General features: G+C 66.8%; 54 protein-coding genes, 1 tRNA gene, 1 rRNA gene and 1 pseudogene (1 of these 57 only partly in view). 12 read left to right on the plus strand and 45 right to left on the minus strand.

Features of this window, described 5'->3' with window-relative positions; all coding sequences use genetic code 11:
• Positions 1–295 (minus strand): 16S ribosomal RNA (locus A5733_RS23885); the annotation flags it as partial.
• Between the two features lie 368 nt (positions 296–663).
• Positions 664–1920, minus strand: coding sequence for a UDP-N-acetylglucosamine 1-carboxyvinyltransferase (gene murA, locus A5733_RS23890; protein WP_076241902.1), 1257 nt, complete (start codon positions 1918–1920; stop codon positions 664–666).
• Positions 1921–2017: 97 nt separating this feature from the next.
• Here murA and A5733_RS23895 point away from each other — a divergent pair, with 97 nt between their 5' ends.
• On the plus strand, positions 2018–2590 hold the full coding sequence (locus A5733_RS23895; protein WP_067772426.1) for a cob(I)yrinic acid a,c-diamide adenosyltransferase: 573 nt from the start codon (positions 2018–2020) through the stop codon (positions 2588–2590).
• On the opposite strand, the gene A5733_RS23900 is transcribed toward A5733_RS23895, so the two are convergent.
• The 16 genes from A5733_RS23900 to fadD1 all read right to left on the minus strand — a co-directional run bounded on the left by A5733_RS23900 (position 2584) and on the right by fadD1 (position 17174).
• Positions 2584–3030: a DUF2550 domain-containing protein gene (locus tag A5733_RS23900; protein WP_067772422.1), complete on the minus strand. Its 447-nt coding sequence runs from the start codon at positions 3028–3030 to the stop codon at positions 2584–2586. The two genes, A5733_RS23895 and A5733_RS23900, sit on opposite strands and share 7 nt — an antisense overlap.
• A 16-nt stretch (positions 3031–3046) precedes the next feature.
• Positions 3047–3412, minus strand: a complete 366-nt coding sequence (locus A5733_RS23905) for a F0F1 ATP synthase subunit epsilon (protein ID WP_003885294.1) — start codon at positions 3410–3412, stop codon at positions 3047–3049.
• Positions 3413–3451: 39 nt separating this feature from the next.
• A complete protein-coding gene (gene atpD, locus A5733_RS23910) occupies positions 3452–4879 on the minus strand; it encodes a F0F1 ATP synthase subunit beta (RefSeq protein ID WP_067772419.1) in 1428 nt (475 codons plus the stop codon).
• A gap of 40 nt (positions 4880–4919) precedes the next feature.
• Positions 4920–5843, minus strand: coding sequence for a F0F1 ATP synthase subunit gamma (locus A5733_RS23915; protein WP_067772416.1), 924 nt, complete (start codon positions 5841–5843; stop codon positions 4920–4922).
• 7 nt (positions 5844–5850) lie between these two features.
• Positions 5851–7500, minus strand: coding sequence for a F0F1 ATP synthase subunit alpha (atpA, locus tag A5733_RS23920; protein WP_076241903.1), 1650 nt, complete (start codon positions 7498–7500; stop codon positions 5851–5853).
• A 55-nt stretch (positions 7501–7555) separates the two neighbouring features.
• Positions 7556–8893, minus strand: coding sequence for a F0F1 ATP synthase subunit B/delta (locus A5733_RS23925; RefSeq protein ID WP_076241904.1), 1338 nt, complete (start codon positions 8891–8893; stop codon positions 7556–7558).
• The gene (locus A5733_RS23930) at positions 8894–9391 is read right to left on the minus strand and encodes a F0F1 ATP synthase subunit B (RefSeq protein WP_067772402.1); all 498 of its coding nucleotides are present in this window, start codon (positions 9389–9391) and stop codon (positions 8894–8896) included.
• Positions 9392–9400: 9 nt separating this feature from the next.
• On the minus strand, positions 9401–9661 hold the full coding sequence (locus A5733_RS23935; protein ID WP_003888102.1) for a F0F1 ATP synthase subunit C: 261 nt from the start codon (positions 9659–9661) through the stop codon (positions 9401–9403).
• Positions 9662–9749: 88 nt separating this feature from the next.
• On the minus strand, positions 9750–10526 hold the full coding sequence (gene atpB / locus A5733_RS23940) for a F0F1 ATP synthase subunit A (RefSeq protein ID WP_067772400.1): 777 nt from the start codon (positions 10524–10526) through the stop codon (positions 9750–9752).
• 10 nt (positions 10527–10536) lie between these two features.
• Positions 10537–10983 (minus strand): ATP synthase subunit I, encoded by a 447-nt coding sequence (locus tag A5733_RS23945; RefSeq protein WP_067772397.1) that lies wholly within the window; start codon positions 10981–10983, stop codon positions 10537–10539.
• A gap of 269 nt (positions 10984–11252) precedes the next feature.
• The gene (gene rfe, locus A5733_RS23950) at positions 11253–12476 is read right to left on the minus strand and encodes a UDP-N-acetylglucosamine--decaprenyl-phosphate N-acetylglucosaminephosphotransferase (RefSeq protein WP_067772395.1); all 1224 of its coding nucleotides are present in this window, start codon (positions 12474–12476) and stop codon (positions 11253–11255) included.
• 31 nt (positions 12477–12507) lie between these two features.
• Complete coding sequence (locus A5733_RS23955; protein WP_067772392.1) at positions 12508–13167, minus strand: L-threonylcarbamoyladenylate synthase; 660 nt, start codon at positions 13165–13167, stop codon at positions 12508–12510.
• A 30-nt stretch (positions 13168–13197) separates the two neighbouring features.
• On the minus strand, positions 13198–14043 hold the full coding sequence (gene prmC, locus A5733_RS23960) for a peptide chain release factor N(5)-glutamine methyltransferase (RefSeq protein WP_076241905.1): 846 nt from the start codon (positions 14041–14043) through the stop codon (positions 13198–13200).
• Positions 14040–15137 carry a peptide chain release factor 1 gene (gene prfA / locus A5733_RS23965; protein ID WP_076241906.1) on the minus strand — a complete coding sequence of 366 codons (1098 nt, stop codon included), beginning with the start codon at positions 15135–15137 and terminating at the stop codon, positions 14040–14042. Before prfA ends, prmC begins: the two co-directional genes overlap by 4 nt.
• Positions 15138–15220: 83 nt before the next feature.
• Positions 15221–15460 carry a 50S ribosomal protein L31 gene (gene rpmE / locus A5733_RS23970; protein ID WP_067772382.1) on the minus strand — a complete coding sequence of 80 codons (240 nt, stop codon included), beginning with the start codon at positions 15458–15460 and terminating at the stop codon, positions 15221–15223.
• A gap of 124 nt (positions 15461–15584) precedes the next feature.
• Positions 15585–17174 (minus strand): fatty-acid--CoA ligase FadD1, encoded by a 1590-nt coding sequence (gene fadD1 / locus A5733_RS23975; protein WP_076241907.1) that lies wholly within the window; start codon positions 17172–17174, stop codon positions 15585–15587.
• Between the two features lie 174 nt (positions 17175–17348).
• Between fadD1 and A5733_RS23980 the strand changes: the two genes are divergently transcribed.
• Entirely contained in the window at positions 17349–17912 is a 564-nt protein-coding gene (locus A5733_RS23980) for a TetR/AcrR family transcriptional regulator (RefSeq protein WP_076241942.1), read from the plus strand.
• Positions 17913–17959: 47 nt separating this feature from the next.
• Here the strand turns inward: A5733_RS23980 and rho are convergent, their stop codons facing one another.
• The 6 genes from rho to argS all read right to left on the minus strand — a co-directional run bounded on the left by rho (position 17960) and on the right by argS (position 26766).
• On the minus strand, positions 17960–19957 hold the full coding sequence (gene rho / locus A5733_RS23985) for a transcription termination factor Rho (protein ID WP_369830964.1): 1998 nt from the start codon (positions 19955–19957) through the stop codon (positions 17960–17962).
• A gap of 374 nt (positions 19958–20331) precedes the next feature.
• Positions 20332–21279 (minus strand): homoserine kinase, encoded by a 948-nt coding sequence (gene thrB, locus A5733_RS23990; protein WP_076241909.1) that lies wholly within the window; start codon positions 21277–21279, stop codon positions 20332–20334.
• 3 nt (positions 21280–21282) lie between these two features.
• Positions 21283–22383 (minus strand): threonine synthase, encoded by a 1101-nt coding sequence (thrC, locus tag A5733_RS23995; protein WP_067772367.1) that lies wholly within the window; start codon positions 22381–22383, stop codon positions 21283–21285.
• Entirely contained in the window at positions 22380–23699 is a 1320-nt protein-coding gene (locus A5733_RS24000) for a homoserine dehydrogenase (RefSeq protein WP_067772359.1), read from the minus strand. The genes thrC and A5733_RS24000 overlap by 4 nt, the downstream gene beginning before the upstream one ends.
• Positions 23696–25081 (minus strand): diaminopimelate decarboxylase, encoded by a 1386-nt coding sequence (gene lysA, locus A5733_RS24005; protein WP_198938920.1) that lies wholly within the window; start codon positions 25079–25081, stop codon positions 23696–23698. The genes A5733_RS24000 and lysA overlap by 4 nt, the downstream gene beginning before the upstream one ends.
• Positions 25082–25116: 35 nt before the next feature.
• Positions 25117–26766, minus strand: coding sequence for an arginine--tRNA ligase (gene argS, locus A5733_RS24010; protein ID WP_076241911.1), 1650 nt, complete (start codon positions 26764–26766; stop codon positions 25117–25119).
• Between the two features lie 106 nt (positions 26767–26872).
• Between argS and A5733_RS24015 the strand changes: the two genes are divergently transcribed.
• Positions 26873–26945, plus strand: a tRNA-Arg gene (locus A5733_RS24015).
• An 85-nt stretch (positions 26946–27030) separates the two neighbouring features.
• On the opposite strand, the pseudogene A5733_RS24020 reads toward A5733_RS24015, so the two are convergent.
• From A5733_RS24020 to A5733_RS24030, 3 genes and pseudogenes are all read right to left on the minus strand, one after another.
• Positions 27031–27150: pseudogene (locus A5733_RS24020) on the minus strand (XRE family transcriptional regulator); the annotation flags it as partial.
• A gap of 63 nt (positions 27151–27213) precedes the next feature.
• Positions 27214–28899, minus strand: coding sequence for an ATP-binding cassette domain-containing protein (locus A5733_RS24025; protein WP_076241912.1), 1686 nt, complete (start codon positions 28897–28899; stop codon positions 27214–27216).
• Positions 28900–28984: 85 nt separating this feature from the next.
• A complete protein-coding gene (locus tag A5733_RS24030; RefSeq protein ID WP_076241913.1) occupies positions 28985–30541 on the minus strand; it encodes an HD domain-containing phosphohydrolase in 1557 nt (518 codons plus the stop codon).
• 60 nt (positions 30542–30601) lie between these two features.
• Here A5733_RS24030 and A5733_RS24035 point away from each other — a divergent pair, with 60 nt between their 5' ends.
• Positions 30602–31798: an acyl-CoA dehydrogenase family protein gene (locus tag A5733_RS24035; RefSeq protein ID WP_076241943.1), complete on the plus strand. Its 1197-nt coding sequence runs from the start codon at positions 30602–30604 to the stop codon at positions 31796–31798.
• A gap of 326 nt (positions 31799–32124) precedes the next feature.
• Here A5733_RS24035 and A5733_RS24040 read toward each other — a convergent pair whose 3' ends face one another.
• The 6 genes from A5733_RS24040 to A5733_RS24065 form a co-directional block, all read right to left on the minus strand.
• Entirely contained in the window at positions 32125–32862 is a 738-nt protein-coding gene (locus tag A5733_RS24040; protein WP_076241914.1) for an ABC transporter ATP-binding protein, read from the minus strand.
• Positions 32838–33713 carry an ABC transporter permease gene (locus tag A5733_RS24045; RefSeq protein ID WP_076241915.1) on the minus strand — a complete coding sequence of 292 codons (876 nt, stop codon included), beginning with the start codon at positions 33711–33713 and terminating at the stop codon, positions 32838–32840. Before A5733_RS24045 ends, A5733_RS24040 begins: the two co-directional genes overlap by 25 nt.
• Complete coding sequence (locus A5733_RS24050; protein ID WP_233152773.1) at positions 33710–34765, minus strand: ABC transporter substrate-binding protein; 1056 nt, start codon at positions 34763–34765, stop codon at positions 33710–33712. The genes A5733_RS24045 and A5733_RS24050 overlap by 4 nt, the downstream gene beginning before the upstream one ends.
• A 10-nt stretch (positions 34766–34775) precedes the next feature.
• Entirely contained in the window at positions 34776–36131 is a 1356-nt protein-coding gene (locus A5733_RS24055) for an LLM class flavin-dependent oxidoreductase (protein ID WP_076241916.1), read from the minus strand.
• Between the two features lie 140 nt (positions 36132–36271).
• Positions 36272–36643, minus strand: coding sequence for a hypothetical protein (locus A5733_RS24060; RefSeq protein WP_067769174.1), 372 nt, complete (start codon positions 36641–36643; stop codon positions 36272–36274).
• Between the two features lie 392 nt (positions 36644–37035).
• The gene (locus A5733_RS24065) at positions 37036–37917 is read right to left on the minus strand and encodes an LLM class flavin-dependent oxidoreductase (RefSeq protein WP_076241917.1); all 882 of its coding nucleotides are present in this window, start codon (positions 37915–37917) and stop codon (positions 37036–37038) included.
• A 51-nt stretch (positions 37918–37968) separates the two neighbouring features.
• Here A5733_RS24065 and A5733_RS24070 point away from each other — a divergent pair, with 51 nt between their 5' ends.
• The 4 genes from A5733_RS24070 (at position 37969) to A5733_RS24085 (ending at position 41323) form a co-directional block, all read left to right on the plus strand.
• Positions 37969–38382, plus strand: a complete 414-nt coding sequence (locus A5733_RS24070; RefSeq protein WP_076241918.1) for a VOC family protein — start codon at positions 37969–37971, stop codon at positions 38380–38382.
• A 102-nt stretch (positions 38383–38484) separates the two neighbouring features.
• Entirely contained in the window at positions 38485–39774 is a 1290-nt protein-coding gene (locus tag A5733_RS24075; RefSeq protein WP_369830965.1) for a sensor histidine kinase, read from the plus strand.
• Positions 39762–40406 carry a response regulator transcription factor gene (locus tag A5733_RS24080; RefSeq protein ID WP_067769182.1) on the plus strand — a complete coding sequence of 215 codons (645 nt, stop codon included), beginning with the start codon at positions 39762–39764 and terminating at the stop codon, positions 40404–40406. The genes A5733_RS24075 and A5733_RS24080 overlap by 13 nt, the downstream gene beginning before the upstream one ends.
• Before the next feature lie 32 nt (positions 40407–40438).
• Positions 40439–41323: a DUF4097 family beta strand repeat-containing protein gene (locus A5733_RS24085; RefSeq protein ID WP_076241920.1), complete on the plus strand. Its 885-nt coding sequence runs from the start codon at positions 40439–40441 to the stop codon at positions 41321–41323.
• A 5-nt stretch (positions 41324–41328) separates the two neighbouring features.
• Here A5733_RS24085 and A5733_RS24090 read toward each other — a convergent pair whose 3' ends face one another.
• Both A5733_RS24090 and A5733_RS24095 read right to left on the minus strand, forming a co-directional pair.
• Entirely contained in the window at positions 41329–42354 is a 1026-nt protein-coding gene (locus tag A5733_RS24090; RefSeq protein ID WP_076241921.1) for a nitronate monooxygenase, read from the minus strand.
• Positions 42354–42878, minus strand: a complete 525-nt coding sequence (locus tag A5733_RS24095) for a GNAT family N-acetyltransferase (protein WP_076241922.1) — start codon at positions 42876–42878, stop codon at positions 42354–42356. The genes A5733_RS24090 and A5733_RS24095 overlap by 1 nt, the downstream gene beginning before the upstream one ends.
• A 56-nt stretch (positions 42879–42934) precedes the next feature.
• Between A5733_RS24095 and A5733_RS24100 the strand changes: the two genes are divergently transcribed.
• Positions 42935–43318 (plus strand): VOC family protein, encoded by a 384-nt coding sequence (locus tag A5733_RS24100; RefSeq protein WP_076241923.1) that lies wholly within the window; start codon positions 42935–42937, stop codon positions 43316–43318.
• Between the two features lie 55 nt (positions 43319–43373).
• On the plus strand, positions 43374–44636 hold the full coding sequence (locus A5733_RS24105) for an HNH endonuclease signature motif containing protein (RefSeq protein WP_076241924.1): 1263 nt from the start codon (positions 43374–43376) through the stop codon (positions 44634–44636).
• Here the strand turns inward: A5733_RS24105 and A5733_RS24110 are convergent.
• On the minus strand, positions 44633–45103 hold the full coding sequence (locus A5733_RS24110) for an RrF2 family transcriptional regulator (protein ID WP_076241925.1): 471 nt from the start codon (positions 45101–45103) through the stop codon (positions 44633–44635). The genes A5733_RS24105 and A5733_RS24110 overlap by 4 nt on opposite strands.
• 98 nt (positions 45104–45201) lie before the next feature.
• On the opposite strand from A5733_RS24110, the gene A5733_RS27605 reads away from it, so the two are divergent.
• Positions 45202–45345 (plus strand): hypothetical protein, encoded by a 144-nt coding sequence (locus A5733_RS27605; RefSeq protein ID WP_157561201.1) that lies wholly within the window; start codon positions 45202–45204, stop codon positions 45343–45345.
• Between the two features lie 132 nt (positions 45346–45477).
• Here A5733_RS27605 and A5733_RS24115 read toward each other — a convergent pair whose 3' ends face one another.
• The 6 genes from A5733_RS24115 to A5733_RS24140 all read right to left on the minus strand — a co-directional run bounded on the left by A5733_RS24115 (position 45478) and on the right by A5733_RS24140 (position 52659).
• The gene (locus tag A5733_RS24115; RefSeq protein WP_076241926.1) at positions 45478–46221 is read right to left on the minus strand and encodes a 3'(2'),5'-bisphosphate nucleotidase CysQ; all 744 of its coding nucleotides are present in this window, start codon (positions 46219–46221) and stop codon (positions 45478–45480) included.
• On the minus strand, positions 46218–48062 hold the full coding sequence (gene cysN, locus A5733_RS24120; RefSeq protein WP_076241927.1) for a sulfate adenylyltransferase subunit CysN: 1845 nt from the start codon (positions 48060–48062) through the stop codon (positions 46218–46220). Before cysN ends, A5733_RS24115 begins: the two co-directional genes overlap by 4 nt.
• Positions 48062–48994 (minus strand): sulfate adenylyltransferase subunit CysD, encoded by a 933-nt coding sequence (gene cysD, locus A5733_RS24125; RefSeq protein ID WP_067769196.1) that lies wholly within the window; start codon positions 48992–48994, stop codon positions 48062–48064. The genes cysN and cysD overlap by 1 nt, the downstream gene beginning before the upstream one ends.
• A gap of 114 nt (positions 48995–49108) precedes the next feature.
• On the minus strand, positions 49109–50443 hold the full coding sequence (locus A5733_RS24130) for an MFS transporter (RefSeq protein WP_076241945.1): 1335 nt from the start codon (positions 50441–50443) through the stop codon (positions 49109–49111).
• A 78-nt stretch (positions 50444–50521) separates the two neighbouring features.
• Positions 50522–51538 (minus strand): phosphotransferase family protein, encoded by a 1017-nt coding sequence (locus tag A5733_RS24135; protein WP_076241928.1) that lies wholly within the window; start codon positions 51536–51538, stop codon positions 50522–50524.
• Positions 51532–52659, minus strand: a complete 1128-nt coding sequence (locus tag A5733_RS24140; RefSeq protein WP_076241929.1) for a hypothetical protein — start codon at positions 52657–52659, stop codon at positions 51532–51534. The genes A5733_RS24135 and A5733_RS24140 overlap by 7 nt, the downstream gene beginning before the upstream one ends.
• Positions 52660–52734: 75 nt before the next feature.
• On the opposite strand from A5733_RS24140, the gene A5733_RS24145 reads away from it, so the two are divergent.
• Positions 52735–53304: a TetR/AcrR family transcriptional regulator gene (locus A5733_RS24145; protein ID WP_076241930.1), complete on the plus strand. Its 570-nt coding sequence runs from the start codon at positions 52735–52737 to the stop codon at positions 53302–53304.
• On the opposite strand, the gene A5733_RS24150 is transcribed toward A5733_RS24145, so the two are convergent.
• The 3 genes in view from A5733_RS24150 to A5733_RS24160 are tightly spaced (at most 44 nt apart) and all read right to left on the minus strand, a layout consistent with a single transcriptional unit that may run on beyond the window.
• On the minus strand, positions 53301–53792 hold the full coding sequence (locus A5733_RS24150) for a carbonic anhydrase (protein ID WP_067769207.1): 492 nt from the start codon (positions 53790–53792) through the stop codon (positions 53301–53303). The two genes, A5733_RS24145 and A5733_RS24150, sit on opposite strands and share 4 nt — an antisense overlap.
• 44 nt (positions 53793–53836) lie before the next feature.
• Entirely contained in the window at positions 53837–55786 is a 1950-nt protein-coding gene (locus A5733_RS24155; protein ID WP_076241931.1) for a glycosyltransferase family 39 protein, read from the minus strand.
• Positions 55783–56880, minus strand: partial view of a bifunctional glycosyltransferase family 2/GtrA family protein gene (locus tag A5733_RS24160; RefSeq protein WP_076241932.1) — the 3' portion only. It continues 189 nt past the right edge of the window; 1098 of the gene's 1287 nt are visible here — the last part of the coding sequence; its start codon lies beyond the right edge, outside the window; its stop codon occupies positions 55783–55785. The genes A5733_RS24155 and A5733_RS24160 overlap by 4 nt, the downstream gene beginning before the upstream one ends.

Here is a 56880-nt window from a genome sequence, read left to right on the forward strand (position 1 = left end):
CCCTCTCAGGCCGGCTACCCGTCGTCGCCTTGGTAGGCCATTACCCCACCAACAAGCTGATAGGCCGCGGGCCCATCCCACACCGCAAAAGCTTTCCACCACACACCATGAAGCGCGTGGTCCTATCCGGTATTAGACCCAGTTTCCCAGGCTTATCCCAAAGTGCAGGGCAGATCACCCACGTGTTACTCACCCGTTCGCCACTCGAGTACCCCGAAGGGCCTTTCCGTTCGACTTGCATGTGTTAAGCACGCCGCCAGCGTTCGTCCTGAGCCAGGATCAAACTCTCCAAACAAAAACTTCCCATCCAACGACAGGCAGAATTCGAATCAGAAAAATCCGATCACAAACAAAAGACACCAAAAACTGGCATCAAAAAACAAGCCACACCCTAAACGGGAAAAAGAGCGCGGCCAAAACAACAAACAAAAACCACCAAACACACTATTGAGTTCTCAAACAACAGACCTGATTTTTGGTTGACCCCGATTTGGGGCAACCCCGCCAGCCTAATCTCGCTCCGGCTGCCTTGTCAAGTCGCTCTGGTCCGGCTTGTTTCATCCGCTCCGCGGCGACTTCAAAAGATTAGCCTTAGCGCCGTCGCGACGTCAAATCGCCTGGTCAAAGCCGTTTCCGGCTGCAGACCACGCTGTCGCGATCCGCCTACGCGCCTACTCTTTCGATCTCCGCACCCAGACTCACGAGGTTTTCCACGAACAACGGGTAGCCCCGATCGATGTGAAAAACGTCGTGAACTTCAGTCTCCCCGTCCGCGACCAAGCCCGCAAGGACCAATCCGGCGCCGGCCCGGATGTCCGATGACCACACCGGGGCGCTCGACAGCTGCGGGATTCCGCGCACCACTGCGTGATGACCATCGGTACGCGCGTCGGCGCCGAGCCGGATCATCTCCTCGACGAACCGGAACCTGGCTTCGAACACGTTCTCGGTGATCATCGAGGTGCCGTCGGCGATCGCCGCCAACCCGATCGCCATCGGCTGCAAATCCGTCGGGAAGCCCGGAAACGGCAGCGTCGCCACGTTGACCGCTTTCGGCCGCTCGTACTGGACCACCCGGAATCCGTTGTCGTTCTGCGTCACCGTGGCACCGGCGTCGTGCAGCTTGTGCAGGACCAACTGCAGATGTTGCGGGTCCACCCCCGTCACCGAGATGTCACCTCGGGTCATCGCTGCCGCGATCCCCCAGGTGGCCGCCACGATCCGGTCGCCGATCACCCGATGCTCCGTGGGATACAGCCGGTCGACGCCGGTGATGGTCAGCGTCGAGGTTCCGGCGCCGGTCACCTTGGCGCCCATCTGGTTGAGCATGGCGCAGATGTCGACAATGTCGGGTTCGCGCGCAGCGTTGTGGATCGTCGTGACGCCCTCGGCCAGCACCGCCGCCATCAGGATGTTCTCGGTCGCCCCCACCGAGGGGAACTCGAGCTGAATCTCCGCGCCCCGCAGATGATCGGCCTCGGCCACCACACAGCCGTGCTCGATATTGCAGGTCGCGCCCAATTGCCGCAGCCCAGCCTGGTGCATGTCCAGCGGCCGCGATCCGATCGCGTCACCGCCGGGAAGGGCAACTCTGGCCTTCTTGCACCGGCCGACCAGTGGGCCCAGCACACACACCGATGCGCGGAACTGGCGAACCGCGGCGAAATCGGCGTCGTATTTGGGCTCGTCCGGAGATGTGATCCGCACGGTGTCGCCGTCGAGCTCCACCGTGGCGCCCAACCCCCGCAACACCTCTGCCATCAGGGGCACGTCGAGGATGTCGGGACAGTTGGTGATCGTGCTCGTTCCCTCGGCCAGCAATGAGGCAGCCATCAGTTTCAGCACACTGTTCTTCGCGCCACCGACAGCAACTTCACCTGATAACCGATTGCCGCCGGTCACCAAGAATCGCTCGCTCACGCCGGTTAGTGTAAACAGCCCGCCGTCGAGTTTCCGACTGCTCGCACAGATCCGGTGAGCCCAAGCCGGATGCCTTCAAGCCCGGTACGGTTCAGATATGGCAGTGCATCTCACGCGTATTTACACCCGCACCGGCGACGACGGCACGACCGGGCTCAGTGACTTCAGCCGGGTGTCGAAGAACGACTCGAGGTTGACGGCCTACGCCGACTGTGATGAAGCCAACGCCGCCATCGGCGTCGCGGTGGCCCTCGGCGAACCGAGCCAGCAAATTATGGCGGTATTGCGCCAGATTCAGAACGACCTGTTCGATGCCGGCGCCGACCTGTCCACGCCGGTGGTCGAAAACCCGGAGTACCCGCCGCTGCGGATCTCCCAGGCGTACATCGACCGGCTTGAGAAGTGGTGCGACGAGTTCAACGAAGCGCTGCCGGCGCTGAACTCGTTCATCTTGCCCGGCGGCACTGCACTGTCCGCGCTTTTGCATGTCGCCCGGACCGTGGCGCGGCGGGCCGAACGAGCAGCCTGGATTGCTGTGCAGGAACATGGCGACTCGGTGAGCGTCCTGCCGGCCAAGTACCTCAACCGGCTCTCGGATCTGTTGTTCATCTTGTCGCGGGTCGCGAACCCGGACGGCGACGTGCTCTGGCAGCCCGGTAAGGATCAGTAAGTCCGGCGGCGCGCCCGCGGTGACGGCCGCGATTCCAGCCACGAGGTGAACGCGGTCAGGGCACCGCGGTCCAGGGCGATCTCATAACCCTGCCGGCGTTCGGGACTCGTGTCGCGCAGTTCGAGGATCACGATCTGATCGGACATGATGTCGAACTCGTCGCCACGCGGGGCACGGCGCGAGACCACTTCCAGCCCGCGCCGGCTCAGTCGTCGGTCCGGCCACCACCGAAAGCTGGACAGCCGGTAGAAGCCGGCCTCGCCGCCGCGGTAGCGCATCACGCCGTGACGCCAGCCGTGGCCGCCCACCGCGGGAAAGTCGCGCAGGATGGCCGCCGTTCCGCCGACCTGCCGTAGCTTCCACAGCCGGTAGCTCAGCGCTCCGACCATCAGTAGCAAAACGCAGATGAGCGCGACCATGCCGATCATGGGCGCGCTCATCTGTCGTCTCTAGTCGTCAGTCGATCTGGCCGAGAGCACGCAGGCGTGCCCGACCCCATGCCGCTGTCTGCTCGTCGTCGGACTCGGCGTCACGCTTGGCCGAGTCGGCATCGATCTCGGATTCGAACTGAGCGTTCTCCACCAGAATCCGGACCGTCTCCTCCGTCACGGAGAGGAAACCGCCGTCGACGGCGATACGCAGATCGTCCTCGCCCTCACGCTCGACTCGAACCATCGCGTCGTCGACGAGCTGCGCCACCAACGGAATGTGGCGCGGCAGGATGCCGATCTCACCGGCGGTGGTCCGGGTGAAGACGAACGTAGCGGTGCCGGACCAGAGCTCACGCTCGACGGCAACGATCTCGACGTTCAAATCAGCCATGTCACACCACCTCTCGCAGTCGCACGTCTACCGAGTTCATCACAGCTTCGCGCCGAGGCTTTCGGCCTTCTTCGCCAGGTCGTCCAGACCACCGATGAGGAAGAACGCCTGCTCGGGCAGGTGATCGAACTCGCCCTTGGCCAGCTTGTCGAAGGCCTCGATGGTCTCCTTGAGCGGCACGGTCGAACCAGGCTGACCGGTGAACTGCTCGGCCGCCATCATGTTCTGGCTCAGGAAACGCTCGATCTTGCGGGCGCGGTACACCAGCACCTTGTCCTCTTCCGACAGCTCGTCGATACCGAGGATGGCGATGATGTCCTGAAGGTCCTTGTAGCGCTGCAGGATTCGGATGACTTCCTGGGCGACGCGGTAGTGCTCGTCGCCGACGATGCTCGGGTGCAGGATCGTCGAGGACGACGCCAGCGGGTCCACCGCCGGGAAGATGCCCTTGGAGAACACCGCACGCGAAAGCTCGGTGGTGGCGTCCAGGTGGGCGAACGTGGTGGCCGGCGCCGGGTCGGTGTAGTCATCGGCGGGCACGTACACGGCCTGCATCGAGGTGATGGAGCGGCCACGCGTCGAGGTGATGCGCTCCTGCAGCTCACCCATCTCGTCGGCCAGCGTCGGCTGGTAACCCACGGCCGAAGGCATACGACCCAGCAGGGTCGACACCTCGGAACCGGCCTGGGTGAACCGGAAGATGTTGTCGATGAACAGCAGCACGTCCTGGTTCGCCTCGTCGCGGAACCACTCGGCCATGGTCAGCGCCGACAGGGCCACACGCATACGAGTGCCTGGCGGCTCGTCCATCTGGCCGAACACCAGCGCGGTGTCCTTGAGCACGTTGGCGTCGGCGAGCTCGACCCACAGGTCGTTGCCCTCGCGGGTGCGCTCACCCACGCCGGCGAACACCGAGGTACCACCGAAGTTACGGGCGATACGGTTGATCATCTCCTGGATCAGAACCGTCTTACCCACACCGGCGCCACCGAACAGGGCGATCTTGCCACCACGCACGTACGGGGTGAGCAGGTCGACGACCTTCAGACCGGTCTCCAGCATCTCGGTGCGGGGCTCCAGGTCGGCGAAGGCCGGCGGCTTGCGGTGAATCGACCAGTGCTCGAAGTCCTTGCCGTAGCCGGGCTCGTCCAGGCAGTCGCCGAGGGCGTTGAACACGTGGCCCTTGACGTCGTGGCCGACGGGCACCGAGATCGAGGCACCGGTGTCGCTGACGTCGGCGCCACGCACCAGGCCGTCGGTGGGCTGCATCGAGATGCAACGCACCAGGTTGTCGCCGAGGTGCTGGGCGACCTCAAGCGTCAGGGTCTTGGCCAGCGCGCCGTAGCTGATGTCGGCGTGCAGGGCGTTGAACAGTTCGGGCACCGAGCCGCGCGGGAACTCCACGTCCACCACCGGGCCGGTGATGCGGACTACGCGGCCCGCCGTCTTTTCTGCAGTAGCAGTCATTCTCTCTTCGCTTTCCTACGAGGCTTTCGTCTTTGTCCGGCTATCGCGCATCGGCCAGCGCGTTGGCGCCGCCCACGATCTCGCTGATTTCCTGAGTGATCTGTGCCTGACGTTCGCGGTTGGCCGCGAGCGTGAGGCCCTTGATCAGTTCGTCGGCGTTGTCGGTGGCCGACTTCATGGCGCGCCGGCGCGATGCCGACTCCGAGGCCGCGGCCTCCAGCAGCGCGGCGTACACCCGCGTCGCGATGTAGCGCGGCAACAGCGCGTCGAACAGGGTCTCGGCGCTCGGCTCGAACGAGTACAGCGTGTGCGGACCGGTCTCCACCTCGCCGACGTACTCGACGACCATCGGCGCGATACGTAGCGCATTGGCGGTCTGCGACAGCATGGACCGGAACTCGGTGGACACGATGTGCAGTTCGTCGACGCCCAAGATGCCGTCGGCGCCCGCGTCGTCGCCCTCGTCGTCAGCACCGGACATGAACGCCGTCACCAAGGTGTCGGCGATCGCCTTGGCGTCCTCGTAGGTGGGCCGCTCGGAGAAGCCGGTCCACGACTCGGTCACCGTCCGCTGCCGGAAGCTGTAGTAGCCCAGCGCTTTCCGGCCGACGACGTAGAGCACCGGGTTCTTGCCCTCTTCTCGCAGCAGCGAGAACAGTTCTTCGGCCCGGCGCAGCACGTTGGCGTTGTAACCGCCGCAGAGACCGCGGTCCGAGGACACCACCAGCACACCGGCCCGCTTGGGGTTCGCCCGCTCCACGAGCAGCGGGTGATCCAGCGCGCTCGCACCGGCGAGCTCGGTGAGCATGTTGGTGATTTCGGTGGCGTAGGGCCGAGCCGCGTCGACTCGGGCCTGTGCCTTGGCGATCCGCGACGTGGCGATCAGCTCCTGCGCCTTCGTGATCTTCTTGATCGACGAAGCCGAGCGGATACGCCCGCGTAGCTCGCGAAGTGTGGCTGCCATTGGTTACCTAGGCCTTCTTGGGAGCCGGCTTGCGGACCTTGACCGATTCCTTCTCAAGGTCCTCGGGGTCCAGGGCCTCGGCTTCGGCGTCCTTGGCGACAACGGAGCTGCCGTCGGAGGCCGCGAAGCCCTTCTTGAACTCGTTGATGACCGAGACCAGCTTCTCCTCGTTCTCTTCGGAGAGCTTCTTGGACTCCTTGATGCCCTTGAGGATGTCGCCGTGGCTGGCCTTCACATGCTCCAGCAGCTCGTCGGTGAAGCGCGAGACGTCCTCGGCGGGGACCGAATCCAGGTGGCCCTGGGTGCCGAGGAAGATCGAGACAACCTGGTCCTCGACGGCCAGCGGGCTGTACTGCGCCTGCTTGAGCAGCTCGACCAGACGCACACCGCGGTCCAGCTGGGCCTTGGAGGCGGCGTCCAGGTCCGAGGCGAAGGCCGCGAAGGCTTCGAGCTCGCGGTACTGCGACAGATCCAGACGCAGCGAGCCCGCGACCTCTTTCATCGCCTTGATCTGAGCGGCGCCACCGACGCGGGACACCGACACACCGACGTTGACGGCCGGGCGGACACCCTGGTTGAACAGGTCGGACTCCAGGAAGCACTGACCGTCGGTGATCGAGATGACGTTGGTCGGGATGTAGGCCGAGATGTCGTTGGCCTTGGTCTCGATGATCGGCAGGCCGGTCATCGAGCCGCCGCCGAGCTCGTCGGAGAGCTTCGCGCAACGCTCCAGCAGACGCGAGTGCAGGTAGAACACGTCACCCGGGTACGCCTCACGGCCCGGCGGGCGGCGCAGCAGCAGCGAGATGGCGCGGTAGGCCTCGGCCTGCTTGGTCAGGTCGTCGAAGACGATCAGGACGTGCTTGCCGTTGTACATCCAGTGCTGGCCGATGGCCGAACCGGTGTAGGGGGCCAGCCACTTGAAGCCGGCGGCGTCCGAGGCGGGGGCCGCGACGATGGTGGTGTACTCCATGGCGCCGCCCTCTTCCAGCGCACGCTTCACGCTGGCGATGGTGGAACCCTTCTGGCCGACGGCGACGTACACGCAGCGCACCTGCTGCTTCGGGTCGCCGGTCTCCCAGGCCTCACGCTGGTTGAGGATGGTGTCGACGCAGACGGCGGTCTTACCGGTCTTGCGGTCACCGATGATCAGCTGACGCTGGCCGCGGCCGATCGGGGTCATGGCGTCGATGGCCTTGATACCGGTCTGCAGCGGCTCGGAGACGCTCTGGCGCTGCACCACCGAGGGGGCCTGCAGCTCAAGGGCACGACGCTCTTCGGCCTCGATGTCGCCCTGGCCGTCGATCGGCTGACCGAGCGGGTTGACGACGCGGCCGAGGAACGCGTCACCGACCGGCACCGAGAGCACCTCGCCGGTGCGCTTGACCTGCTGGCCCTCTTCGATCTTCTCGAACTCACCCAGAATCACGGCGCCGACGCTGTGCTCGTCGAGGTTCAGCGCCACGCCCAGCACACCGCCCGGGAACTCGAGGAGCTCCTGGGTCATGACCGAGGGCAGGCCCTCGACGTGAGCGATGCCGTCACCGGCGTCGACGACGGTGCCGATCTCTTCGCGCTCGGTGTCGGCGGAAAACGAGGATACGTAATCCTCGATGGCACCTTCGATATCAGCAGCCGAGATTGTCAACTCTGCCATGGTTTTTCGTCTTCCTACCTAGATCTTTGGGGTGGTCCTGGGGTATCGGGGGTTATCAGTCCGGGAGCTGGGTCGCGGCGGCGGCCAGTCGGGACGAGATGGAGCCGTCGATCACCTCGTCACCGACGGTGATCGACAGACCACCGAGCAGTTCCGGGTCGACGTGCAGCTGGACCGACACCGGGTGGCCGTAGATGCGGGTCAGCACCTGCGACAACCGGGTCCGCTGGGCATCGTTGAGGTCGGCCGCGGCGGTCACGTGGGCGACCACCTCTCCGCGGCGGGCCACTGCGAGCTCGGCGAGGTCGATGACGGCTTCGTCGGCGCGCTCACCGCGCAGCAGCCCCACCGTCTGGGCCAGCAGCGCCGCTGCCGTCCCGTTCACGCCGGCGCTGCCGCTGATCACCTTGTCCAGCAAAGCGATACGGCCGTCGGCCGGGTTCGTGTAGTCACTCAGCAGAGCCGAGAGTTTGGGTTCGGCGTCGAGCAGGCGGCCGAACCGGAACAGCTGGTCCTCCACCTCGTCGACCTCACCGGCGGTCTCGGCGCGCTTGAGCAGCGCCAGACGTGCGGTGTGTTCGATGGCGTCGACCAGGTTCGACTCGACAGACCAGCGCTGCGAGACGGCCGTCCGCAGCAGGTCCAGTGCGGTGTTGCCGACCTTGCCGGACAGCACGCGCTCGAGCAGCCGCACCTTGCCGGCGGCGTCGTCGGTCGGCTCGGCCAGATGCTTGGCCAGCGCCGTTTCCGCGAGCAGCACCTTGGCCACCGACGACAGCTCGTCGGCGAGCTTGGTCAGCGCATCGGCATCCAGACCGCCGGCCACCGAATCGAACTTGTCGACGACGATCGCCAGCGACTCACGGCTGGCCGCGCGAAGCGTGGCCGTCGCGGCGGTGTCGATGACGAAGGGCGACGGCGCCATCTGGTCGAGCTCGTCCAGGAACCGGTCGACGGTGGCCGCCTGCGCGGCCGGGTCGGCGACGTGCGCCCGAACCAGAGCGTCGGCCTTGGCCACCGACTCCGATCCCAGACCTGTCCGCAGCTGGCGGATGAGCTGCTGGCGCATCAGCTGAATCTGCTGTGTGCCCTGCGCCTTGATCCGCTCGGCCTCGGTGCCGGCCTGCTCGGCCAGCTGAGCGGCGATCCGCTCAGAGTCCTGCGAGGCTTCATCCGTCACCTTGGCCGATTCGGCCTTGGCGTCGGCCAGTGCCTTGGCATGCATCTCATCGGCATCGGCGAGCTTCTTCGCCGCGTCGGCGCTCTCGGCGAGCGCGACCCGCACGGCTTCCTGTTGCTTCTGCATCAGGCTCCGCACCGGCGGCACCACCCACTTGATGATGATGAATGCGATGACGGCAAAGCCGATCAGCTGCCCGATAAATATCGACATCTACTGCGTCCCACCTGATTTCACGTCGACGCCCAAAATTCGGCTGGCCAGGGTCTGCGAGAGCCCGTCGACGGACGACTCCAGCCCGGACCGCACCTCGGCACTCTGGGCAGCGAGCTGCTCGTCGGCCCGGCGCACATTCTCGGCCACTTCGGAGTTGGCCTCGGCACGCTTGGCGTCGACCACCTCGCGACCGGCGGCCCGCGCCTGGTCACGGATTGCCGATGCCTCGGTACGCGCCCCGGCCATCGCCTCGTCGTAGTCGGCCTGCGCCGCGGCCACCTGCTCGGCTGACTTCCGATTGTCGGCGGCGGTCTTGGCCAGCATCGCTTCCCGCTCTGCCAGCACCTTGCCCACCGGAGGCACAACCCATTTCGCGATCACGCCGAGCACGATCAGGAAGATGATCAGCACGGCGAAGAAGGTGCCGTTGGGGACCAGGAAGTTGCTCTGGCCCCCACCGCCTTCCTCCGCGGCGAGGAGTGTCAATTCACCCATGCTGATGGACTACTGCAGGCCCGGGGTGGCGAAGACGAACAGCGCCATGAAGGCCAGGTTGATGAAGTACGCGGCCTCCACCAGACCGACGGTGATGAAGAACGGGGTGAACAGGCGGCCCTGGGCCTCGGGCTGCCGGGCGATGCCGGAGATCAGCGCGTTACCCGCGATACCGTCACCGATACCGGCGCCGATGGCGCCGCCACCCATGATCAGACCGCCACCGATCAGCGCGCCGGCGGTGATGAGGGCGTTGGGGTCGAGTTCCATTCCTTTTATCCTCCTTGATAACTGGTGGCTGTGCCGCCAGAGGTTCGTGTCGTGCAGTTACAGATGTCAGATATTCGGATCAGTGCGCTTAATGGTCTTCGTGGTCCAACTCCATCGACTGGCTGAAGTACAGGATCGTCAGCAGCGAGAAGATGAAGGCCTGGATCAGGCCGACGAACAGGTCGAAGGTCTTCCAGATCGCATTGGGTGCCCACTGGATGTACCAGGGGAACATCGCGATCAGCGCGACCAGGATGCCGCCGGCGAAGATGTTGCCGAAAAGACGGAGGGCCAGCGAGATCGGCTTGGCGAGTTCCTCGACGATGTTGATCGGCGCCAGCAGGGCGACGTGCCCCTTGACCACCTTGACCGGGTGGCCGATGATGCCGCGCCGCCAGATGCCGGCCGCGTGGTAGCAGACGAACACGAACAGGGCGAGCGCCAACACGAAGTTGATGTCGGAGGCCGGCGGCTTGTACCACTCGGCCGCGGCGCCGTCCGGTCCGCCGTATTGCAGCGGCAGCACCGCCAGCCAGTTGGAGATCAGGATGAAGACGAAGATCGTCACCGCCAGCGGCAGCACGAACGGCGCCACCTTCATTCCGATCGCGCTCTCGATCTGCCCGCGCATCTGGATGGTGAGGGCCTCCCAGAACAGCTGCACACCGCCGGGCACGCCGGTCGAGGTGACCTTGGCCCGCAGCACGAACGCCAGGGCGATCACGATCACCGCGGTGATCGCGGTGGCCAGGATGGTGTCGCCGTTGAACGTCATCCCGAACAGCTCGAACACCATGGTGTGGTGGCCGACGTGGATGGCGGCGCCACCCTCTTCGGCGGCGAGCACGGTCGTCGTCTGAGTCATTTAGGTCAGCTCAACCCTTCGATTCCGTATCCAAGACATCCAGGCCGTTCGCGCGGATCTTGCGCAGCACGGGAACGCTGGTGCTCATCACCAGCAGTGCCTGGAAAATCGCCAGCCCGAACAGCACCGCGATGCCGCCGGAGGTTTTGAAGACAAACGCGATGCCGAGGGCGATCGCGGTGATGATAAGCAGACGGGTCGCCGAATTGACGGCCATCTTCTTCTTGAGCGGATGGTCCTCGGCCGTGATCGACTCGACCGCCCGACGCACCAGCAGGGCGTTGATCAAGCCGAGACCGAGACCGACGCCGAAGAAGGCCCCGAAGAAGATGTGCCCGGTGAAGCCGGCGGCCAACATGGCCAGCGCAGTGAGTGCGACGCAAACGATGAGCAGGCGTAGCGGCCGAAACGCCACTGACGGAAACACCAACGGCGCGTTCTGCGCTGGTGTTGTCACCGCTTCACCCCAATCCCGCTGTCACGGAAAGCCATCCCCTCGGACATGCCATGGACGGCCACCACCGTCTGGCAAAATCCTGTGTGTGCCCGCCGAGAATATCGGAGGGCAACGGGCGGGCTGGACTCACCCACGGGGTAGCTCCCTTTGTCGGTCGTTGATCGGCACCTGACGGTTCGTCGAACCGATGGGCCGGGCCGGCAACCCGCGAGGTTTTTCGGGTTCTGCCAGAAGGGTAACACATGGTAGACACCCCTAAACCGGGCCTACTACTTTTTGTCGTACTCGGCTTCGTGCTGGTCATCGGACCCTTCGCCACCGCGTTGTAACAGCGGTATCAGAGTCACCACGATCGCGACCAGAATGGCCGCCGCGACCACCGCTCCGGTGTAGCGGGGATCGAAGAAAATCGTCGCCGCCGCGCCGAAGGCGATGATGCCGACCCACAGGTAGATCAGCAGGACCGCGCGCCGGTGCGAATGACCGATCTGCAACAACCGATGGTGCAGATGCATCTTGTCGGGGCTGAGCGGGCTGCGGCCCGCCCGGGTGCGCCGCACGATCGCCAGCAACGTGTCCAGCGCGGGCACCAGCATCACGGCGATCACCAACAAGAACGGCGAGAGCAGTGCGAACACGTCGCGCGCACCGTAGGCATTCTGGGAAATTGGGCCGGCAGCCGTCGTCGACGCCGCGCCCAGCATCAGGCCGATCAGCATCGAGCCCGAATCGCCCATGAAGATCTTGGCCCGGTGGAAGTTGTGCGGCAGGAAGCCCAGGCACGCCCCGGCCAGCACCACCGAGATCACCGCCGGCGGATAGAACAGCACGTCACCGCCGTGATCGCGCAACAGCCCGACCGAGAACACACAGATCGCCAGCGCGGTGATGAGCCCGAGGCCGGCGGCCAGGCCGTCCAGACCGTCGACGAAGTTCATCGCGTTGACGATCGACACCGTGAGCGCGAGCGTCAGCAGGATCGAGGAGACCTGGTCGAGCACGATGGTGCCCACTCCCCCGATCGGGATGTAGAGCACGCTCCAGGCCACCCCCATGGTGACCAGCACGCTGGCCGCGGTGATCTGCCCCGCGAACTTCGTCAGGGCGTCGAGACCCCAGCGGTCGTCGATCAGGCCGATGGCCATGATCAATCCGCCGGCCACCACCACCGCGGGCATACCGGTGGAATAGACGAAACCCCGGGTGAGCGCCGGGAGTTGAGAAGCCAGCAGGACGGCGGCGGCCACCCCGATGTACATCGCGAGCCCACCCATCCGCGGAATGGGATGCACGTGGACATCACGTTCGCGGGGGTAGGCGACCGCACCGAGACGGATGGCCAACACGCGGACCCAGCCGGTGGCGAAGTAGGTGATGATGGCCGCGGTCAGCCCGACCAGCGCCAGCTCCCGCAAGGGCACACCGGCGCCGCGGTCCGACAGCGCCAGAAGGCCGGTGTTGACCGCGGGAATCACTGCGTCGCCGGCCGTCATCACCGATGCACCGTACTGCAGCAAGCTGAGTTCACTCCGTAGGCGTGGTCAGGCTGGCGGCTTCCACGCCAACGACCCTGGCGATGTCGGCCGCACTGATCGGCCCCTCCCGCAGGATGCGCGGGTGGGCGCCGGTGAGGTCGACGATCGTGGATGCGGCCTGTTGTTCGGCAGGGCCGCCGTCGAGGTAGACCTCGACCTTGTCGCCGAGTTGTTCGTGGGCCTGCGCCGCGGTGACCGCGGCGGGCTGGCCTGAGACGTTGGCGCTGGACTGCGCCATGGGACCGACCTCGCGCAGCAGCTCGATGGCCACCGGGTGCAGCGGCATCCGGAGCATGACGCTGCCGTTGGCGTCCCCGAGGTCCCACTGCAGCGACGGCGCCTGCGTGACCACGAGGCTCAGTGCGCCCGGCCAGAACGCGCGGATCAATTCACGGGCGGCCGGCGGCACCGAATACACGAGCCCGTCGATGGTGCTCCACGAGCCGACGAACACGCCGACGGGCATGTTGCGGCCACGCCCCTTGGCGGCGAGCAGACTGCCGACCGCGTCACGATCGAAGGCGTCGGCCCCGATTCCGTAGACCGTGTCGGTGGGCATCACCACCAGCCGCCCGCCTTTGACCGCGCTGGCCGCCGAGGCGATGCCGGTCGCACGCTGATCGACATCGGTGCAATCGAAGATGGTCATGTCGGCTCCCCGGTCGGTGCGCGCATCAACTCAGCTTCTCCCAATCCGGGTCGCGGTGACAAAGCGGGGTCGTCCGGCCAGGTCCCGGCGCGCGGTCACGGCGGTGAAATGCCCGTCGTCGACGAAGGCATCGACGGTCAGCTGCGAGGTGGTGTCGTCGTGTTCGACGGCGCACGCCGCGCCGGCACGCAGCCACCGGGCTCCCAGCGCGACGATCGGCCGGATCACCGACATCCCGTCCGGCCCGCCGAACAGCGCACGGGCCGGATCGTGGTCGGCCACCTCCGGTTCCAGCACTGCACCCTCGGGGATGTACGGCGGATTGGACACCAGCAGGTCCACCCGGTCGTCGAGTTCGGGCGCCAGACCGGGCGTGGTGACGTCGGCGGCGATCACCTCGACGCGCGTACCGGCGGCATTGCGCCGGGCGAATTCCAGCGCGGCGGGCGAGTCCTCGACGGCCAGCACCCGGGCCTCCGGGTGAGCCGCAGCCAACGCCAATGCCAGCGCACCCGATCCCGTACACAGATCGACGATCACTGGGTTGGGCGGAAGTGGTTGCGCCAGGGCCCATTCCAGCAGTGATTCGGTTTCCGGGCGTGGGATGAACACCCCCGGCCCGACTTCGAGGGTCAGCGGACCGAAGGCCGCGGTACCGAGAAGATGCTGCAGCGGTATCCGGCGGGAGCGGGCGGCGATCAAGTCGTCGTAGTCGGACTGGAACTGTTCACCGGGATCGTCGAGCAGCAGCAAGCGGCCCCGGTCGACGCCGATGACGTGCGCGGCCAGCAGTTCGGCGTCGATCCGCGGGGACGCGACGCCGGCGGCCGCCAACCGTGCCGTTGCGGCGGCGATCGCCTGCCGCAATCGGGTCATGACCTCGCCGGGCCGGCTGATGTCTCCTGCTGAAGCCGGGCCTGCTTGTCGGCGGCACCCAACGCATCCAGCAGCGCATCGAGTTCTCCGTCGAGCACCTGATCGAGGTTGTGCGCCTTGAAGTTGATCCGGTGATCGGCGATCCGGTTCTCCGGGAAGTTGTAGGTCCGGATGCGCTCGCTGCGGTCCACGGTGCGGATTTGGCTGGCCCGGTCGGCCGAGGCGTCGGCCTGGGCCTGCTCTTCAGCCAGTGCCTGCAGCCGGGCGGCCAGCACCTGCATGGCGCGGGCCTTGTTCTGTAACTGCGAACGCTCGTTCTGACAGGTGACGACGATGCCGGTGGGCAGGTGGGTGATACGCACCGCCGAGTCGGTGGTGTTCACGCCCTGACCGCCCTTGCCCGAGGACCGGTAGACGTCGATGCGCAGATCCGATTCGTCGATCTGGACCTGTTCGACCTCGTCGGGCTCCGGGTAGACCAGCACGCCCGCGGCCGAGGTGTGCACCCGGCCCTGCGATTCGGTGACCGGTACTCGCTGCACGCGGTGCACGCCGCCTTCGAACTTGAGCCGCGACCAGACTCCGTCGGCCGAATCGCCCTTGCTGGTGATCGACAACGTGGCGTCCTTGTAGCCGCCGAGGTCGGAGAACGTCTCGTCGAGCACCGTCACCGACCAGCCGTGCCGTTCGGCGTACCGGATGTACATGCGGGCCAGGTCGGAGGCGAACAGCGCCGATTCTTCGCCGCCTTCCCCGGACTTGACCTCCATCACGATGTCGTCGGCATCATGCGGATCACGGGGCGCGAGCTGGTCGGTCAGTTGCGCATCGAGTTCGGCGACCTTGGCCGTCAGCTCGTCCACCTCGGCGGCGAAACTGGCGTCGTCGGCGGCGAGCTCACGGGCTGCCTCCAGGTCACCGCGTGCGGCCTCCAACTTGCGGTAGGTGCCCACGACCGGTGACACCTGGGCGAATCGTCGGCCCACCTTGCGCGCGGCTGCGGCGTCGGCGTGCAGATTCGGGTCGGCGAGTTGGCGCTCGAGGTCAGTGTGCTCGGCCAGCAACGCCTCGATCGCGGGCGCGGTGTCTGTCACGTCAACCTCCTCGACTTGGATGCGGAAACGAGAACAGCGCCCAGATCTGCGCGAATGCGACAGATCGGGCGCTGTTGACGTAGCTACTTGTCGGCGGCAGCCTTGTCGCCGGCCGGCTTGCGCTTGCCGTAGCGCTTCTCGAAGCGCGCCACGCGGCCGCCGCTGTCGAGGATCTTCTGCTTGCCGGTGTAGAACGGGTGGCACTGCGAGCAGACCTCGACCACGATCTGGCCGCTCTGCTTGGTGCTGCGGGTCTGGAAGGTGTTGCCGCAACCACAGTGCACCGTGGTCTCGACATACTCAGGATGAATGCCTGTTTTCATGGGTTCCTCTTCAATCGTTGGCCCGGGTCGCCCGAAATTCCGATGGACGTGAACCGGGACCGAGGGTCGGCGGTCCATTATGCCAGGTCAACCGCCAGCAGCCTAAACGCGTGATGAGCGGCAACTATTCCCCCGTCGTGCCCGCGGGGCCGACGGTGTATTCGCGGCCGGTGCGATGCCACAGCAAGCGACCCAGGCCATCGGCGCCGGCCGCGATCAACTCGCGTTTGAGGACTTTGTTGGTCGCTGTCGTCGGTAGTTGGTCAGCGATCCAGACGTGACGCGGCCACGCCTTGGGCGACAGGTCGGATTGGGCGGCCAGGAACTCGGCGAACTCGACCGGGTCCAGCGCCGCGTCGTCCTGCAGCACGATCGCGGCCATCACCTGGTCACCGACGTACTCGTCGGGGACCGGGTAGACCGCGACGTGGTTGACGGCCGGATGACGGCCGAGGATCCGTTCGATGGGTGCCGAGGTCATGTTCTCGCCGTCGACGCGCATCCAGTCCGCGGTCCGCCCGGCCAGGTAGATCCAACCGTCGGCGTCGCGATAGGCCAGGTCACCGGACCAGTACATGCCGTGACGCAGCCGGTCCTGGGTGGCGGAGTCGTCGTTGTAGTAACCCTGGAACAACCCGGCGCCGGTGGTGTTGACCAGTTCGCCGATTGCCTTGTCCCCGTTGACCAGAACACCGTCGGCATCGAATTCGGCAACCGCGCACTCGGTCACGGTCTGCGGGTCGTAGATCGCCACGCCCGGAAAGCCCTTGCCCACCGAGCCCAGCGGGCAGCCTTCCTCCCGGGTGACGATCACCGCGCCCTCGGTGGAACCGAAACCGTCCCACACCTTGGCGCCGAACCGGCGACCGAACTCGGCGATGTCCCGATCGCTGGCCTCGTTGCCGAAGGCCACCCGCAACGGGTTGTCGATGTCATCGGGTTGTTCCGGTGTGGCCAGCACGTAGGCCAGTGGCTTGCCGACGTAGTTCATGTAGGTGGCGCCGTAGCGGCGCAGATCGGGCAGGAAACCCGAGGACGAGAAGGTCGCGGGGGCCATCGCCGCGCCGGAGCCCACCGCGACGCTCCAACCGGCCAGCAGGGCGTTGGAGTGGAACAGCGGCATCGACAGGTAGCAGACGTCCTCGTCGGTGATGCCGAACCGTTCCACCAGGGCCATCCCGGCGAACAGCACCGTCATGTGGGCCACCTGGACGGCCTTGGGGTCACCGCTGGTGCCGGAGGTGAAGATCATCATGAACGTGTCGGTCGGACCGACTTCGCGCAGTGGCGTGAGTTCCCCGGCATCGGCGCACATCTGCGCCCATTCGTCGCCGCCGGTGTCCAGGACCCGCACACCGGGCAGGTCCAGCCCGGCCAGCAGGTCGCGGTGAGCAGCGTCGGTGAGCAGGATCTGGCAGTCCGCGCGCAGGATGTCCTTGGCCAGCGCCGCGCCGCGACGCGTGTTGTTGATTCCGCACAGCACGTAACCGCCGAGGGCGGCGGCAGCCATCGCGGTGAGCATGTCCGGCGTGTTGCCCAGCAATGTGCCGATGTGTGCCGGACGGTCCGGATCCGCGAGTTTCAGCAGCGCGGACGCCTGCCGATTGGCGATAGCCAGGTGTTCGCGCCAGGTCCAGCTGTGGTCGCCGTACTTGACGGCGACAGTGTCGCTTCCTTCATGTTCGCGGAGCAACTGCTGCAGCGTTTCGGCCATCGGAGGGTCCCCACGTTGAGTGAACAGATCGACAAAACTGTCTACCATGGTGTGGCGCGACAGGGAACATCCTTGGCACAATCATCTCCCAGCCCACCAGAGCATCAGGAGATCTCAGAGTTGACCAGCACTGATCCGCGTGTCGAGACCGGCCGCAGCGTGCGTGATCGCCTGATGGACGCGGCCGAAGAATGTCTGCGGACCAAAGGGATTCGCGTGACGACGGTTTCCGAGGTGGCCGAGGCCGCCGGTGTGTCGCGCGGATGGCTGTACCGCCACTTCCCCGACAAGGTCTCGCTGCTGGGCGCGGTCATCGTACGACTCAACGACACGTTCTGGTCCGAAGCGCACGCCATGCTCGAACAGATCGACGGCCTGGACCATCAGTTGGCCTGGGGGGTGGGCAACGGCCTGCGGGCGTATGACGATCCGGGCGCGGTGCTGCTCAAACTTCGCACCGACGAACCCGAGGAGTTCGCCGCCTGCGCCGGCGCGGGTGTGCAGGGCCTGATCCCCGATCTCGCCGAATTCTGGTCCCGCTACCTGGTGGCCGCCCGCGACCGCGGCGAGATCCGCGCCGACATCGACATCCCGGAAGCGTCGGAATGGCTTGCGCGGATAGTGATTTCGCTGGCGACCGTGCCGGGGAAGACGCTCGATCCGAGCGACGGTGATGCCGTGCTCACCCAGATCCGGCGATATGTGATGCCGGGTTTGAAAGCCGACCCGGCCGTCTGAACGCAAAAGGCCCCGCCAGCGGCGGGGCCTTACGCGTGTCGACCGGATCAGTCGACGTCCATCGAACCCGGCGCGGTCTTGGAGACCTGGACCAGGAACTCGTAGTTGTTCTTCGTCTTGCGCAGCTGGCTCATCAGCAGGTCGATGGCCTGATGGCTGTCGAGACCCGAGAGCACGCGGCGCAGCTTGTGCACGATCGCGAACTCATCCGGCGAGAGCAGCAGCTCATCCTTGCGGGTGCCCGACGGGTTGACGTCGACCGCGGGGAACACCCGGCGCTCGGCGATCTTGCGGTCGAGCTTGAGCTCGGCGTTACCGGTGCCCTTGAACTCCTCGAAGATCACGGTGTCACCGGTCGAGCCGGTCTCGACCATCGCGGTGGCGATGATGGTCAGCGAGCCGCCGTGCTCGATGTTGCGCGCCGCGCCGAGGAACCGCTTTGGCGGGTACAGCGCGGTGGAATCCACACCACCGGACAGGATGCGACCCGAGGCCGGCGACGCGTTGTTGTACGCACGGCCCAGACGGGTGATCGAGTCCAGCAGCACCACGACGTCCTTGCCCTGCTCGACCAGGCGCTTGGCCCGCTCGATGGCCAGCTCGGCGGCCTGGGTGTGGTCTGACGGCGGGCGGTCGAAGGTCGAGGCGATGACCTCACCCTTGACCGAGCGCTGCATGTCGGTGACCTCTTCGGGGCGCTCGTCGACGAGCACCACCATGAGGTGGCATTCCGGGTTGTTCTTGGTGATCGCGTTGGCGATGTCCTGCATGATCGTGGTCTTACCGGCCTTGGGCGGCGACACGATCAAGGCACGCTGCCCCTTACCGATGGGCATGATCAGATCGATCACGCGGGTGGTCAGCCGCTCGGGCGTGGTCTCCAGGCGCAGCCGCTGATTCGGGTACAGCGGGGTCAGCTTGGTGAAGTCAGGCCGGTTCTTGGCCGCTTCGACCGGACCGCCGTTGACGCTGTCCAGACGCACCAACGGGTTGAACTTCTGGCGCGGGTTGTTGCCGCCGCCCTCACCCTCGCGGGGCACGCGCACGGCACCGGTGACCGCGTCACCACGGCGCAGTCCGTTCTTGCGGACCATGTTCATCGAGACGTAGACGTCATTCGGCCCGGCCAGGTAGCCCGACGTGCGCACGAAGGCGTAGTTGTCCAGGACATCGAGGATGCCGGCGACCGGCTGGACGACGTCGTCCTCGCGCAACTCGGTCTCGCCACCGCCCTCGCCACCGCGCTCACCACGGCGACGACGGTCCCGGTCGCGGAAGCGACGACCGCGCCGGCCCTGCCGGCCGTCTCCGTCGTCGTCGCCATCGTTGTTGGAGTTGCCGCCCCGGCTCTGCTGGTTGTCGGACTGGTCGGACTGCTCGCGGCCCTGACCCTTGTCCTGCTTTTGGTCGCGGTCCTGCTTCTGGTCGCGCTTGTCGTCCTGCTTGTTCTCGCCGTCGGACTGCTCACGCTTGTCGCGACGGTCCTGCCGGTCGCGCTTGTCCTGCTTGGGCTGCTTTTCCTGCGACTCGGCGGACTCGGCCTTGGCGTCGGCTCCGGTCTCGACAGGAGTATCGGCCTTGGCCTCGCCCTTGGCTTCGCTCTTCGCCTCGCCCTTGGTCTCAGCCTTGGTCTCGGTCTTGGGCGAGTCGTCCTTGCCGGCCTCCTCGGCGGCGGGCGCACCGGCCTGGCGCGAGGAGCCCCGACGCTCGCGGCGACGTGGCGCCGGCTGCTCGCCGGCCTCGGCACCGGCGTCCTGCTGGACGTCGGGGGTGGCCTGTTGCGGCGCGTCGGTGGTCCCGTTGGACTCGCCGCGGTGGGCACGAATAGCTGCGATCAGCTCACTCTTGCGGAGGCCGGACGCGCCTTCGACGCCGATTTCCTTGGCCAGCGCACGCAGCTCAGGCAGCACCATGGTCGACAGCGACGCGGGCCGGGCGCCAGAAGCGCGCCGCGTGGTGTTCGATCCGGACGCAGAGGCAGCAGCCGGGGCCGCGGTACCGACGGTCGCAGCGCTTTCAGATGATCCGGCGCTTTCAGATGACACTGCATTGGGCAAATCCCCAGTGCCGTTGGCATTGTCAGCCGTGAAGAGGTCCGTATCTGTCACGGATTTCCTTTCTTTCCCCCGCTCATCAGGTCGTGCGAGGGTTCCCCAAAGGTCGATGCGCGTTCAGCTGAACCGCTGAGCGCGTAGCTCACACCGTCGCCTGTGCAACGGCGATCGCCAGGATTCGCCGATATACGGCGAACCGTCAGTCCACGAGTAGAACACAAGAAGATTGGGTGGTCGTCCTGGTGTCGACGCAGGCAGAGACCCTGCGAATGCTGGACGAAAGCGAGAATAACTCGCTTTGGTGAAGTAATCAAGCAACGAGACGCCGAGCGTGTGGCGCTCACTTCTCCTCGTGTTGCCGCTCGTCAGTTCTTGACGGCCACGCCCGACGTCCAACGAACGCCTGCTCCGACCGACATTTCCCTGACGGTGAATCCGTTGGCAGTGCCGTAATCCATGGCCTCATCAGGCAATCCCACCGCCGAACTCAGCCCCAGGACCGTTGGCCCGGCCCCGGACAGCACCGCTGCCACTCCACAACGTCGCAGGAGGTTCAGGTATTCCGCCGAGGCCGGCATCGCCGCGGCACGCTGTGGCTGGTGTAACACGTCCTGCGTGGCCGTCATCAACAGATCTGGACGCTCACTCAGCGCCACCACCAGCAGAGCCGCCCGGCTGAGATTGAACCGGGCATCGAGGTGGCTGACCTCGTTTGGCAGTACCGCCCGAGTCTCCGCGGTGGACGACCGCTGCTGCGGAACCGCCGGAAACAGACGGATGTCCGGGTGGACCCGCACCGGCACCGCACGGTACCGCGGCCCCCCACTCTCATCGGTCTCGGTCCAGGAGACCACCGCACCGCCGAGTACCGCCGCGGCAGCGTTGTCCGGATGCCCCTCGAACTCACTGGCCAGCTGGATCAACTGTTCTTCCGTCAGCGGGTCTGAACCAGTTTGCGCGACAAGACCATTCACCACGGCCAAACCCCCGACCACGGCTGCCGCGGATGAGCCGAGACCACGGGAGTGCGGAATCTCGTTGTGGCAGCGGACGATCAGGCCGTCAGCCCGATGACCGGTGGCCTGCAGCCCTGCCTCGATCGCCCGAACCACCAGATGCGTGGCATCCAACGGAACCTGGCCCGCACCTTCGCCCTCGACCTCGAGCTCAAGGCCGGATTCGGTTGTCTCGACGATGATCTCGTCGTACAGGCTGAGCGCCAGGCCCAGGCTGTCAAAGCCTGGGCCGAGATTGGCGCTGGAGGCCGCGACGACAGCGGTGGCGGTGAGCCCGGCGGGGAGGGTCTGTTTCACCAGCTAGGCCAGTCCGAGCTCGGCGACGACGGCGACCGGATCGACGGGCAGCGCGGTGACAGTCGGCATGTCCTTGAGCGCAGTGTCGGGATCCTTGAGTCCGTTGCCGGTGACGGTGCAGACCACCGTCGAGCCGCGCTTGACCCAGCCGTCCTCGATCGACTTGAGCAGGCCTGCCACGCTCGCGGCCGACGCGGGCTCGACGAACACCCCTTCGCTACGGGCGATCAGGTGGTACGCGGCCAGGATTTCCTCGTCGGTGGCCGCCAGGAACCGCCCCTCGGACTCCTGCTTGGCCTCGACAGCGCCAGACCACGAGGCCGGGGATCCGATCCGGATGGCGGTGGCGATCGTCTCGGGTTCCTTGACCGGCTCACCCAGGACCAGCGGCGCGGCCCCGGCCGCCTGGGTGCCGAGCATGCGCGGCAGCCGGTCGGTCAATCCGTCGCGGTGGTATTCGCGGTAGCCCTTCCAGTACGCGGTGATGTTGCCCGCGTTGCCGACCGGCAGCGAATGCACGTCGGGAGCGGTACCCAGGGCGTCGACGATCTCGAACGCCGCGGTCTTCTGACCCTCGATGCGGTACGGGTTGACCGAGTTGACCAGGGCGATGGTCGGGAAGTCCGCGGTGATCTTGCGGGCCAGTTCCAGGCAGTCGTCGAAGTTGCCGTCGACCTGGATGATCTTGGCGCCGTACATGACAGCTTGCGCCAGCTTGCCCATCGCGATCTTGCCCTGCGGGATCAGCACCGCACAGGTGATGCCGGCCTTGGCCGCATAGGCCGCGGCCGAGGCTGAGGTGTTGCCGGTGGACGCACAGAGCACCGCCTGCTGTCCGCGGGCGAGCGACTCGGTGACCGCCACGGTCATGCCGCGGTCCTTGAACGAGCCGGTCGGGTTGAGCCCCTCGACCTTGAGATGCACTGTGCAGCCGGTCTGTTCGCTGAGCCGCTTGGCGTGGATCAGCGGCGTGCCGCCTTCGAGCAGGGTGATCGGTGTCCAGTCCGCACCGATCGGCATCCGATCGCGGTAGGCCTCGATCAGTCCCGGCCAGGGCCGGTGTACCGGCCCTGCGCTGGTCTTGCCTTGCGTCCCGGGGTTCATGCGTTCGTTCCTTCCATACGCAGCACGCTGTTGATGGTCTGCACCACGTCGAGATCGGCCAGTGCCTCGACGGTCTCCGAGAGTGCGGCGTCGGTGGCCTGGTGGGTGACCACGACGATGCGGGCCCCGCACGGCCGGCCTTCCTCGTCGACCATGCCCTCCTGGCGCACCTCGGCGATGCTGACCTCACGCTTGGCGAATTCGGCTGCCACGGCGGACAATACGCCGGAGCGATCCGAGACATTCATGTTCACGTAGTAGCGGGTGGGGATGAAGCCGATCGGGGCGATCGGCAGCTTGGCGTACTTGGATTCCCGCGGACCGCGGCCGCCCTGGACGCGGTTGCGCGCGGCCATCACGACATCACCCATCACCGCCGAGGCGGTCGGTGCTCCCCCGGCGCCCTGGCCGTAGAACATCAGCCGGCCGGCTGCCTCAGCCTCGACCACCACCGCATTGAAGGCACCGTTGACCGCGGCCAACGGGTGCGACAGCGGCACCAGCGCCGGATACACGCGGGCCGAGACCCGTTGCTTGCCTTCATCAGTGGTGAGCCGCTCGCAGATGGCCAGCAGCTTGATGGTGCAGCCCAGCGCCCGGGCGGACTCGAAGTCGGCCGGGCTCACCTTGGTGATGCCTTCGCGATAGACGTCGTCGGCGGTGACCCGGGTGTGGAAGGCGATCGAGGCCAGGATCGCGGCCTTGGCCGCGGCGTCATAGCCCTCGACGTCGGCGGTGGGATCAGCCTCGGCGTAACCGAGCGCGCTGGCATCGGCCAGCGCCGAGCTGTAATCGGCTCCGGTGCTGTCCATCTCGGACAGGATGTAGTTGGTGGTGCCGTTGACGATGCCGGCCACCCGCAGCACGGTGTCACCGGCCAGCGATTGGGTCAGCGGCCGGATCACCGGGATCGCGCCGGCCACCGCCGCCTCGAAATACAGGTCGACGCGAGCCTTTTCGGCGGCCTGCGCCAACTCACCGGTGGATTGGGCCATCAATGCCTTGTTGGCGGTCACCACCGACTTGCCCTGTTCCAGCGCGGCCAGGATGGCCTTGCGCGCCGGCTTCACCGGACCCATCAGCTCCACCACGATGTCGATGTCGTCCCGCGACACCAGCTCGATGATGTCGTCGGTGAGCAGGTCCTTGGGCACGCCACGGTCATCGGAGACCTTGCGCACCCCGATGCCCCGCACCTCCAGGGGCGCACCGATGCGGGCTTCGAGATCAGGGGCGCTCTCGTTGATGATGCGCACCACTTCGCTGCCGACATTGCCCAGCCCCAAAACTGCTACACCGATGGGCTTTTCACTCATTGACCACTCACCTCCAGGCTCAACAGATCGTCGACGGTCTCCCGACGGAGCACCAGGCGCGCCTTGCCATCCTTCACTGCGACCACGGCGGGTCGGCACAGCAGGTTGTAGCGGCTCGACATCGAGTAGCAGTACGCGCCGGTGGCGGCGACTGCCAACAGGTCACCGGGCGTGATGTCCTCGGACACCCAGGTATCGCGGACGACGATATCGCCGGTCTCGCAGTGCTTTCCGACGATGCGCGCCAGGGTTGCGGGGGCGTCGCTGACGCGGGAGACCAGTCGCGCGTCGTACTCGGCGTCATACAGAGCCGGGCGGATGTTGTCGCTCATCCCGCCGTCGACGCTGACGTACCGACGCTGCGCGGTGGCACTGACGGCCACATCCTTGACGGTGCCCACCTCGTAGAGGGTGATCGTGCCCGGTCCGGCGATCGCACGACCCGGTTCCACCACGAGTTTGGGGGTCGGCAGCCCGACGGCCTCCGATTCGCTCTTGACGATGGCCTTGAGCTTGTCGGCCAGCTCTTGCATCGGCGGCGGATCGTCCTGCGGGGTGTACGAGATACCCAGGCCCCCACCGAGATCGATGACCGACATCTGGGAGGTCTTCTCCACACCGAACTCCGAGACCACGTCACGCAGCAGGCCGATCACCCGATGGGCGGCCACCTCGAATCCGGCCACGTCGAAGATCTGACTGCCGACGTGGCAATGCAAGCCGACCAGGCGCAGGTTTTCGGTGGCGAAGACCTTGCGGACCGCGTCCATCGCCGCGCCACTGGCCAGCGACAATCCGAACTTCTGATCTTCGTGTGCGGTGGAGATGAACTCGTGCGTGTGCGCCTCCACGCCCGGCGTCACCCGCACCAGCACGTCCTGGACGACGCCGGCCGCACCGGCGATGGCGTCCAGGCGCTCGATCTCGATCTCGGAATCCAGCACGATGTGCCCGACCCCGTCCTTGACCGCCGTCGTCAGCTCGTCCACCGATTTGTTGTTGCCGTGCACCGTGATTCGCTCGGCCGGGAAATCGGCGTGCAGTGCCACCGCCAGTTCACCACCAGTCGCCACGTCCAGCGACAGTCCTTCGGCGGCCACCCAGCGCGCGATCTCGGTGCACAGGAACGCCTTCGACGCGTAGTGCACGTGCTCTCCACCGCCGAACGCCGCGGCGATCTCTCGGCAACGCGACCGGAAGTCGTCTTCGTCGATCACGAACAACGGTGTGCCGTACTCGGCAGCCAGATCGGTCACCGGCACCCCGGCGGTCGACACCACGCCGTCGTCACCGCGAACGAGGTTGCGGGGCCACACCTTGGGGGCTAGCAGCAGGATCTCCTCGGGGCTCTGCGGCTTGGCGGGCGCGCCCGGGTGATGGATCTCCTCGGCGTGCCGCGGCCCGGCGGGGTGCGCGTTCACATCCGCTCCGGGGCGGTGACGCCGAGGATGGCCAGACCGTTGCCGATCACCTGCCGCGTCGCCTCACACAACGCGAGCCGGGCAGCGTTGAGGTCACCCGGTGTCTCGTCGCCCTGCGGCAGCACCCGACAGGCGTCGTAGAACCGGTGGTAGTCACCGGCCAGATCCTCGAGGTAGCGGCACACGCGGTGCAGTTCCCGCAGCGCGGCAGCGGCTTTCAGCACCCGGGGGAACTCGCCCAGGTTGCGGATCAGGATGCCCTCTTTTTCGTGGGTCAGCAGATCCAGGTGGGCGGTATCGGCAGTGACGCCGAGATCGGCGGCATTGCGGGCCAGCGCCGAGAGCCGGGCATGCGCGTACTGCACGTAGTAGACCGGGTTTTCGTTCGACGCACTGGACCACAGAGCCAGATCGATGTCGATCGGGGTGTCCACCGACGAGCGGATCAGGGAGTACCGCGCGGCGTCGACGCCGATAGCCTCGACCAGATCGTCGAGGGTGATGACGGTGCCGGCGCGCTTGCTCATCCGCACGGGTTGGCCGTCGCGGACCAGGTTGACCATCTGGCCGATCAGCACCTCGACGGTGTCCGGGTTGTCCCCCAGCGCCGCAGCGGCGGCCTTCAGGCGGGCGATGTAGCCGTGGTGGTCGGCGCCGAGCATGTAGATGCACAGGTCGAACCCGCGCTGACGCTTGTCCAGGTAGTACGCCAGGTCACCGGCGATGTAGGCGGCGTTGCCGTCGCTCTTGATGACGACGCGGTCTTTGTCGTCGCCGAACTCGGTGGTGCGCAACCAGGTTGCGCCGTCCTTCTCGTAGATGTTGCCGGTCTCGCGCAGCTTGGCGATGGCCTGGTCCACGCGACCGGAGGTGTGCATCGAATCTTCGTGGGTGTACACGTCGAAGTCGGTGCCGAACTCGTGCAGCGATTCCTTGATGTGGGCGAACATCAGGTCCACGCCGATCTCGCGGAACGTCTCCTGCTGTTCGTCGGCGGGCAGGCTCATCACGTCGGGCCGCTTGGCCAGCACGGAGGCGGCGATGTCGTTGATGTAGGTGCCGGCGTAGCCGTCTTCGGGGGCCGGCTCGCCCTTGGCCGCGGCGACCAGCGAGCGGGCGAACCGGTCGATCTGGGCGCCGTGATCGTTGAAGTAGTACTCGCGGGTGACGTCGGCGCCCTGGGTGGTCAGCAGGCGCCCGAGCGCGTCGCCGACGGCGGCCCAGCGGGTGCCACCGATGTGGATGGGCCCGGTCGGGTTGGCCGAGACGAATTCCAGGTTGATCTTCTCGGCGAGTTCGGTCGAGTTGCCGTAGGCGTCGGCGGCGGTCAGCACGTTGGTGACGATGACGCCCTGCGCGGAGGCTTCGATGCGCAGGTTGACGAAGCCGGGTCCGGCGACCTCGGCGGCAGCGATGCCGTCGGCCGCGGCCAGCGCGGCGGCCAGCCAGCCGGCCAGCTCGCGCGGATTGACCCCGACCTTCTTACCGAGCTGCAGCGCGAGGTTGGTCGCGTAATCACCGTGCTCAAGGTTGCGCGGGCGCTCGACCGTGACGGTGTCGGGCAGCGCGGCGGTGTCCAGGTCATGTTCGGTCAGCACTGCGGCGGCAGTGGCCTTGAGCAGCTCGGCAAGGTCGGCGGGGGTCACGAGGGTCCATCCTATGGTCTGGGGTGGCTGCGCCCCGAATCCATATTGGCCGCGGCATGCGCTACGCTATGCAAGCCCAATCGGCGCAGCTGATCTTCAGCCCCGCGCCCCCGTAGCTCAGGGGATAGAGCGTCTGCCTCCGGAGCAGAAGGCCGCAGGTTCGAATCCTGCCGGGGGCACTCTTCTAAACCGCCACTGACCAGGACGTTTACTTCGCTCACGCACCTGGACCGCCTCGCGACCGGGTGTGCGAACGGTGCGAGATCACGTCGGGATGCAGTGATCGACGACTTCCACACGCACGTGAATGCCGAGCTTCGCGGCGGCGTCCACCAAGGCGTCCAGCGAGAATTTGGAAACCTTGCCCCGGAACAGGTCCGAGACGCGCGGCTGCGTGAGTACAGGCCCACGAGGTCAATGTTCCTCGCGGGCCTGCCGACCTGATCTTCAGAACGCTCCCGGCGCCGACTTGCGGTGCAGTACCCACACGGTTGCCGTGACCATGACGACGGTGAACGCGACCAGCGCAATGAGGCTGGTGCCGGTGCCGCCGCTGAAGGTGTCGCGATAGCCGGACATGGCCGGCAGCGTGGTGGTGAACCGGTCGAGGTCCAGGTCCCGACCGAGCGCTTCGAACGCATGCCGGTTGGCCAAGCCATAGCTCATGACCCGACCGGGGGCGGCCATGTCGTCGACGGGCACGATCGCACCGCCGAACAGAACTTGCGGGAAGCACAGCATCGGCAGCGCCAGGGCGGCCTGCGCGGCATTGGAGACCGCGGCCGAGGCAAACAGACCCAGTGCCAGCGCCGAGGTTGCCTCCACGAGGATCGTCACGAACAACAGCCCGTACACGTGCCACCCGAGTGCAGGCAGCCGGCCGAGGCCTCGCAGCACGCCGAGCAGTACCGCGCTCACCAGAGCGAGCACCGGAAGCAGCGCGGTCAGCTTGGATCCCACATACGCGGCGACGCTCACGCCCGCCAGCCGCTCCCGCCGGAATACCGCCATCTCCCCGACGATCTGCAGCAGGCCGTAGGTCAGACCGAAGAAGAAGCCGTCGAACGCGATCCAGAAAACAATCTGTGCCGGACCGATATCGGACACAGCGGTGGCATCGAAGGCGCCGCGCCGAAACAGCGTCGCCATCATCGCGGTGACCAAGACCGGTGAGCCCAGCAGGATCGCCAGCGTCAGCCGATTACGAAGGAGCACGTCGACATTGCGCCGCGTCAAGGTCCACCACTGCTCGATCATCCCGGGAGTCTTGCTCTTTGCCGGATCGACCGGAACCAGGGCTGCTGTCTCGCCATGGTCGCTGGTCGCGACCTGACGCTGCTCGTCGAACCGCTGCGCCCAGGCCGCCGGGGTCCCCTCGGTGGCAAGTTTCTCGTAGATCTCGGCCAGATCCTCGACGCCGAAATAACGCCGGGCGTCTGCCGGGCTGCCGGTGAAGGCAAGGAAGCCGTCGCGCGCGAGAAACACCACCCGATCGCACAGTTCGATGCCGGCCGGCTCATGGGTGGCGAGAACGACGGTGACGCCGCTGCGGCTCAGTCGATACAGCAGACGCATCACCTCGGCCGCTGTTGCCGGGTCCAGCCCGGAGGTCGGTTCGTCGAGGAAGAAGATCCGCGGCCGGGTCAGGAGCTCCACGGCGATGCTCGCCCGCTTGCGTTGGCCACCGGACAGCGCCCGGACCGGTACCTCGGCTCGATCAGCCAGATCGAGGTCACGCATCGTCTGTTCGACGACGCGGTCAGCCTCAACTGCCGGGGTGCCCGCGGGCAGCCTCAGCCGAGCGGCGTAGCGCAACGTCCGGCGCAGCGGCATCTCCAGATGGATGATGTCGTCTTGCGGTACATAGCCAACCCGGGCATCGGCGCCCCCACGCGCGCCGCGAACGATGCCGTCGTGCCGGACCTCTCCGTCGGACGGCTGCTGCAGCCCGGCCAGCGTCTCGAGCAATGTGGTCTTGCCCGCGCCACTGCCGCCGGCGATGGCGACCAGTTCGCCGGGCTGCACGGTCAGCGAGAGCTCGTGCAGGAGCTGCCGGGAGCCGGCGTGGCGACTGACCCTGAATGCCTCGATTCGACCCCCGACGAGCGGTGGCTCGACTGCCAATGCGGTCATGATGGAACCTCCCAAAAACGCTGAATTAGCTGGTCAGGTCCCGATCATCGGCCTGAGGCGCTGAAATCCGCATGAGGCATTCGCCTCAAATGGGGCCGGCCAGCCCTCGGTCGATGGCCGCCAGGGTCGCTTGGGTGCGATTGCTGACGCCGAGCTTGGCATAGAGCCGCTCGACATGGTTGCGCGCCGTCTTCTCGGCGATGAACAGCGTGGCCCCGATCTCGCGGTTGGATCTCCCCTGCGCGACGAGCCGTAACACCTCGACCTCGCGGGCGGTGAGCCGCAATGATGGTCCTGCCCGTGGCGCCGGCCGATGCCCGGCCGCGGCCAACACCGCTTCTACCGACTCCGTGTCGAGTCTGCCGTCGCGCGCCTCGTGGCGCAGCCGTCCAGCGACATCGGCACCGCCGGAATTCTCCTCTCGCAGAACGCGATACGTCACAGTCGCCGCCAACAGCCGGTCGGACACGCTGAGCTCCGAACCCGAGATGCCTCTGGGAAATCCGGAGCCGTCGATCCGCTCCTCGTGCTTGGTAGCCAGCGGGACAACCGATTTCAAGCCGTCGACGCGATCGAGAATCCGTCCCGTCAGGTACGGATACAGGTGCATCCGTTCGGTTTCTGCCGTGGTCAGCGGACCTATCTTTTCCCAGATGAGGTTGGATACGCCCAATTTTCCCAGACCGTGCACCAGTCCGGCTCGGTACAGTCGCGTCACCTCGGCCCGCGGCATCCGCATCTGCCGGGCTGCCGCTGCGGCCAGCTCTGCGATGCCGCGCGAGTAGCCCGGCGACACCGGACATTTGAGATCGACGAAATCGGCCATCGCCCGGAGGAATTCATCGATCTCGTCCTGGTTGAGAATCCGATCGCGGTCGGGTGCGAGGGCCAGCGCCGCGGTCCAGACGTCGACGTCGAGCAGCCCGTCGACAATCGCGGCGGCGTCGCGCTCGAACGCATCCACGACGTCCGGACTGAACTGGGTGCCACGACGGCTCCGCACCACCTCGATCGCCTTGCCGAGCCCGCCGGTGCGGAGGTGAACCTCGACCACATCGGCAAGACCGACGATCCGTATCTCGACCGGGATCCTGTCGCCCGCAATGTTATTGGGCATACCGCGGCCATCCCACCGCTCGAAGACGAAGGCAAGCGCCGCACCCACGTCACGATCCAGGCCCATCCGGTCGGACAGCACGCCGGCTGAACTGCAGTGTGAACTGATGAGTTGGGCCACTCGATTACGGGCGGTGAGCACGAAGGCAGCGGACCGGATGCCGCGCTCCCAACCGGGTAGGCCCCGTCCGACGTGGCTGATCATCAACCGCAGTAACGGCAATCCGGCTCGGTCCACGCCGTAGGTGTCAGCCCGAAAAGCGATGTCGTCACCGAAGAGAGCGGATAGTTCATGGGAGTCGGCGTGGCAGCCAATCCAGCCAACCAGATTTGCGTAGTACACCGTCGCCCGCTGTCGCAGGTCGAGTCCCATCCGCTCGGCGAGCCGCACGGAAATCAGTGATGACCTGAGCATGTGTTCCATCGGCTGGCCGAGGCCGAGGTCGATTGCCAGCGAGACCGCCGCCAGCAACTCGGCCTTACACAGACCGCTTCCCGAGTCGTGCCGCGTCGCGGGCGGGTGCACGAGTTCATTTTGCCCGCAGAACTGGAATCCGCCAGCGCTCTGATCGTCGTACCGGCCGCTATGGAATATTTTTCTTCGAGCCGTGAAAGGAACGCCACCGTGATCACCTTGTCCGCCGAAGAGCAGGCCATCGTCAGTACCGTCCGCGACTTCGTCGACAAGCAGGTCCGGCCGGTGGTCCGAGAGCTCGAACATGCCAACACCTACCCCGAAGAGCTCATCGAGGCGATGAAGGAGATGGGCATCTTCGGCCTGGCGATCCCGGAGCCCTACGGCTTCGCCGCGGTCTCGATGCCGTGTTATGCCCAGGTCACCGAGGAACTGGCCCGTGGCTGGATGAGCCTGGCCGGTGCGATGGGTGGCCACACCGTGGTGTCGAAGCTGCTGTTGCAGTTCGGCACCGAGGAGCAGAAGCAGAAATACCTGCCCCGGATGGCCACCGGGGAGCTGCGCGCGACCATGGCTCTCACCGAACCCGGTGGCGGTTCCGATCTGCAGGCCATGCGTACCGTCGCCGCCAAGGACGACACCGGTTATCTGATCAACGGCTCGAAGACCTGGATCAGCAATGCCCGCAAGGCCGGCCTGGTCGCCCTGCTGTGCAAGACCGATCCGACCGCCTCCCCCGCCCACAAGGGGGTGTCGATTCTGTTGGTCGAGAAGGTCCCCGGTTTCACGGTCTCGAAGGATCTGCCGAAGCTCGGTTACAAAGGCGTGGAAAGTTGCGAGATCAATTTCGTTGACTGCCACGTGGATTCGGATGCCGTACTGGGCGGTGCCGAGGGACACGGCTTCGCCCAGATGATGAAGGGCCTGGAGGTCGGACGGATCCAGGTGGCCGCCCGCGCCACCGGTGTGGCCCGCGCGGCCTTCGACGACGCACTGCAGTACGCACAAGATCGCGAGAGCTTCGGGGTGCCGATCTGGCAGCACCAATCGGTCGGCAACATGCTGGCCGACATGGGAACCAAGCTCTACGCCGCCCGCAGCCTGCTGCTCGACACCGCCGAGCGGCTCGATGCCGGCGGCCGCTGCGACATGGAAGCCGGTATGGCCAAGCTGTTCGCCTCGGAGACTGCGATGGAGATCGCCCTGAACGCGGTGCGCATCCACGGCGGCTACGGGTACAGCACCGAATACGACGTCGAGCGCTACTTCCGCGACGCACCGCTGATGATCGTCGGCGAGGGCACCAACGAGATCCAACGCGGCGTCATCGCCAAGCAACTCGTCAAGCGCGGCGGGCTCGACATCTGAGGCGAAAAAAGTTGCCATGGCAAACACCCCACGGGTGGACTCCGCGGCCCAACCGACAGCGTATTGCTTAGCTGCACTACCAGCTATTTACCAGTACGAACCATCGTCGGTCCACGATCTGAAAACTTCCGCAAAAAACACCTTCAGCAAACCCGGCCCAGGGTATACAGTGACCGTTGTGCAACGGTACTTCGGCAGGGGGCCAACATGAAGGACACGAGCACCGGGCGGTGATGGCTAGGGGGAGTAAGCCTCCGAACGCCGCCTCACGTCAGTGGTGACCCGTATACCGCGGGTCACCACTGATCTGTTTGCGGCCCATGCGATTAACCGGAGGTCGCCACTCCGAGCGCGCCGAGCAGCGCCTCACGATGCGCGATGAACTCCCGGTTGCGGTAGGTGCGCGCGTCCGGCGTCTCGAAATCCAGTTGCCGGTCCACGACGAACGTTCCCCGGTCGAGCACCAGCACCCGGTCGGCCAGCGTCACGGCCTCGTCGACATCGTGGGTCACCAGCAGCACCCCCGGTTGGTACTTGGCGCACAGTTCCTTGAGCAGGTGGTGCATCCGCACCCGGGTCAGGGCGTCGAGCGCCCCGAAGGGCTCGTCGGCCAGCAGCAGTGCGGGGTTGCGCACCAGCGAGCGGGCCAGTGCCACGCGCTGCTGCTCACCGCCGGACAGCTCGTACGGCCAGGCATGTTCGCGACCGGCCAGGCCGACATCGGCCAGCACCGCACTGGCCTGTTCTTTGACATCGCGACCGGACAGCCCGAGGGCAACGTTGTCGAGCACGCGTGACCATGGCAGCAGCCGGGAATCCTGGAACACCACCGACACGTCGCGGGCGATGAACAGGTCTCCGGCTCCGTCCACGCCGTGGTCCAAACCGGCCAGGGAACGCAGCAGGGTGCTCTTGCCGGAGCCGCTGCGTCCCAGTAGGGCGACGAACTCGCCTTTGCGAATTGTCAGGTCGACGGAATCGAGAATCGTTGTGCCGCCGAAGGACCGGGTCAGGTTCCACACGACGGCCACTTCTTCGGTCAGGTTCCCAGTGCGCGTCGCCACGACAGGGCCCTCCTCTCGACGGCCCGCACCGCGTAATCCCCGGTGAGCCCGAACACCGCGTAGACCAACAGGCCGACCACCACAACGTCCAACTGCCCGTACAGCCGGGCCTGGGTCATCAGGTAGCCGATACCGCTGGTGGCGTTGACCTGCTCGACCACCACCAGCGCGGTCCACGAGATCGTCACCGCAAGCCGCAGCCCGGTGAAGAATCCTGGCAGGGCGCCGGGGATGGCCACCTTGCGGATGAATTGGCTGCGTGACAGGCCGACGGTTTCGGCCAATTCGACGTGGCGTAGGTCGACACCTTTGAGCTGCGCGGTGGTGTTGATGTACACGGGAATCAACACGCTGGTGGCGATGATGATGATCTTCATGGTGTCGCCGATGCCGAACCAGATGATCGCCAGCGGGATGATGGCCAGGGTCGGCACCGCACGCTTGACCTGGATCGGGCCGTCGACGATGGCCTCCCCGATGCGGCTCAGCCCCGAGATCAACGCGAGCGCGAGGCCGAGCGTCACACCGATCGCCAGCGAGATCGAGGCCAGCTTCAACGAGGCGAGGATGTTGGTGGGCAACTGGCCGTCCGACCACATCTCACCGATGGTGCGCACGATGTCCAGCGGCGGCGGCAGGGTCCGCGGGTCGAGGATGCCCAGCTGCGAGGTGACGACCCAGAGCGCCACCAGAAGCAGCGGTCCGATCGCCAGCGAGGCGGGAATCGCCCGTCCCGGCCCCAGCCGCCGCCGGCGCTGGGCACCCGATCGGTGTTCAAGATGCGGATACTCTTCGGCCTCAACCGAATCCGGCTGCGTCGACGCCGCCGGGGCCGTCTGGACGGCGGTCACTGCGTGCCCACCGACTTCGCGTTGAGGTCGGCGAACCGGAAGTCGAATTCGTCTCTGGCGTGCAGTTGTTCGCCGGAGAATGCGCCGGCCTGCTGCAGGAGGTCGATGGTCTCCTGCTGGGTGTTGATGACCTCGTCGGTGAATCCCGGGATCGAGGTTTTCCCGTCGGCCTCGGCGATCACGCGCGCATCCTCGGGACTGACCTTCTGATCCTTGATCAGGTACTCGTCGATCCACGTCTGCTTGTGATCATTGAGCCACTGTTCGGCGCGGTACCAGGCGATGACGAACTCGCGGATCGCCGCGGCCCGGCCGGGGTCCGACAGCGCGTCCCGGCTGGCATAGACGTAGTACAGGCCCGGGTAGGCGCCGGGCGCGTTGGGAATCTCGATGCTCCCCTCCCCCGCCGTCGAGGTGAGGTAGCGGACCCGGTCCGGTTGCTTGAGCACCGCGGCGTTCACCTGCTCGGCGCGCAGTCCGTCGGCGAACTCGGCCAGGCCGAGATTGACCGGTTGCACGTCCTTGATGGTCAGGCCGGCAGACTTCAGGTTGCGCAGCACCACTGCCTGCTGCGCGGTGCCCTCGTTGATCGCAATCTTCTTGCCGGCCAGGTCTTTCAGTGATGCGATGCCCGACTTCGGCGACGTCGTCAGCCGCAGCGCATCACCGTCGTACTTCACGGCGCCGACGATCGGCACTCCGGCGTCGGAATAGTGGGCCAGGATGGGCGGGACGTCGCCGACCCGGCCCAACTGCGCATTGCCCGAGCGGATCGCTTCGAGCCGCAAGGGCCCGCTGCTGAAGTTCGCGTACGTGACGTCGGCGGTGAGCCGTTCCTGTTCGCCGGACAACGCGAACAGCGTCTTGAGCCGGTTGGCGTCGTCGGCGACCACGAGGGTGGTGCCGGCCGGAACCGTGACGGGAATGGCGGCGTCGGCGGCGAGTCCACCGCTCGCCGACGTGTCAGTTCCCGACGTCTGGCAGGCGGTCACCGCGGCGGAGACGACGACGGCAAACAGCCCACGGACGAACGGAGTCAATGGATTACGCATCTGGGCCCCTTCAGCTCGCCGCCGACACCGCGGCGGCTGCATCGGTACTGAAACGGTTGGTCGGCCGATCCAGGCCGAGATGGTCGCGAAGGGTGGTGCCGGTGTATTCGTCGCGGAAAATGCCGCGCCGCTGCAACTCTGGGACCACGTGGTCGACGAATTCGGCCAGCGAGGACGGCAACGCCGGTGGGATGAGATTGAAGCCGTCGGCCGCGCCCGTGTGGAACCACTCCTCGATGGTGTCGGCGACCTGCTCGGGTGTCCCGGCGAACAACCGGTGCCCCCGGCCACTGCTGAGCCGCAGCAGTAGTTCCCGGACGGTGAGGTTCTCGGTTTCCACCAGCCGCTTCACCAGGGCCAGACGGCTCTTGATGAAGGTGTCCCCCGGATCATCAGCCGGGAAGGTCAGCTTGCGGTCCAGATCATCCTTGGTGACCGCGAAGCCGACGATGGCACTGAGCTGATCGAGCCCGTAATCGGGAACGGTCAGCTCTTCGAATTCGCGTTGCCGCTGTTGAGCTTCCGCCTCGGTGCCGCCGATGATCGCCGAGAGCCCGGGCAGGATGTGTACCTGGTCGGGGTTGCGGCCGTGCCGGCGCACGCGGGTCTTGATGTCGCGGTAGAAGTCTCGGGCCTCCGTCAGCGTGGGTTGCGCGGTGAAGATGGCCTCGGCGTACCTGGCGGCGAGTTCTTTTCCGGGCTCGGACGATCCGGCCTGGAACAGCACCGGATGCCCCTGCGGGGACCGCGGCACCTCCAGCGGTCCGGCCACGTCGAAGTGCGGACCGGAGTGGTTGATCGCATGGATCTTGGCCGGATCCACGAACCGCGGTGCCACCTTGTCGCCGACGATGGCGTCGTCTTCCCAGCTGTCCCACAGCTGCAAAGTCACCTGCAGGAACTCGTCGGCGCGGCGGTACCGGTCCGCGGGGTCTGGATGGTTGGGCACCCCGAAGTTGGCGGCGGCCGAGGCGTTGGCCGTGGTCACCACGTTCCACCCGGCCCGGCCGCGGCTCACATGGTCGAGCGTGGCAAACCGCCGCGCCAGACCATACGGGTCGTTGTAGGTGGTTGACGCCGTGGCGATCAGCCCCACATTGGTGGTGGCTCCGGACAGCGCTGCCACGAGGGTGACCGGGTCGAGGGCGTCGAACGGGCGAAACTCGGTCTGGCCCTTGAGTACCGGATGGTCGGCGAAGAAGACGGCGTCAAACCGGCCGCGCTCGGCGATGCGGGCCAGCTCGATGTAGTGCCCGATGTCGGTGACACCCGACAGATCGGTTTCCGGCAGCCGCCAGGCCGCCTCGTGCTGGCCGATGTTGCGCAGGAATGCGTTGAGGTGCAACTGCCTCGCGGGCGCAGCCATGGGGGCGAGCTCCTTTGATCGGTGGATCGGGCCGCGTCCATTTCAAAGGGTGAGCTGCGCTCGCGAGAACAGTTACGATCACCGAAATTCCAGCTAATTCCCTCAGCTGGTCAGGGTGCAGGCGACCGTGCGGCCGGGAATCAGCCCAGGCCGGTCCACTTCTTGAGGACCTTGCCCGGGAAGCCTCCCCACTTCTCGGCCGTCTTGCCGGGGAACGTCGCCCACTTTTCCGCCGTCTTGCCCGGGAAGCCGGTCCACTTCTCCGCCGTCTCACCCGGAAAGTTCGTCCACTTGTCCACGATGGGACTTTCGGGCAGAGCCACATCACCGGTGACGGCGCCCGTGGCGGCGTCGGTGACGGCATCAGTGATCGCCGAGGACACACGGTCACACGGCGAGCACCCGACGGTGCTGTTGCCCTTCGAATCGGCCGAGGCCGGCGCGGACAGCGCCAGCGCGGCACCGACGGCGCCCGCGGCAAGGGTGGTGGCGATCAAACTCTTCTGGATCATGATGTCCCCAACTGTGTTGTACCGGTGCCGTCTGACGACGAGCCCAGGCACACGCTAGACCGAAACTGGGCTGCCCGCCGACTTCGTCCCACCCCTGATGGGGTTTGCTGTAGCGGGCGCGGCTCGGCGCCACCCGCCACCGCGCACCTGCGTGCTGACACAGCCTCTCCGCCGAAGCCGAACAGTGGACAACCGCCGGGTGAACAGCTAACCCACCAGCCGCTACTGGGCCTGGTAACAGGACGTTCTCAGCCGTCGGGGCGGTGAGCCCGCCGCGGCTACCGGCCTACCGATCGACGCTTCCGACAGCTGTTGCCCGAGAGATCCAGACAACGCCGCACGTGCCGGCATGATCTTGATCACTTTTTGCTGGAGGTCGATGACCGGCACGCCTAGCAGAAGACCTTCACCACCTCGGCCACCCGACGCAACTGGTCGATGTCGGAGCTGGTGGGGATCAGGTGTACCTCGTCGGTGCCGATGTCCTCGAACTTGCCGAGTACCTCGACCAGTTGCTCTTCGCTACCCGCCCAGCCGGTCATCGGCGCCATCGCATCGACGTACTCGGCCGGAATCCAGTTCATGTACCGACGCAGGTGACGGTGCACCTGGGCACGGGCCGCCTCCGGTTCGCCGAGCGCGAACCAGAACGACGTGGCCAGGTGCGGCTTGGGTTTACCGGCCTCGGCCCAGGCGGTGCGGGCGATGTCGAACAGTTCGGCTTGACGGGTCAGATCCAGATCCAGGGTCGTGCCGGCCACCCCGTCGGCCCACGCGGCCGCGTCGCGCACGGTCTTGGGACCGATCGTGCCGACGTGCAGGGGCGGACCGCCGGCCTGCACCGGTGGCGGCCCGACCGGAAGCACCGATTCGGTGACCTTCTCACCGGCCCACACCCGCTTCATCACCGCCACCCGCTCGGCCATGCCACGGCGCGTCTGGGAGGCCGGATCGGCTCCGACGGCGTGATAGTCCTCGTGGCGGCCGCCGACACCGATGCCGACCGTCAACCGCCCGCCGCTGAGCAGATCGCCGGTGGCCAGGCCTTTTGCCAGCAGCACGGGATCGTGCAGCTGAGGCACGATCACGGTGGTGACCAGCCGCACCCGGTCGGTCCACGCCGCCAGGGCACCCAACAGGGTCAGGCTGTCGGGGTTGTCGAACGCAATGCGTTCACCCCAGCACAGCGACGAGAACGGACCGCCGTCGATGAGGTGCGCCCAGGACCGCAGCGTCGTCGCATCCAACCGAGGTTCCATGACCGGCATCGTCATTCCCACACGCACGCAAAAGATTCTGGCACGTCGAGGTGGCAGCATGAAGCCATGGCCATCACCACATCCTCGGTCGCGCATGTGCGGCTCACGGTCACCGACATCGAACGGTCCCGGCAGTTCTACGAAAGCGTCTTCGGCTGGCCTGTTCTCATCGAGCTGCCGCACGACGCCGACGCCACCACCCGCAGCCGGCTGAGCTTCCTGTTCGGTGGCGTGATCTACGACGCCGGAGGAACCTTGATCGGCCTGCGCCCCGTCGGCCGCGATGACTTCGACGAGAACCGAACCGGGCTGGATCACTTGGCCTTCCGGCTCAAAAGCCTCCAGGAACTCGACGATGCCGCACAGCATCTCGACGATCTGGGTATCGCGCACGAACCCGTCAAGGACATCGGACCCTCCTACATCCTGGAGTTCCGCGACCCGGACAGGATCGCGTTGGAGCTCACCGCACCGAAATAACGTGCGCCAGGAAGCACCGGGGGTGGTTAACCCCCGGTGCGTTTTCGGGTAAACGCTGTGTCGCCGGAGCGCACAACTTCGTAGGTTGAAGGCATGGTCGCAATGAGCGAAACCGCCCTGCCCGCCCCCGCACCGCCGGCGCCGAGGACGCGCAACCTCGGCGTGGTCCCGACGGCGTCGATGATCACCGGTGCCGCGGTGGCGCTGTTGTGGTTCTGGATCCCGTTGTCCATCATGGTCATCGGGGTCTCCTCGATTCCCTCGGTGATCGGATTTCTGCTCGCCGCGGTCGTCTTCGTCTATCTGATGCGCGGCGTCGAGTGGTTCGAGCGCATCCGCAGCGAGGCGGTCTTTGGCCTGGGGATCGGCGTCCCCCCGCGCCGCCTGTCGCCGCACAACGGTTTTCAGGGCTGGGCGCATCAGCTGTGGCTGGACATCAGCGGCGCCCGGTTCTGGAAAGGCGTCTGCCACCACTACCTGCGCATGCTTTACGACATGCTGGCCACCGGCGTCGCGTTGGCGTTGCTGGTGTTCGCGTTCGCCGCGCCGGCCACCTCCGTGGCGATCCGCCAGAGCGATGTGGATGCCGGGTTGAGCTTCGTCTCACCGCCGATCGCGTGGCTGCTGGCGCTCGTGGCCATCGTCGCCGCGGCGGCCATCGTGGTGTTCGCCCCGGCCGTGGACGCCGCGATCGACCGATGGCTGTTGGCGCCGTCGCCGACCGCTGCGCTGCAGCACCAAGTGAGCGCACTCGCCGACGCGCGCCAAGGCGCGGTGTCCTCGGCACAGACCGAACGACACCGCATCGAGCGCGATCTCCATGACAGCGTGCAACCGCGGCTGGTTTCCCTGGCGATGACGATCGGGTTGGCGCAGACAAAGCTCGACTCTGATCCACCGGCGGCCAAGGCGCTGATCGCCGAGGCCCATGACGAGGCCAAGAGTGCTCTCGTCGAACTGCGCAACGTGGTACGCGGCATCGCCCCCACCATCCTGTCGGACCGCGGTCTGGACGCCGCGCTGTCGGCGGTCGTGCAACGGTCCGAAACCTCGGGGGTGCCAACCACATTGCACATCGACCTGCCCCGCCGGTTGCCCGACGAAGTGGAATCGGTGGCGTACTTCGTGGCCGCCGAGGCGTTGACCAACGTCGCCAAACACGCCGCGGCCGCACAGGCGGTGGTCACCGTCCGGTTCGACGAGGCCGCCAACGTGCTGCACGTCTCGGTGTTCGACGACGGTCGGGGCGGCGCGGCCGTCGACACCGGTGACAACGCCACCGGCCTGCGTGGGCTCGATGAACGCGTCCGCGCCGCCGGCGGGACCTTCGAGGTGTCAAGCCCCGCGACGGGGCCGACGATCGTCACGGCGGTGCTGCCATGCGCGTCATAATCGCCGAGGACTCGGCACTGTTGCGGGCCGGCATCGAGCGGATCCTGGCCGACGCCGGGCACGAGGTGGTGGCCGGCGTCCCAGACGCCACCGATCTGCTGCGCCTGGTCAACGAACATCGCCCCGACCTGGCCATCCTCGACGTCCGGATGCCCCCGACCTTCACCGACGAGGGCATCCGCGCCGCGGCCCTGCTGCGCAGCCAGAACCCGGAATCCCCCGTGCTGGTGTTGTCACACTACGTCGAAGAGCGGTATGCCGCCGACTTGATCGCCTCGGACACAAAAGGTTTCGGCTACCTCCTGAAAGACCGCGTGGCCGACGTGCCGGCGTTCCTCGACGCCGTGGAGGTGGTCGGCAGCGGGGGCACGGTGCTCGATCCCGAGGTGGTGTCACAGATCTTGGTACGTTCGGCCAAACGCAGCGCCCTGGACCAGCTCACCCCTCGCGAGCGTGAGGTCGTGCAGCTGATGGCCGAGGGCAAGACCAACTCGGCGATCGCCACCGCGCTGCACATCTCGATCGGCTCGGCCGAAAAGCACATCGCCTCGATCTTCACGAAATTCGATCTCGCTCCTGACGAGAGCGAGAACCGCCGCGTGCTGGCGGTGCTGCGCTATCTCGAGACCTAGACCGAACATCCGTACCGGGAAGGACTTTCATCGTGACCACCATCGCCACCCCGCCGCCGGTCAACCCGCCGCCACAGTTGAGTCCCGGCGGGCGCACCGCGTTCCGCGTGACCCTGATCGCCGTAACCGTGCTCTTGGTGGCCGGCACCGTAGCGGCGCTCGGCGTGGCGGCCTGGGGCGTCAGCAACGTCCGTGTCGTCACCGATCACCGCGCCCTGCCCACCACGATGCGATCGCTGGTGATCGACACGGACCGCATCCCGATCGCCATCCGTATCAGCGCGGACCGCGAAACCCGATCAGCCACTGCGGATTTGCGTCTGGTGAACACCGCCCGCAGCGGCGAGCACCGGCTCCAGACCACCACCGACGGTGACGAGACCCGTATCTCGATCGAAGGCACACCGTCTCCGGTGCTGGAATGGGCCCGCGGCGGTGAGATCACGATTGCTCTGCCACCGGAGCAGGCCAGGCGATTGAGCGTGCACACCGAACAGGAGATCGGTGCGTTGTTCTCGCATGCCGATGTCGACGAGTTGATCGCTCGCACCGACGAAGGCGCGATCATCCTCGACGGCGCGGCCCGCCGGGTCGAGATCCACACGGTGAACGGCGATATCGTCTCGCGCGCCCCCATCGCCGTCGCCGAGCAGTTCAGTGCCACCACCTCCGACGGCGACATCGCCGTGGACTTTCGCGAAGCCGCACCCCGGCGGGTCGATGCGGTCAGCCGCAACGGTGACGTGGTGATCGGGCTGCCCGAGCGGGGACCATATCTCGTGCACGCCCAGTCCGATTCTTCGACACAGGTGCGGGTTTCGGAGACGACGGACCCCGCCACGGCGGTCGCCGAGGTCACCGCACGCTCCAATGACGGCGATGTCGTGGTGGAGCGGGTGAACCCAGCCGAGCGGTGAGCTGCTCAGCGGTTCGGGGTCACGGCGGCGATGATCTCGGCCACCGACCCGGTGCGGGCGCTGCGCCAGCCGGTGCCGGCCCAGACGTTGGTGGCCTGCGGATCCCCGGCTGCCACGGAGGCCTTGCGCACCGGGCTGGTGAGGTAATGGATCTCGGGATAGCCCAGTGGGGCCTGCGCATCGTGCTCGATGACGAAGCGGTTGCGCAACCCACGGGCATAGCGGCCGGAAAAGCTTCGGGTGACCACGGTTTCGGTGAACTCCGGACTCTGCAGCGCCGCACGGTGCACCGGACTGCTGCCCGATTCGTCGGCCAGCAGAAAGGCGGTGCCCAGTTGCGCCGCCGCAGCGCCGGCCGCCAGGACACCTGCGACATCGTCGGCGCTGATCAATCCCCCGGCCGCTCCGACCGGCACCTCGACGGCCGCCAGGACCTGGGCCAACAGCTCGTCCAGCGGTTGGCTCGCCGGGGCCGCGGCCGGGTCGAACGTCCCGCGGTGGCCGCCGGCTGCGGGGCCCTGTACGACAAGTGAATCGAGCCCGCGGCTCACCGCCAGGCGAGCCTCGTCCACCGCCGTCACGGTGCCGACCGTGGTGATGCCCGCGCCGCGCAACCGGGCGATCTCCGCCTCACTCGGCAAACCGAACGTGAATGACACCACTTCGGGACGCACGTCGAGCACCACGTCGAGTTTGGCGGCCCACCCATCGTCGTCGTAACGGGGTTCGCCGAGCGCCACCCCGTAACGTCGGGCCTCTGCGGCCAAGTCTGCAGCGTAGGCCTCGATCTGCTCGGGTGTGCCGACACTGGGTTGAGGCGCAAAGAGATTCACCCCCAGCGGCTCGGTGGTCAAACCGCGTGCGGCGGTGATCCGGTCAGCCAGCGTGTCGGCGCTCAGATACCCTGCCGCAACGAATCCGAGGCCACCCGCGGCGCTACCGGCGGCGGCCAGTTTCGGTGTCGAGGGCCCACCGGCCATCGGCGCCACGATCACCGGATGCCGCAGCTCACGAATATCGAATGTGCCCATCACCGCACCGCCTTTCCGAACAACAACACGTCCTGGGGCTCGTCACTCAGATTGGGAAACATCCCGTAGCGCGCCAGCCTTCCCTCCAGTGACAAACCACACCGCCGCAGCACCGCGGCCGAGCCGGCGTTGTCCGCATGGCAGTAGGCCGACACCCGGTACACCGTCGGGTCGGCCTGTACCTCGGCCAACATCAACGAAACCGCTTCCGACATCAGGCCACGCCCCCACCACGACCGGGCCAAGCAGTAGCCGACCTCCACCGAGTACGGCTGTAGGCGCCGGAAGGCGCACAGCCCCGCCACGTCGCCATCGATCTCGACCAGCCAGGTCAACTCGTCACCGACGTTGAACAACGTGGTGATGACGCGACGTGTTTCGGCCACCCCCGAATGCGGTCGCCAGGACAGATACCGCGTCACCTCGCCGTCGGAGGCGATCTCGGCGTACAGAGCCTCCGCATCCTCGACGACCGGCGGGCGCAACCGCACCCGTGGGCCGGCCAGAATCTGAGGGCTGGGCATGTCCCCCATCCTGCACCGTTGCCGGTACCGCGCGTCCAGCGGTTTACTGGACCGATATGGCCATCACGTTCAACCACACCATCGTCGCCGCCAAGGATCGGCAGGCCTCCGCCGACTTCTTCACCGAGTTGTTCGGACTGCCGGATGCCCAGGAGTTCGGGCCGTTTCTCGCCGTGACGCTCAATCACGGGGTCAGCCTGGACTACGCCCAGGCGCCGCCAGATGCCGAGATCGCGGTACAGCATTACGCATTCCTGGTCTCCGAGGATGAGTTCGACGCGATCTACGGCAAGATCGAGCAGCGGAGCATCCAACACTGGGCCGATCCGCACGGTCAGCACCCCGGCGAGATCAACCACCACGACGGCGGCCGCGGGGTGTACTTCCGCGATCCCTCCGGCCATGCCTTGGAGATCATCACCCGGCCGTACGGAGGCTGACGAGCTCGGCGTCGCGGCGCGATTTTTTGTCGGTGGTCGGTGTGATGATGGCGTCATGTCCTCGGTGACAGCTTCTTCGGACGAGCGGGTCCCGCCCCGTGAGCGTCTCGAGGTGTTGTTCGACGAGTTGTCCCAGCTTTGTGGACAGCGCAATGCCATCGACGGGCGCATCGTGGACATCGTGGCCGAGATCGATCGCGACGAGTTGGGCGGGATCACCGGAGCCCGGTCGATCCCCGCGTTGGTGGCGTGGAAAACCGGTATCTCACCGGCCAACGCCGACACGCTGACCGCGGTGGCCCGCCGCTCATCCGAATTCCCCCGCTGCACCGAGGCGCTGCGCGAAGGTCGGCTGTCGCTGGATCAGGTCGGGGTGCTGGCCAAGGGCGCGGCGGCCGGTTCTGATGAGCATTATCTGGAACTGGCCGAGAACGCCACCGTGAGCCAGCTGCGCACCGCGGTCAAACTCGAACCGCACCCCGAACCGAAGCCGAAACCCGAACCGCAGCGGTCGTTCACCCGAACCGAGGGCGAGGACGGCTACACCACCTACAGGATCCGGCTGCCCCGCGTGGAAGCGGCGAAATTCGATGCCGCCCGGGCCGCACACCACGATGCGCTCGTCGCCGACTGGAAACGCAACCACGAGATCGACACCGACACCGGCGAGGTGATCTCGGATTCCGCGCCGCCGTTTCCCAACAATGTCGATGCGTTCATGAGTCTGATCACCGCCGGCTGGGACACCGAGGTGGCCGCCCGCCCGCACGGGCAGCACACCAGCGTCATCGTTCATGCCGATGCCGACAAGTCCTTTGCCTGGCTGCACCTAGGTCCGCTGCTGACCGATGAGGAACGCCAATACCTGCTCTGCGATGCCACCTGTGAGGTGTGGTTGCAACGCCATGGCCAGCCGATCGGTGCCGGCCGCACGACGCGCACCATCAGCCGACGGCTACGCCGCGCCTTGGAGCATCGTGACCGCTGCTGTGTGGTCCCCGGCTGCGGGGCCACCCGCGGCTTACATGCTCACCACATTCAACATTGGGAGAACGGTGGCCCGACCGAACTGTGGAATCTGGTGCTGGTGTGTCCCTACCATCACCGGGCCCATCACCACGGCCTGATCACCATCACCGGCCCCGCCGATCAACTCCGGGTCACCGATGACCGCGGCCGCGAACTGCACTCCCGGTCGCTGGCCCGTCCACCCACCACGCCGGCACCGGCAGTGCCGCCGTACCGCGGGCCCACCGGGGAACGGGCCGACTGGTGGTGGTACCAACCCTTCGAACCACCACCACCGACCGCCAACTAGCGGTGCCCGCGCTCGTGTTCCTGATCGCGGTAGGCATTGGCCAACGTGTCGACATGATCGGGCAGGGCGCCGGCCGCCACGTCGGCCAGGCTGGTTTCCTCCAACACCGAGCGCATGCTGGCCCGCAGGGCCCGCCAGACATCGGTCAGCGCGGCCGTCGGGCCCGAATACGGCAGATCACCCAACCCGATATCGCGCACGCTGGCCAGCGGTCCGTCGATACAACGCAATACGTCGGCAATGCTGATCTCGCCGGCCGGGCGCGCCAGCTCGTAACCACCGTCGCGGCCGCGATGGCTGCGGACCAGTCGATCGGTGCGCAATGCCGAGAGGATGTCGACGAGAAACTGCGCCGGGATACCTTGTGCCTTGGCCAGGTCATCGGTTTTGACCAGCTCACCGTCGGCAACCGTGGCGAGCTGAACCATGGCGCGGACGGCATACTCCGCCTTCGCCGACATCCGCATGCCCTCAGATTCTGCCAGCTCGACAATCGCCGGCCCGGACGCGGTTTGATGCCGCCCGGGCATGAGCCCCGTCATGAGCCCCGACATAAGCTCCGACCATGGCGGTCCGGGATTGGTCCAAGGCCAAGTTCACGTTCGTGATTCTGCTGCCCATCGCGGCCCTCATCGCGGCTCCGATGGTCGTGTGGAGCTACCACACCGAGCGTCCCAAGTCCGAGTGCCCCGCCGAATGGTTTCCCTGATCGCGATTACGTGGGCGGGCTCCAGGACTCGATGACCATCGGCCACGATCTGATCGTCGCCTGCCCCGGCGTCGGCGACGAGCCGCCACCGGACATGCCGAAACCACCGGTGTAGACAGCGATCCGGGGGAACTATGCCGCGGTGACCGCCAGTACCCGGTCGGCCAGTTCGGGCCGGCACACGATCAGATCGGGCAGGGTCGGGTCGGCCGAGTTGTAGACCAGCGCCGAGCCGTCGATGCGCGAGGTGTGCAGGCCGGCCGCCCGCGCCACCGCCACGGGTGCGGCCGAATCCCATTCGTACTGGCCACCGGCGTGCACGTACACATCGGCCACCCCACGGATCACCGCCGCGACTTTGGCGCCCGCCGAACCCATTTCCACCAGAGTTCCGTCGAGCGCCTCGCGCACCGCCAACGCGACGGCGGGCGGGCGGGTACGCGACACCACGACCCGTGGCGGACCGTCGAAGGGCCGCGGCGCGGCCACCTCGGGGGTGGACAGCGTGGTGTTCTGAGCCGGCAGCGCGACCGCCCCGGCCACGAGTTCCCCGGCCTGCCACAGCGCCACGTGCACGGCCCAATCGTCGCGGCCGAGTTCGGAGAACTCGCGGGTGCCGTCGAGCGGGTCGACGATCCAGACCCGCTCGGCGCTCAACCGCGCCGGGTCCGACCGCTCATCGGCCGTCGCCTCCTCGGACAACACCGAGTCACCAGGAACCAGTCTGGCCAATTCGGCCATCAGGAACTCGTGGGACTGCTTGTCTCCGGCGGCTTTTCGCTCGGCAGCCGGCGCGTCGGCGAAGTCGGCACGGACATCGAGCAGCAGATCCCCGGCCTTGGTGGCGAGCCGGGCGGCGAGCTCGTGATCGTTCACCCCGGCAATCCCAACAGCTCGATCACCATGTCGGCCAGTTCATCGGTGCTGCGTTCCGGCGTGAGCCGCAGATCCGGGTTCTTCGGTCGCTGGTACGGGCTGTCGATGCCGGTGAAGTGCGTGATCTCACCGGCGCGGGCCTTGGCGTACAGGCCCTTGGGGTCGCGACGTTCGCAGTCTTCCAGCGGGGTGTCACAGAACACCTCGAAGAAGTCCAGGCCCGCGTCGGTGGTCACCTGCCGCGCCAGCGCGCGGTGCTCTTCGAGCGGGCTGATCGCCGGCACCAGAACGATCTGCCCGGAATCGGCGAGGATCGCGGCGATGTGGGCGAGCCTGCGCTGGTTCTCGGCCCGGTCGGCCATCGAGAAGCCCAGATCGGCGTTGAGTCCGTGTCGCAGGTTGTCTCCGTCCAGAACGTAAGCGGGGAAACCCTTTTCGATCAGCTTCTGCTCCACCAGCACCGCCACCGAGGACTTGCCCGAGCCGGACAGGCCGGTGAACCACACGGTGCGGCCGCGGCTGAGCCGCTCGCCCGCCGAGACCAGCGACGCGTGGCGCACGGTGTTGGGGCTGGCCGACTCGTTGCGGGTATCGCGCAACACCATGCCCGCACCCACGGTGCCGTTGGTGTTGGGGTCGATCAGGATGAACGAGCCGGTGGCCGCATTGCGGCTGTACTCGTCGAGCAGCAACGGGCTCTGCGTCCGCAGTGAAATACGGCCCAGCTCATTGAGTTTGAGTGCGCTGGCCGATTTGTCCCGGTGCAGGCTGTTGACGTCCAGCCGGTAGTCCAGGCCAGTGACCCTGGCCCGGGTGGTCCGGGTGGTGTGCTTGATCAGGTACTCGCGGCCGGGTTCCAGCGAGGATTCGTCGGCCATCCAGCACACCGTGGCGTCGAACTCCTGGGTGATCCGGGGCTGGTTGTTGGGCCGGGCGATCATGTCGCCGCGCGAGATGTCGATGTCGTCGGACAGGCTGATCGACACAGCCATCGGCGGGAAGGCCTCTTCGACGACGCCGCTGGGGCCGTGGATCTCGGTGATGCGGGTCGGCTTCCCGGCCGGCAGCACGATCACGTCGTCACCGGCGCGCAGCACGCCGCTGGCGACGGTGCCGGCGTAGCTGCGGTGGTCGGCGTGCTCGTGGGTCTGCGGCCGGATCACGTACTGCACCGGGAAACGCACGTCGACCAGGTTGCGGTCACCGGCGATGTAGACGTCTTCGAGATGACTCAGCAGCGACGGCCCTTCGTACCAGGGCGTGACATCGGATTTGGTCACCACGTTGTCGCCGTTGAGCGCCGACATCGGGATGGTGGTCACGTCGTGCACGTCCAACCGGGCGGCGAAGGCATGGAACTCGTCGCGGATCGCCTCGAAACGCTCCTGGTCCCAGTCGATCAGGTCCATCTTGTTGACGGCCAGCACGATGTGCTGGATGCCCAGCAGCGAGGCCAGAAACGCGTGCCGGCGGGATTGCTCGAGCAGGCCGTGGCGCGCGTCGACCAGCACGATGACCAGCTGCGCGGTGGAGGCCCCGGTCACCATGTTGCGGGTGTACTGGATGTGCCCGGGCGTGTCGGCGATGATGAATTTCCGCTTGGCCGTGGCGAAATAGCGGTAGGCCACGTCGATCGTGATGCCCTGTTCCCGCTCGGCGCGCAGGCCGTCGGTGACCAGAGCCAGGTCGGTGTAGTCGTGACCGCGTTCCTTGGAGGTCCGCTCGACGGCGGCCAGCTGATCCTCCATGACGGCCTTGGAGTCGAACAGCAACCGGCCGATCAGCGTGGACTTGCCGTCGTCGACGGAACCCGCCGTGGCAATGCGAAGCAGTGTGCTCATCAGAAATACCCCTCGCGCTTGCGATCTTCCATGCCGGCCTCGGAGATCCGGTCGTCGGCGCGGGTGGCGCCGCGCTCGGTGAGCCGGGACACCGCGGTCTCGGCGATCACCTCGGAAACCGTTGCGGCCGTTGATTCGACGCAGCCGGTGCAGGTCACGTCGCCGACGGTGCGGAAGCGCACGGTCTTCTCGATCACCGGTTCGTCCTTGCGCGGCTGCATGTACTTGTGCACCGCGAGCAGCATGCCGTCGCGCTCGAACACCTTGCGCTGGTGCGCGTAGTAGATGGAGGGCAGCTTGATCTTCTCGGCGCCGATGTAGGACCAGATGTCGAACTCGGTCCAGTTGGAGATCGGGAAGGCACGGATGTGCTCGCCCTTGTGGTGCCGGCCGTTGTACAGGTTCCACAGCTCGGGGCGCTGCGCCTTGGGGTCCCACTGGCCGAACTCGTCGCGGAAGGAGAACACGCGCTCCTTGGCGCGGGCCTTCTCCTCGTCGCGCCGGGCCCCACCGAAGGCGGCGTCGAACTTGTTCTCCCGGATGCCGCGCAGCAGGGTGACGGTCTGGATCGGGTTGCGCGACGGGATGGTCTCCACCACGCGGCCGGCGTCGATGTCGTCCTGCACCTTGGCGACCACCAGGCGCGCACCGTAGTGCTCGACGAGCTCGTCGCGAGCCTGGTAGACCTCGTCGAAGTTGTGGCCGGTGTCGACGTGCATGACGGGGAACGGCAGCCGGCCCGGCGCGAACGCCTTGACCGCCAGGTGCAGCATGACGATCGAGTCCTTGCCGCCGGAGAACAGCAGCACCGGCTTCTCGAACTCCGCGGCGACCTCACGGATGATGTGGATGGCCTCGGCCTCCAGCGACCGCAGGTGGCTCAGCTCGTAATGCCCGGCGCGGCCGGCGTCTGACTTTTGCGCGGTGGTCATCGCTTCCCCATTAAGTTGGTAGGAATGGCCAGAATTGCAAGCATAGTCCGGAATCTATCCGCCCCAGCGACGCGGTGTCAATGCCGAGCCAGCCCGATGTCGAGGCCGGATACTTCAGCCTCGGTGCCCGCTGACGTGGGCCGCCGCCCGATGCGGCAGTCGCACGGTGGCGATCAGGGTCAGCGCCAGCAACGCCCCCAGCACCAGGTACGTCCACGAATATGAGGTGAGCTGGCCGAGCAGCAGTGCCGCCACGGCGACGCCGAGTCCGGCCGCCAATTCCTGAACCGAGGCGTTGAGCGTGTTGGCATGCGTCAACTCGTCACCGTCGACATCGGAGAACGCCAGGCTGTTGTACGCGGTGAAGCCGATCGACCGCAGCGCGCCGCTGAGATACAGCACAACGGCCATCACCACCACCGGCAGCCCGGGACGCAGAGCGGCTAGCAGGCCGAAACACCCCACCGAGGCCACCCCGTTGACCAACAGAACACCGCGGATGCCGAACCGGCGCATCAGCGGCGTGGTGGCCGGTTTGATGGTCAGATTGCCGGCGAACAGGGCGGCCACCATCACCCCCGCGGCCAGTGGAGTCCAGCCGAACTCCAGTTGGAACTGCAGCGGCAGCAGGAACGGCACCGCGGTGATCACCATGCGGTACAGCGACCCGGCCAGCACGGTGATTCGCAGGGTGTGCACGCGTAGCACCCGTAGCTGCATCAGCGGCGCCGGCGCGGTGAGCAGTCGCCAGAGCGCCGCGCCGAGCAGGAGTACCGCCGCGGCACCGCACCCGGCGACCAGTGCCCACTGCGTCCCGGAAAACCGGATGTGCTCCAGGGCGATCAGGGCTCCAGCTATCCCCGAGCCGAGCAGCAGCATCCCCGGCCAGTCCAGCGATCGGGCCTGGGATTGCGGGCCGCCGTGGACGTATTTGAGCGCGAAGGCAATTCCGATCAGGCCGATCGGAATGTTGATCGCGAAGATCCACCGCCAGCTGCCCAGCGTCGCGATCGCCCCGCCCAGCACCGGCGCCAGCACCGGTGCGGTCAAGGCCGGCCAGGTCAGCAGTGCGATCGCCCGCACCAGATCGGACTTGCTGCTGTGGCGCAGCACCGCCAGCCGCCCGACCGGGACCATCATGGCCCCGCCCACCCCCTGCAACACCCGCATGAGCACGAGCATCGGCAGCGATGCGCTCAGCGCGCAGCCGACCGAGGCGACCGTGAACACCACGATCGCGCCGAGAAACACCCGCCGGGTGCCGAACCGGTCGGCCAGCCACCCCGTCGCCGGGATCAGCACCGCAACCGTGACCAGGTACGCCGAGATCGCCACGTTGACGTCGATCGCCGCGACACCGAACGACGCGGCGATCATCGGGATGGTCGGCGCGATGATCGTGGCGTCGAGAATCTCCATGAACAGTGCGCCGGCGACCACCAGCGCCATACCGCGTGGGAACGGTGGGTTCTCGGCTTCCGGAATCGAGCGCATCGGGGGCAATCTAGTTCAGCCCCGCGGCCAGGGTCAGCTGCCGAGCACGACCTCGAGGCGGCGGGCGCAGACATCGGCCAGGTCCATCCCGGGGATGTCGAACCGGCGGTTGAGCCGGACCATCGCGACCGCCAGCAAAAGCGGGGCGGTGACGTCGCCGAACGCGATGTTGCCGATCCGATGCCCCACCGCATGCTCGTAACGGTCGATGGTCTCAGCCCGGCTCGGGGTGCCGGGCGCCGACGCGTTGTCGGGCAGCGGGCTGCTGATCCAGTCGGTCATCAACAGCCAGGCGAGGTCGGCGGCCGGGTCGCCGAGGTAGGCGATCTCCCAGTCCAGTGCCGCGGCCGGGGTGAGGTCCGGCCGGTACAGCACGTTCGACATCCGGGCGTCGCCCCAGCACAGGCCGACCCGCTCCGGGGTGTAGTCGTGGGCCTGCAGCCAGGTCAGTGCCTTGGTGAAGACCGGGTGGATCGGCTTGTCGCCGTAGGCCCATCCGAGGGCGTAGTGCAGGAACTCCGTCAGCGCCGCCGGTGTTGGGTCACCCAGGAACCCGAGACGGTACTGCTGCGGGTCGAGGCGGTGTACCGCCGCGATCATGTCGACGCAGCCGTTCCACAGCCTGGCGCGGCCGGCGTCGTCGGTCTCGGCGAAGATGCCGGCCTGATGGTAGGGCGGCATGTCGCTGACGCCGACGACGTCGTCGATGCGGTCCATCACCAGGTACTGGGTACCCAGCGCCTCGCCGTCCGCGTCGATCCAACGAACGCGAGGCACCGGAACCGGTGACGCCGCAAGGCGATCCATCACCAGGTACTGCCGGCGCAGGTCATAGTCGGGCAGGATCTGGAATTCCGGTGGCCGGCGGAACACCAGCCTCAGGCGGCTGCCGTCGTCCAGGCCGTGCAGATCGAACAGGAAGGTCTCGGTGGAGAACCCACCGGGACTCGGAGTCCAGTTGACCACCGTGGCGCGGGATGCACCGGGAATGCGTTGCCGGGCAATGGTTTCGAAGGCAGCCGGGAGCTCGTCGGCAGGTGGCCTCACCATCCGGTGTACCCGTAGCGCGGATAGGCTCCGACGAACACCATCTCGACCAGGCCGTGTCCGGTTTTGACTTGGCCGTCGGTGTGCATCCTGACCTCACACAGCGTCTCGGACAGGAAGCTGACCGGGCGGACCACGTCGAGATCGGTGACGTCGGCGGTGAAGCCGTCGATGAAATCGGTGCCGCGCCAATGCCCGGACGCGTAGCCGTTGACCTCCTCGTAGCCGGCCAGCCCGGGCCAGAAGTCGGTGATGGGGGTGACCTCGATGGTGCTGGTGGTCCGGTCGGCACGGTGCACGGTGAACGTGCCGCCGCTGATCACCCGCAGATCGTCGCGGAACTTCAGCTCATGTTCGACGTCGATGATGCCGTCGGCCACGCGGCCGGTGTGCAGCGGATAGAGGACCTCCCCCTCGAACTGCCAGCGTGCCCCGGTGCTGGTCTCGCGTTGCGCGAAATGCACCAACTCGTCGTCGAATTCGAAGATCCCCATGTAATAGAGAACGCCGTCGGGAATCTCCTGCGGCTGCAGGTTGGCCCCCTCCGGCAGGCTGCCACCGCCGGGCCCGTTGCGAATGCCCCAGGAGTGGTCGCGGCCGAACCACCAACGCGAGGAGTCGATGTCGATGCGCTGCCCGTCGATCTCGATCCAGCCCTCCAGATCACCGTTCTGATAGAACCGGCGGGCGTCCTCGTTGACGCGGCCGCGGCTGCGGTGGAATGCCGCGGTCTGTTCGTAGGCCGGGAACTGCCCGCGCAGCCGCAGGTCCAGGCTGATGCCCTGCTCGTTGGGTTCCAGGACGGCCCGCACGGTGCGCAACGGTTCCTCGACCTGATACGTGAAGGGGCCGACGCGATAGGTGTCCAGCGCGCCGGATTCCGGATGGAGCTCCGTGGACATCCGCACCACCCGAGCCTTGCCGTCGCGGGTGGTGATCATCGCGTAGGCGTCGGTGACGTTGCGGTTGGGGTAGCGGGCCAGCCCGGTCATCACGTTGATCTCCCCGGACCGGTCGAAGCCGTACATCACGATGCGTTCGGTCCAGCGCAGGTCCGATTGGGAGACATGGTCGAACGTGGTCGGCAGCTGATGGCACAGCAGTTCGTCGTGCGGGGTGAGCATCGGCGATCCTTCCAGGGTAATTACGTTATGAGCCGTAACGTAACAGCCGACGCCCGCTGGCGGTAGGTTTTTGCCGTGACCAGTTCCGGCCCCGCACCCGGGCGCCCCCGCGATCCGGCCAAGGACGCCGCCGTGCTGACCGCTGTGCGCGAGTTGCTGGTCGAGGCCGGCTATCAGGGCACCACGGTGCTGGCGGTGGCCCGTCGGGCCGGCGTCGGGGCCCCCACCGTCTACCGGCGGTGGCCGACCAAGGAAGCGCTGGTGGAAGACGCCGCATTCGGTCACGCGGAGACCATCCCGATCCCCGCCCCCACCGGCGATCTGCGCACCGACCTTCGCGGCTGGGTCGCGATGTTCCTGGACTGGCTGGCCAATCCGGTCACCCGGGCCGCCCTACCCGGCCTGCTGGCCGCCTATCACCTCGACGAGACGAGCTACGAGCGGTTGGTGCTGCGCTCGGAGAACGACGTGCGCGCCCTGATGGTCGACGTGCTCGACGGTGACGGCGCCCGCGCGGACGCGGTGTTCGATTTCCTGGTGGCCAGCACCGTGGTGCGGGCCATGACGCGCGGCCTGGCCGATCGGGAGGCGTTCTGCGATCGCACCGCCGACGCGTTGACCGCCCTGGCCCGCGCCGATTTCTAGAGCGCGACCTCGTTGAGCCTGCCGGTCGCGACGTCGAAGATGAAGCCGCGCAACGATTCATGCCTGGTGACGAACGGGCTGGCCTCGATCCGGCGCAACGACTGACGCACGTCCTCCTCGAGGTCGACGAACGCCTCGGCCGCCCACTGTGGCTTGATCCCGGTGTCGTCCTGGATCTGCTGCTTGAACCCGTCATCGGTGAACGTCAGCATGCCGCAGTCGGTGTGGTGGATCAGGATGATCTCCTTGGTCCCCAGCAGCCGCTGACTGATGGCCAGTGAGCGGATCTCGTCGTCGGTGATGACGCCGCCGGCGTTGCGGATGACGTGTGCCTCACCGTCGCCCAGGCCGAGAATGCGGTACACGTCCAAGCGGGCGTCCATGCAGGCCACCACTGCGACGTGCTTGCTCGGCGGCATCGGCAACGGACCGGTGAAGCTCTTCGCGTAGGCCTCGTTGTTGGCCAGGTACTGATCGGTGACAGACATGAACCGACGCTAGCGAAGCGCGGACGAGAGGGCCAGCAGCAGAATCACGCTGAGTTCAGCGGTGCCCGCAGGTCGTACACCGGGGTGTCACCGACCATCGTCTTGGTGAAGTTTTCCTTCACCCACGCGGTGATCTGGCCGGCGCTGCCGCGGGCCTCGCGGGGTGGTCCGCCGCGTCCGCCTTCGGGCCGGTCCAGGAAGTACCGCACCTGACCGTCGGCGACGTATTGCTGGAACTGCGCCAATGTCGGCGAGTTGTCGCTGCCGGTGAATCCGCCGATCGCCATCAGCGACTCCCCCGTCTTGAGTTCGAGGTCGCTGACCATTATCGAGCCCACACTCGCTGCGGCCCAACGACCGTCGGCACCGGCGATCAGCGCGGCCAGGGCCGGGTCATCGGCTCGGCCGAAGCCAGGCGGCGGCCCACCCGGCCCGCCGGGCCCACCCGGTCCGCCGAAACCGGAGTCCCGGTTCGGACCCGAAGTGGCCATGGGCCCACCGCCGTGCACCTTCGCCACCGTCTCGATGGTGTAGGCCGCGGTAGCGCCGAAGCCGAAGAGCACAGCGGCCAGGGCCACCGCCACGGGCCATTTGCCCGGCCGGTGGACCGTGAGCACCAGTGCCACCGCGGTCAGCACCGCACCGATCAGCACGATCCAGCGCAGCGCGGGCAGCCAGTCCGGGGTCCGGTTCAGCAACACGAACGCCCAGCCACCGGTGGCGGCCAGCATCACCGCCAGGACCAGCCGAGCCGCCAATCCTGCGCGCCGGCGCCACAATTCGGACACCGATATGCCCACCAATGCTGCCACGGCAGGCGCCAGCGCCACGGTGTAATAGGGATGGATGATCCCGTCCATGAAGCTGAACACCGCAGCGGTGACCAGCATCCAACCGCCCCACATCAGCAGGCCGGCCCGCAGACCGGCGGTCCGCGCGCTACGGCGGGTCAACCACAACGCGGCCACCAACCCGATCAGCGCGGCAGGCAACAACCACGACACCTCGGTGCCCATGGACAGCCCGAACATCCGGCCGATGCCCGGATCACCGCCGAACATCAGGTTGGCGCCGCGGCTGGGACCGTGGCCGGGTCCACCCGGGCCGGGGCCGGGCCCACCGGGTCCCGGTCCGTTCTGTCCCAGGATGCGTTGTAAGCCGTTGTACCCGAAGGCCAGTTGCAGGAGGCTGTTGTCGGTCGATCCGGCGATGTAGGGCCGGGAGCCGGCCGGCCACAATGCCACCAGTGCGATGTACCAACCCGACGAGACGATCATCGCGGCGGCCCCGATCAGCAAGGTGCCCAACCGTTTCCACACACTGGCCGCGGGTGCGGCGACCAGAAACATCAGGGCCAGCCCCGGCACGATCAGGAAGGCCTGCAGCATCTTGGTCAGGAACCCGAAACCGAGTGCGCAGCCGGCCAACGCCACCCATCCGGTGCTCGCCCGCACCGACACCGCGCCGACGGCGCGCACCATGAAGTAGGCGGCCAGCACGAGCAGCAGCACCAACAGTGCATCGGGATTGTTGTAGCGGAACATCGAGGCCGCCACCGGTGTCAGCGCCAGCGCCGACCCGGCGATCAGGGCGGCCCCGGCTCCGCTGGTGCGCCGCACGGTGGCATAAAGCAGGGCCACCGCACCCACACCCATCAGGGCCTGCGGCAGCAGCATGGTGAACTCGTTGAACCCGAACAGCCGCCCCGACAAGCCCATGGCCCACATCGCGGCAGGCGGTTTGTCCACCGTGGTGGCGTTGCCGGCATCCAGCGAGCCGAACAGCCAGGCCTTCCAGGACTGGGTGCCGGCCTGCGCGGCCGCGGCGTAGTAACTGTTGGCCCAGCCCGACGAGCCCAGTGCCCACAGGTAGAGCACCGCGGTGCCGGCCAGCAGCGCCCAATAGGACGGCCGGACCCAGCGCGCAGTCACGGTGTTTGGGGCGTCCGCGGAGGACGCGCCGGCGTCGGGTGCCGCGTCGACGGTGGTTGTCATATCCCTGTCTTCCCGTTCAGTGCGGTGCCGCGTCGGGTGCGCGCCGGATGGAATACCCATCCCCGCAACAGGACGAAGCGCACCACCGTGGCCAGTAGGTTGGCCGCCACCAGGACGGCGAGTTCGACACCTCGGTGCGGGACGGGCGCCACGAGGTGCAGGAGCCCGAGCGATCCGCTGGTGATGGCCAGCGCAATCGCGAAGACCGTGAGGCCCTCGAGGTGATGCCGGGTGACGTTGCCCGATCCGGCGATGCCAAAGGTGAACCGCCGATTGGCCGCGGTGTTTCCGACTGCCGTCACCAGCAGGGCGACCAGGTTGGCCGCCTGCGCACCGAGACCGGCCCGAAGTGCGATGAACAGCAACAGGTAGGCCAGCGTGGAGACCACCCCGACCGCCCCGAAACGCACCACCTGGCGCAGCAACGAACTCGGGGCGGCGGACTTACGCGACGATCCGAGCTGGGCGGCGATGGTGTTCACCGGGATCGAGCCGTTGGCGAAGCCGCGCAGCAGCCGGCCGATGCCTTTGAGATCGGCGGTCGCGGTGGCGACGATGTCGACCCGGCTGTCCGGATCGTCCACCCAGTCCACCGGCACTTCGTGGATTCGCAGGCCGCTGCGTTCGGCCAGCACCAGCAGTTCGGTGTCGAAAAACCATCCGGTGTCGGCGACGTGAGGTAGCAGCCGCTGCGCGACGTCGGCACGGATTGCCTTAAACCCGCACTGCGCATCCGAAAAGCGCGCCGCCAGAGTCGATTTCAGGATCAGGTTGTAGCACCGTGAGATGAACTCCCGCTTGGCGCCGCGGACCACCCGCGAGCCGCGGCCCAACCGGGTCCCGATGGCCAGGTCGGAGTGTCCCGAGATCAGGGGCGCCACGAGCGGGGCCAGTGCGGCCAGATCGGTGGACAGGTCGACGTCCATGTAGGCCAGCACCGGGGCGTCCGAGGTGGACCAGACCGCATGCAGGGCGCGGCCTCGGCCCTTCTCCTCCAACCGGACCACCCGCACGTCGTCGAGTTCGTCGGCCAGTTCGGCGGCGATCCGCGGCGTGTCGTCGGTGCTGGCATTGTCGGCGATGGTGATGCGAGC

Source organism: Mycobacterium sp. NS-7484 (genome assembly GCF_001953975.1).
GTDB lineage: Bacteria > Actinomycetota > Actinomycetes > Mycobacteriales > Mycobacteriaceae > Mycobacterium.

Coding starts and splice junctions, on each gene's coding strand:
- A5733_RS23900 (WP_067772422.1), bottom strand. CDS start 3,030: ATGAGCGCGCCCATGATCGGCATGGTCGCGCTCATCTGCGTTTTGCTA.
- A5733_RS24135 (WP_076241928.1), bottom strand. CDS start 51,538: ATGGTGAGGCCACCTGCCGACGAGCTCCCGGCTGCCTTCGAAACCATT.
- A5733_RS24100 (WP_076241923.1), top strand. CDS start 42,935: ATGGCCATCACGTTCAACCACACCATCGTCGCCGCCAAGGATCGGCAG.
- A5733_RS24140 (WP_076241929.1), bottom strand. CDS start 52,659: ATGCTCACCCCGCACGACGAACTGCTGTGCCATCAGCTGCCGACCACG.
- atpA (WP_076241903.1), bottom strand. CDS start 7,500: ATGGCAGAGTTGACAATCTCGGCTGCTGATATCGAAGGTGCCATCGAG.
- A5733_RS23930 (WP_067772402.1), bottom strand. CDS start 9,391: ATGGGTGAATTGACACTCCTCGCCGCGGAGGAAGGCGGTGGGGGCCAG.
- A5733_RS24070 (WP_076241918.1), top strand. CDS start 37,969: ATGGCCATCACCACATCCTCGGTCGCGCATGTGCGGCTCACGGTCACC.
- A5733_RS24025 (WP_076241912.1), bottom strand. CDS start 28,899: ATGACCGCATTGGCAGTCGAGCCACCGCTCGTCGGGGGTCGAATCGAG.
- fadD1 (WP_076241907.1), bottom strand. CDS start 17,174: ATGGCCGAAACGCTGCAGCAGTTGCTCCGCGAACATGAAGGAAGCGAC.
- A5733_RS23955 (WP_067772392.1), bottom strand. CDS start 13,167: ATGACCATCTTCGATTGCACCGATGTCGATCAGCGTGCGACCGGCATC.
- A5733_RS24050 (WP_233152773.1), bottom strand. CDS start 34,765: ATGCGTAATCCATTGACTCCGTTCGTCCGTGGGCTGTTTGCCGTCGTC.
- cysN (WP_076241927.1), bottom strand. CDS start 48,062: ATGAGCACACTGCTTCGCATTGCCACGGCGGGTTCCGTCGACGACGGC.
- rpmE (WP_067772382.1), bottom strand. CDS start 15,460: ATGAAAACAGGCATTCATCCTGAGTATGTCGAGACCACGGTGCACTGT.
- A5733_RS24155 (WP_076241931.1), bottom strand. CDS start 55,786: ATGACAACCACCGTCGACGCGGCACCCGACGCCGGCGCGTCCTCCGCG.
- A5733_RS24095 (WP_076241922.1), bottom strand. CDS start 42,878: ATGCCCAGCCCTCAGATTCTGGCCGGCCCACGGGTGCGGTTGCGCCCG.
- A5733_RS24000 (WP_067772359.1), bottom strand. CDS start 23,699: ATGAGTGAAAAGCCCATCGGTGTAGCAGTTTTGGGGCTGGGCAATGTC.
- A5733_RS23935 (WP_003888102.1), bottom strand. CDS start 9,661: ATGGAACTCGACCCCAACGCCCTCATCACCGCCGGCGCGCTGATCGGT.
- thrC (WP_067772367.1), bottom strand. CDS start 22,383: ATGAACCCCGGGACGCAAGGCAAGACCAGCGCAGGGCCGGTACACCGG.
- A5733_RS23925 (WP_076241904.1), bottom strand. CDS start 8,893: ATGTCGATATTTATCGGGCAGCTGATCGGCTTTGCCGTCATCGCATTC.
- A5733_RS24060 (WP_067769174.1), bottom strand. CDS start 36,643: ATGATCCAGAAGAGTTTGATCGCCACCACCCTTGCCGCGGGCGCCGTC.
- A5733_RS23915 (WP_067772416.1), bottom strand. CDS start 5,843: ATGGCAGCCACACTTCGCGAGCTACGCGGGCGTATCCGCTCGGCTTCG.
- A5733_RS23980 (WP_076241942.1), top strand. CDS start 17,349: ATGGACGCGGCCGAAGAATGTCTGCGGACCAAAGGGATTCGCGTGACG.
- A5733_RS24110 (WP_076241925.1), bottom strand. CDS start 45,103: ATGCGGATGTCGGCGAAGGCGGAGTATGCCGTCCGCGCCATGGTTCAG.
- A5733_RS27605 (WP_157561201.1), top strand. CDS start 45,202: ATGGCGGTCCGGGATTGGTCCAAGGCCAAGTTCACGTTCGTGATTCTG.
- A5733_RS24150 (WP_067769207.1), bottom strand. CDS start 53,792: ATGTCTGTCACCGATCAGTACCTGGCCAACAACGAGGCCTACGCGAAG.
- A5733_RS24065 (WP_076241917.1), bottom strand. CDS start 37,917: ATGACGATGCCGGTCATGGAACCTCGGTTGGATGCGACGACGCTGCGG.
- A5733_RS24130 (WP_076241945.1), bottom strand. CDS start 50,443: ATGGCGCTGGTGGTCGCCGGCGCACTGTTCATGGAGATTCTCGACGCC.
- A5733_RS24105 (WP_076241924.1), top strand. CDS start 43,374: ATGTCCTCGGTGACAGCTTCTTCGGACGAGCGGGTCCCGCCCCGTGAG.
- cysD (WP_067769196.1), bottom strand. CDS start 48,994: ATGACCACCGCGCAAAAGTCAGACGCCGGCCGCGCCGGGCATTACGAG.
- atpB (WP_067772400.1), bottom strand. CDS start 10,526: ATGACTCAGACGACGACCGTGCTCGCCGCCGAAGAGGGTGGCGCCGCC.
- A5733_RS24075 (WP_369830965.1), top strand. CDS start 38,485: ATGAGCGAAACCGCCCTGCCCGCCCCCGCACCGCCGGCGCCGAGGACG.
- A5733_RS23905 (WP_003885294.1), bottom strand. CDS start 3,412: ATGGCTGATTTGAACGTCGAGATCGTTGCCGTCGAGCGTGAGCTCTGG.
- prmC (WP_076241905.1), bottom strand. CDS start 14,043: ATGACCCGATTGCGGCAGGCGATCGCCGCCGCAACGGCACGGTTGGCG.
- A5733_RS24035 (WP_076241943.1), top strand. CDS start 30,602: ATGGAATATTTTTCTTCGAGCCGTGAAAGGAACGCCACCGTGATCACC.
- rfe (WP_067772395.1), bottom strand. CDS start 12,476: ATGACGGCCGGCGACGCAGTGATTCCCGCGGTCAACACCGGCCTTCTG.
- atpD (WP_067772419.1), bottom strand. CDS start 4,879: ATGACTGCTACTGCAGAAAAGACGGCGGGCCGCGTAGTCCGCATCACC.
- A5733_RS24080 (WP_067769182.1), top strand. CDS start 39,762: ATGCGCGTCATAATCGCCGAGGACTCGGCACTGTTGCGGGCCGGCATC.
- A5733_RS24055 (WP_076241916.1), bottom strand. CDS start 36,131: ATGGCTGCGCCCGCGAGGCAGTTGCACCTCAACGCATTCCTGCGCAAC.
- A5733_RS23895 (WP_067772426.1), top strand. CDS start 2,018: ATGGCAGTGCATCTCACGCGTATTTACACCCGCACCGGCGACGACGGC.
- A5733_RS24090 (WP_076241921.1), bottom strand. CDS start 42,354: ATGGGCACATTCGATATTCGTGAGCTGCGGCATCCGGTGATCGTGGCG.